The sequence below is a fragment of the Cytobacillus citreus genome (assembly GCF_018343665.1).
GTDB lineage: Bacteria > Bacillota > Bacilli > Bacillales > Cytobacillaceae > Cytobacillus > Cytobacillus citreus.
Map to the genome: position 1 here is coordinate 884,315 of NZ_JAGYPM010000002.1, position 57,671 is coordinate 941,985.

The 57,671-nt window shown below is 37.1% G+C and carries 57 protein-coding genes and 1 riboswitch; of the genes, 40 read left to right on the plus strand and 17 right to left on the minus strand.

What is annotated here, in order from left to right; genetic code table 11:
* Nucleotides 1-656: 656 nt before the first annotated feature.
* Entirely contained in the window at nt 657-1,577 is a 921-nt protein-coding gene (locus tag KHA94_RS10310) for a glycine betaine ABC transporter substrate-binding protein (RefSeq protein WP_338030740.1), read from the minus strand.
* A gap of 144 nt (nt 1,578-1,721) precedes the next feature.
* Complete coding sequence (gene cudC / locus KHA94_RS10315; RefSeq protein ID WP_213102009.1) at nt 1,722-2,285, minus strand: choline uptake/conversion transcriptional regulator CudC; 564 nt, start codon at nt 2,283-2,285, stop codon at nt 1,722-1,724.
* A gap of 269 nt (nt 2,286-2,554) precedes the next feature.
* On the opposite strand from cudC, the gene betB reads away from it, so the two are divergent.
* Together betB and KHA94_RS10325 are read left to right on the plus strand one after the other, a co-directional pair.
* On the plus strand, nt 2,555-4,027 hold the full coding sequence (gene betB, locus KHA94_RS10320) for a betaine-aldehyde dehydrogenase (protein ID WP_213102010.1): 1,473 nt from the start codon (nt 2,555-2,557) through the stop codon (nt 4,025-4,027).
* Between the two features lie 346 nt (nt 4,028-4,373).
* Complete coding sequence (locus tag KHA94_RS10325) at nt 4,374-5,585, plus strand: iron-containing alcohol dehydrogenase (protein WP_213102011.1); 1,212 nt, start codon at nt 4,374-4,376, stop codon at nt 5,583-5,585.
* Nucleotides 5,586-5,827: 242 nt separating this feature from the next.
* On the opposite strand, the gene KHA94_RS10330 is transcribed toward KHA94_RS10325, so the two are convergent.
* Together KHA94_RS10330 and KHA94_RS10335 are read right to left on the minus strand one after the other, a co-directional pair.
* Entirely contained in the window at nt 5,828-7,666 is a 1,839-nt protein-coding gene (locus KHA94_RS10330) for an FtsX-like permease family protein (RefSeq protein ID WP_213102012.1), read from the minus strand.
* A gap of 11 nt (nt 7,667-7,677) precedes the next feature.
* The gene (locus KHA94_RS10335; protein ID WP_213102013.1) at nt 7,678-8,439 is read right to left on the minus strand and encodes an ABC transporter ATP-binding protein; all 762 of its coding nucleotides are present in this window, start codon (nt 8,437-8,439) and stop codon (nt 7,678-7,680) included.
* Between the two features lie 473 nt (nt 8,440-8,912).
* On the opposite strand from KHA94_RS10335, the gene KHA94_RS10340 reads away from it, so the two are divergent.
* The 13 genes from KHA94_RS10340 to KHA94_RS10400 all read left to right on the plus strand — a co-directional run bounded on the left by KHA94_RS10340 (nt 8,913) and on the right by KHA94_RS10400 (nt 19,728).
* Entirely contained in the window at nt 8,913-10,856 is a 1,944-nt protein-coding gene (locus tag KHA94_RS10340; protein ID WP_213102014.1) for a CoA-disulfide reductase, read from the plus strand.
* 333 nt (nt 10,857-11,189) lie between these two features.
* Nucleotides 11,190-11,552, plus strand: a complete 363-nt coding sequence (locus KHA94_RS10345) for a rhodanese-like domain-containing protein (RefSeq protein ID WP_249365425.1) — start codon at nt 11,190-11,192, stop codon at nt 11,550-11,552.
* A gap of 14 nt (nt 11,553-11,566) precedes the next feature.
* Nucleotides 11,567-11,830, plus strand: coding sequence for a metal-sensitive transcriptional regulator (locus KHA94_RS10350; protein WP_213102015.1), 264 nt, complete (start codon nt 11,567-11,569; stop codon nt 11,828-11,830).
* A gap of 91 nt (nt 11,831-11,921) precedes the next feature.
* Complete coding sequence (locus KHA94_RS10355) at nt 11,922-12,401, plus strand: DsrE/DsrF/DrsH-like family protein (protein WP_275950882.1); 480 nt, start codon at nt 11,922-11,924, stop codon at nt 12,399-12,401.
* Nucleotides 12,402-12,527: 126 nt separating this feature from the next.
* Entirely contained in the window at nt 12,528-12,824 is a 297-nt protein-coding gene (locus tag KHA94_RS10360) for a rhodanese-like domain-containing protein (RefSeq protein ID WP_213102016.1), read from the plus strand.
* A gap of 49 nt (nt 12,825-12,873) precedes the next feature.
* Nucleotides 12,874-13,449 carry a sulfurtransferase TusA family protein gene (locus KHA94_RS10365; RefSeq protein ID WP_213102017.1) on the plus strand — a complete coding sequence of 192 codons (576 nt, stop codon included), beginning with the start codon at nt 12,874-12,876 and terminating at the stop codon, nt 13,447-13,449.
* 12 nt (nt 13,450-13,461) lie between these two features.
* Nucleotides 13,462-13,695, plus strand: coding sequence for a glutaredoxin family protein (locus KHA94_RS10370; protein ID WP_213102018.1), 234 nt, complete (start codon nt 13,462-13,464; stop codon nt 13,693-13,695).
* Between the two features lie 51 nt (nt 13,696-13,746).
* Nucleotides 13,747-14,874, plus strand: a complete 1,128-nt coding sequence (locus tag KHA94_RS10375) for an MBL fold metallo-hydrolase (protein ID WP_213102019.1) — start codon at nt 13,747-13,749, stop codon at nt 14,872-14,874.
* Between the two features lie 167 nt (nt 14,875-15,041).
* Nucleotides 15,042-15,272, plus strand: coding sequence for a sulfurtransferase TusA family protein (locus tag KHA94_RS10380; RefSeq protein ID WP_213102020.1), 231 nt, complete (start codon nt 15,042-15,044; stop codon nt 15,270-15,272).
* A gap of 187 nt (nt 15,273-15,459) precedes the next feature.
* A complete protein-coding gene (locus KHA94_RS10385; protein ID WP_213102021.1) occupies nt 15,460-16,236 on the plus strand; it encodes a sulfite exporter TauE/SafE family protein in 777 nt (258 codons plus the stop codon).
* Nucleotides 16,237-16,440: 204 nt separating this feature from the next.
* Nucleotides 16,441-17,010 (plus strand): class I SAM-dependent methyltransferase, encoded by a 570-nt coding sequence (locus KHA94_RS10390; protein ID WP_213102022.1) that lies wholly within the window; start codon nt 16,441-16,443, stop codon nt 17,008-17,010.
* A 463-nt stretch (nt 17,011-17,473) separates the two neighbouring features.
* Nucleotides 17,474-18,721: an ATP-binding protein gene (locus KHA94_RS10395; RefSeq protein WP_213102023.1), complete on the plus strand. Its 1,248-nt coding sequence runs from the start codon at nt 17,474-17,476 to the stop codon at nt 18,719-18,721.
* A 536-nt stretch (nt 18,722-19,257) separates the two neighbouring features.
* Nucleotides 19,258-19,728: a hypothetical protein gene (locus tag KHA94_RS10400; protein WP_249365468.1), complete on the plus strand. Its 471-nt coding sequence runs from the start codon at nt 19,258-19,260 to the stop codon at nt 19,726-19,728.
* 35 nt (nt 19,729-19,763) lie between these two features.
* Here the strand turns inward: KHA94_RS10400 and KHA94_RS10405 are convergent, their stop codons facing one another.
* The 3 genes from KHA94_RS10405 to KHA94_RS10415 all read right to left on the minus strand — a co-directional run bounded on the left by KHA94_RS10405 (nt 19,764) and on the right by KHA94_RS10415 (nt 21,787).
* Nucleotides 19,764-20,138, minus strand: coding sequence for a 2Fe-2S iron-sulfur cluster-binding protein (locus tag KHA94_RS10405; RefSeq protein WP_213102024.1), 375 nt, complete (start codon nt 20,136-20,138; stop codon nt 19,764-19,766).
* A gap of 9 nt (nt 20,139-20,147) precedes the next feature.
* Nucleotides 20,148-20,939, minus strand: a complete 792-nt coding sequence (locus KHA94_RS10410) for a family 1 encapsulin nanocompartment shell protein (protein WP_213102025.1) — start codon at nt 20,937-20,939, stop codon at nt 20,148-20,150.
* A gap of 284 nt (nt 20,940-21,223) precedes the next feature.
* The gene (locus tag KHA94_RS10415; protein WP_213102026.1) at nt 21,224-21,787 is read right to left on the minus strand and encodes an IMEF encapsulin system ferritin-like cargo protein; all 564 of its coding nucleotides are present in this window, start codon (nt 21,785-21,787) and stop codon (nt 21,224-21,226) included.
* A gap of 221 nt (nt 21,788-22,008) precedes the next feature.
* On the opposite strand from KHA94_RS10415, the gene KHA94_RS10420 reads away from it, so the two are divergent.
* The 6 genes from KHA94_RS10420 to KHA94_RS10445 all read left to right on the plus strand — a co-directional run bounded on the left by KHA94_RS10420 (nt 22,009) and on the right by KHA94_RS10445 (nt 28,830).
* A complete protein-coding gene (locus tag KHA94_RS10420) occupies nt 22,009-22,881 on the plus strand; it encodes an ABC transporter ATP-binding protein (RefSeq protein ID WP_213102027.1) in 873 nt (290 codons plus the stop codon).
* 15 nt (nt 22,882-22,896) lie between these two features.
* A complete protein-coding gene (locus KHA94_RS10425; protein WP_213102028.1) occupies nt 22,897-23,718 on the plus strand; it encodes an ABC transporter permease subunit in 822 nt (273 codons plus the stop codon).
* A 16-nt stretch (nt 23,719-23,734) separates the two neighbouring features.
* A complete protein-coding gene (locus KHA94_RS10430) occupies nt 23,735-24,385 on the plus strand; it encodes a TetR/AcrR family transcriptional regulator (protein WP_213102029.1) in 651 nt (216 codons plus the stop codon).
* A gap of 194 nt (nt 24,386-24,579) precedes the next feature.
* Complete coding sequence (locus tag KHA94_RS10435) at nt 24,580-25,872, plus strand: polysaccharide deacetylase family protein (RefSeq protein WP_213102030.1); 1,293 nt, start codon at nt 24,580-24,582, stop codon at nt 25,870-25,872.
* Between the two features lie 827 nt (nt 25,873-26,699).
* Nucleotides 26,700-27,953 (plus strand): GTPase HflX, encoded by a 1,254-nt coding sequence (gene hflX, locus KHA94_RS10440; protein ID WP_213102031.1) that lies wholly within the window; start codon nt 26,700-26,702, stop codon nt 27,951-27,953.
* A gap of 112 nt (nt 27,954-28,065) precedes the next feature.
* On the plus strand, nt 28,066-28,830 hold the full coding sequence (locus tag KHA94_RS10445) for a MerR family transcriptional regulator (protein ID WP_213102032.1): 765 nt from the start codon (nt 28,066-28,068) through the stop codon (nt 28,828-28,830).
* A gap of 217 nt (nt 28,831-29,047) precedes the next feature.
* Here the strand turns inward: KHA94_RS10445 and KHA94_RS10450 are convergent, their stop codons facing one another.
* From KHA94_RS10450 to KHA94_RS10465, 4 genes are all read right to left on the minus strand, one after another.
* On the minus strand, nt 29,048-29,596 hold the full coding sequence (locus KHA94_RS10450) for a CPBP family intramembrane glutamic endopeptidase (protein WP_213102033.1): 549 nt from the start codon (nt 29,594-29,596) through the stop codon (nt 29,048-29,050).
* Nucleotides 29,597-29,965: 369 nt separating this feature from the next.
* On the minus strand, nt 29,966-30,895 hold the full coding sequence (locus KHA94_RS10455; protein ID WP_213102034.1) for a copper amine oxidase N-terminal domain-containing protein: 930 nt from the start codon (nt 30,893-30,895) through the stop codon (nt 29,966-29,968).
* 150 nt (nt 30,896-31,045) lie between these two features.
* Nucleotides 31,046-31,405 (minus strand): ArsR/SmtB family transcription factor, encoded by a 360-nt coding sequence (locus KHA94_RS10460; protein ID WP_213102035.1) that lies wholly within the window; start codon nt 31,403-31,405, stop codon nt 31,046-31,048.
* Nucleotides 31,405-31,833 carry an SRPBCC family protein gene (locus KHA94_RS10465; RefSeq protein ID WP_213102283.1) on the minus strand — a complete coding sequence of 143 codons (429 nt, stop codon included), beginning with the start codon at nt 31,831-31,833 and terminating at the stop codon, nt 31,405-31,407. Before KHA94_RS10465 ends, KHA94_RS10460 begins: the two co-directional genes overlap by 1 nt.
* A 681-nt stretch (nt 31,834-32,514) precedes the next feature.
* Here KHA94_RS10465 and KHA94_RS10470 point away from each other — a divergent pair.
* From KHA94_RS10470 to KHA94_RS10530, 13 genes are all read left to right on the plus strand, one after another.
* Nucleotides 32,515-33,738, plus strand: a complete 1,224-nt coding sequence (locus tag KHA94_RS10470; RefSeq protein ID WP_213102036.1) for an MFS transporter — start codon at nt 32,515-32,517, stop codon at nt 33,736-33,738.
* A 527-nt stretch (nt 33,739-34,265) separates the two neighbouring features.
* Nucleotides 34,266-34,871: a glycerol-3-phosphate responsive antiterminator gene (locus KHA94_RS10475; RefSeq protein ID WP_338030743.1), complete on the plus strand. Its 606-nt coding sequence runs from the start codon at nt 34,266-34,268 to the stop codon at nt 34,869-34,871.
* A gap of 288 nt (nt 34,872-35,159) precedes the next feature.
* Nucleotides 35,160-36,446, plus strand: coding sequence for an ABC transporter substrate-binding protein (locus tag KHA94_RS10480; protein WP_213102038.1), 1,287 nt, complete (start codon nt 35,160-35,162; stop codon nt 36,444-36,446).
* 110 nt (nt 36,447-36,556) lie between these two features.
* Nucleotides 36,557-37,687 carry an ABC transporter ATP-binding protein gene (locus KHA94_RS10485; RefSeq protein WP_213102039.1) on the plus strand — a complete coding sequence of 377 codons (1,131 nt, stop codon included), beginning with the start codon at nt 36,557-36,559 and terminating at the stop codon, nt 37,685-37,687.
* Entirely contained in the window at nt 37,684-38,553 is an 870-nt protein-coding gene (locus KHA94_RS10490; protein WP_213102040.1) for a carbohydrate ABC transporter permease, read from the plus strand. The genes KHA94_RS10485 and KHA94_RS10490 overlap by 4 nt, the downstream gene beginning before the upstream one ends.
* 41 nt (nt 38,554-38,594) lie before the next feature.
* A complete protein-coding gene (locus tag KHA94_RS10495; RefSeq protein WP_213102041.1) occupies nt 38,595-39,413 on the plus strand; it encodes a carbohydrate ABC transporter permease in 819 nt (272 codons plus the stop codon).
* 28 nt (nt 39,414-39,441) lie between these two features.
* Complete coding sequence (locus tag KHA94_RS10500) at nt 39,442-40,275, plus strand: metallophosphoesterase family protein (protein ID WP_213102042.1); 834 nt, start codon at nt 39,442-39,444, stop codon at nt 40,273-40,275.
* Nucleotides 40,276-40,303: 28 nt separating this feature from the next.
* Nucleotides 40,304-40,849: a 5' nucleotidase, NT5C type gene (locus tag KHA94_RS10505; RefSeq protein ID WP_420828158.1), complete on the plus strand. Its 546-nt coding sequence runs from the start codon at nt 40,304-40,306 to the stop codon at nt 40,847-40,849.
* Nucleotides 40,850-41,683: 834 nt separating this feature from the next.
* On the plus strand, nt 41,684-42,013 hold the full coding sequence (locus KHA94_RS10510; protein WP_213102044.1) for a PadR family transcriptional regulator: 330 nt from the start codon (nt 41,684-41,686) through the stop codon (nt 42,011-42,013).
* On the plus strand, nt 42,010-42,408 hold the full coding sequence (locus KHA94_RS10515; RefSeq protein WP_213102045.1) for a permease prefix domain 1-containing protein: 399 nt from the start codon (nt 42,010-42,012) through the stop codon (nt 42,406-42,408). Before KHA94_RS10510 ends, KHA94_RS10515 begins: the two co-directional genes overlap by 4 nt.
* Nucleotides 42,409-42,421: 13 nt before the next feature.
* The gene (locus KHA94_RS10520; RefSeq protein ID WP_213102046.1) at nt 42,422-43,057 is read left to right on the plus strand and encodes a hypothetical protein; all 636 of its coding nucleotides are present in this window, start codon (nt 42,422-42,424) and stop codon (nt 43,055-43,057) included.
* 39 nt (nt 43,058-43,096) lie between these two features.
* Nucleotides 43,097-43,690, plus strand: a complete 594-nt coding sequence (locus tag KHA94_RS10525) for a hypothetical protein (RefSeq protein WP_213102047.1) — start codon at nt 43,097-43,099, stop codon at nt 43,688-43,690.
* A gap of 150 nt (nt 43,691-43,840) precedes the next feature.
* Nucleotides 43,841-44,347: a DedA family protein gene (locus tag KHA94_RS10530; RefSeq protein WP_213102048.1), complete on the plus strand. Its 507-nt coding sequence runs from the start codon at nt 43,841-43,843 to the stop codon at nt 44,345-44,347.
* 70 nt (nt 44,348-44,417) lie between these two features.
* Here the strand turns inward: KHA94_RS10530 and KHA94_RS10535 are convergent, their stop codons facing one another.
* The 3 genes from KHA94_RS10535 to KHA94_RS10545 form a co-directional block, all read right to left on the minus strand.
* The gene (locus KHA94_RS10535) at nt 44,418-45,059 is read right to left on the minus strand and encodes an SdpI family protein (protein WP_213102049.1); all 642 of its coding nucleotides are present in this window, start codon (nt 45,057-45,059) and stop codon (nt 44,418-44,420) included.
* On the minus strand, nt 45,052-45,327 hold the full coding sequence (locus tag KHA94_RS10540) for an autorepressor SdpR family transcription factor (protein WP_213102284.1): 276 nt from the start codon (nt 45,325-45,327) through the stop codon (nt 45,052-45,054). The genes KHA94_RS10535 and KHA94_RS10540 overlap by 8 nt, the downstream gene beginning before the upstream one ends.
* Nucleotides 45,328-45,958: 631 nt before the next feature.
* Complete coding sequence (locus tag KHA94_RS10545; protein WP_213102050.1) at nt 45,959-46,414, minus strand: SRPBCC family protein; 456 nt, start codon at nt 46,412-46,414, stop codon at nt 45,959-45,961.
* Nucleotides 46,415-46,967: 553 nt separating this feature from the next.
* Between KHA94_RS10545 and KHA94_RS10550 the strand changes: the two genes are divergently transcribed.
* Complete coding sequence (locus tag KHA94_RS10550; protein ID WP_213102051.1) at nt 46,968-48,338, plus strand: amino acid permease; 1,371 nt, start codon at nt 46,968-46,970, stop codon at nt 48,336-48,338.
* Nucleotides 48,339-48,496: 158 nt separating this feature from the next.
* Here KHA94_RS10550 and KHA94_RS10555 read toward each other — a convergent pair whose 3' ends face one another.
* Nucleotides 48,497-49,318 carry an aminoglycoside adenylyltransferase domain-containing protein gene (locus KHA94_RS10555; RefSeq protein ID WP_213102052.1) on the minus strand — a complete coding sequence of 274 codons (822 nt, stop codon included), beginning with the start codon at nt 49,316-49,318 and terminating at the stop codon, nt 48,497-48,499.
* Between the two features lie 202 nt (nt 49,319-49,520).
* Between KHA94_RS10555 and KHA94_RS10560 the strand changes: the two genes are divergently transcribed.
* From KHA94_RS10560 to KHA94_RS10570, 3 genes are read left to right on the plus strand one after another with little or no spacing between them, the layout of a single operon-like run.
* On the plus strand, nt 49,521-50,006 hold the full coding sequence (locus KHA94_RS10560; protein WP_213102053.1) for a MarR family winged helix-turn-helix transcriptional regulator: 486 nt from the start codon (nt 49,521-49,523) through the stop codon (nt 50,004-50,006).
* Nucleotides 49,999-51,723, plus strand: coding sequence for an ABC transporter ATP-binding protein (locus tag KHA94_RS10565; protein WP_213102054.1), 1,725 nt, complete (start codon nt 49,999-50,001; stop codon nt 51,721-51,723). Before KHA94_RS10560 ends, KHA94_RS10565 begins: the two co-directional genes overlap by 8 nt.
* Nucleotides 51,720-53,573, plus strand: a complete 1,854-nt coding sequence (locus KHA94_RS10570; RefSeq protein WP_213102055.1) for an ABC transporter ATP-binding protein — start codon at nt 51,720-51,722, stop codon at nt 53,571-53,573. Before KHA94_RS10565 ends, KHA94_RS10570 begins: the two co-directional genes overlap by 4 nt.
* 120 nt (nt 53,574-53,693) lie before the next feature.
* Here the strand turns inward: KHA94_RS10570 and KHA94_RS10575 are convergent, their stop codons facing one another.
* A complete protein-coding gene (locus tag KHA94_RS10575) occupies nt 53,694-54,545 on the minus strand; it encodes a bifunctional 5,10-methylenetetrahydrofolate dehydrogenase/5,10-methenyltetrahydrofolate cyclohydrolase (RefSeq protein WP_213102056.1) in 852 nt (283 codons plus the stop codon).
* Between the two features lie 46 nt (nt 54,546-54,591).
* A riboswitch (ZMP/ZTP riboswitch) is annotated at nt 54,592-54,675 on the minus strand.
* Between the two features lie 491 nt (nt 54,676-55,166).
* On the opposite strand from KHA94_RS10575, the gene KHA94_RS10580 reads away from it, so the two are divergent.
* Nucleotides 55,167-55,487: a PadR family transcriptional regulator gene (locus KHA94_RS10580; RefSeq protein WP_249365427.1), complete on the plus strand. Its 321-nt coding sequence runs from the start codon at nt 55,167-55,169 to the stop codon at nt 55,485-55,487.
* A gap of 174 nt (nt 55,488-55,661) precedes the next feature.
* On the plus strand, nt 55,662-56,273 hold the full coding sequence (locus KHA94_RS10585) for a DedA family protein (protein ID WP_213102058.1): 612 nt from the start codon (nt 55,662-55,664) through the stop codon (nt 56,271-56,273).
* Between the two features lie 324 nt (nt 56,274-56,597).
* On the opposite strand, the gene KHA94_RS10590 is transcribed toward KHA94_RS10585, so the two are convergent.
* On the minus strand, nt 56,598-57,551 hold the full coding sequence (locus KHA94_RS10590) for a DMT family transporter (protein ID WP_213102059.1): 954 nt from the start codon (nt 57,549-57,551) through the stop codon (nt 56,598-56,600).
* Nucleotides 57,552-57,671 lie beyond the last annotated feature (120 nt).

A 57,671-nucleotide genomic window follows, 5' to 3' on the forward strand; every position in this document is an offset into this window, starting at 1 on the left:
AGTCGCGATGCAAGGGGAATAAAGGAGAGTGTTAAATATGGAAACTGTAGTATTATATACTTACAACGGGAGCTTTGAAGTTCCAAGAAAATGGTTAGAAGAAAATATTAACGGAATGAGCTTAGATGTATTTTTTTAGATAGCTATACATGGGATGATATAAAATGGTTATACATTCAATCGTTAATGGAAGATGATGGGAAACAAATAAGAAACCTTACCAAAATGTTGAAAGATGGTTTATCGTTATTTAAAAATGGGGAACAGGAAGTAATTTTACATTCTTGCACCAACGAAAATTATGAATACCAATTTAGTTATTTTGATAAATCCGGTCCCGTAGAGGACATTCAGAAAAACACATTAGAAGAAATAGCAAAGAGCATTTATGAATATGGATTTACACTGTGTGCAAAAGATGATTTGAACATAAGAAAATAGAATTTGATTCCCTGTAACCGTCCAGTAGAATTGAGCAGTTTTCACCAAATAAGTTTAATCAATTTCTCACAATTAAGTTGGAGCACTTACTTTGGAAAACAGACATAGGAATCTTATTAGTAGTGAGGAACCCAGCTCTTTCGCCTAATCTAGGAAGTCAAGTACCTTATGTCTACATGAGCGGCTTTGCTCTGCATCCTTTCTTTTTAAAAAGATTACTTCACGCCTTCTGTCCATTCTTTCACAAGATCCTCATTTTCTTTGACAAACTTTTTTGCAGCGTCAGCAGGATCTGTTCCATTATTTATATCGACCATAACGCCTTCCAGTAAGTCTTTATTCCACTTAAATTGTTTTAAAATTCGATAGGCTGCCGGGGAATCTTCTTCCAATCCTTTACGTACAAGGGTATGTATATCATCCGGTTCACCGAATACCTGCCTCGGGTCTTCTAAGTATTTTAAATCATATTTCGTAAAAGCCCAATGCGGAGACCAAAGGGTAACGATAATATTCTGCTTTTCTTTAATCGCCTTATCAAGTGCTGCCATCATCGATGCATCGCTTGTTGCTTGTAAATTCCATTTATCTAATCCGTATATGTCCATGGCTTCTTCTGTAATCTGCATTTGCCCAGCCCCGGGATCAATCCCTGTAATTGTCCACTCCGTATTTTCTCCGATTGAATTCGTATTTTTTTTCAAATCCTCGATCGAATCAATATCCACATATTCTGGCACAACAAGACCTAATGGCGCGTTTTTAAGGTTAGGGCCGAGATCAACAAGTTTCTCCCCATACTGATCCCAATAACTGACATCTGTGTACGGCAGCCATGCAGAAATCATCGCATCAGCAGCACCGTTCGCAACAGCGATATACATTGGACCTGTATCAACTTGTTTTAAAGTAACATCATATCCAACACTGTTCAATACTTCCTTTATCACATGATTGCTTGCCACTTCGGTTGCCCATGCGACATAGGGAATCGTAAGGTCCTTTTTCCCGAGATTATCTCCGTCTGTTGCTGATTGATTCGTCCCCGCTTTATTACTGCCGCACGCTGTTAAAATGACTGAAAAAATGAGTATGATCGTAAGGCTTGAAAAATATCGAAGTTTTCTTCTATTCACTATGATCTTCCTTTCTATTGATACCGTCCTTTATCGATGTTTGGTTTTTCTGATCTAGAACCCCAATCGAACGAAACGTAAGTGTAATCTACTATTTAGATGGATGCTGACTTCTGGTGTTTTTAGCTGCTTGAAAGGAGTTAACTACCGAGCATCGTCCTCAATCGGAAGAAACTGAAAAATCTCGCCTGATTCAATTAAATCGATAAGACGGCTTAACCATTTATAATATTTTTTTGAATCGATAATTTGTTCATGAAGATTTCCCGCATAATCCCTAATTCCGCGGCTAACTTGATCATTATTCATCACACTTTCTAATCCTTTAGCCGCTTTATCAATGGCCACCAAATTCATTTCAACTTCTCGTTTCCACTTTTCACAATAAAAAGCAATAAACGATTTAAAGAAATCTCTTTCTGCTGTAAAATACTCCCTTCGTGATCCTTTCTTCCATGTTCTTTGGACCATCGCGTTGCTTTGCAGTTTTTTCACAGCGGTACTCATACTCGGTTTCGTCATTCCAAGACGATCTTTCATTTGATCTAATGTCATTTCCCCTTCAATATACATAGTTCCATATAGTCGTCCCGCTGAATGAGTAACACCGTAAAGATCCATCGTTTCCGCAATTGCGCTAATGACAGCCTCCTTTGCCTGTTCAATAACCTCCAGTGCCCTTTCATCGTTTTTCAACTGCTCAGTCATCTATTTAAAACCTCCTTATAAACTATTTTTCGTTTAATTTGTTAAATATATTTTTTATAATACAGGAATGATCTCAATTGTCAAACAATAATTTTATACTTTCCGATAATTATAATTGCCCTTAAATATGAAGAAATCAATGATTATGTATACACTTTTAAATTTTCGAAATAATCCCTTTACAATAAAAGAGAACTTATGTTACGTTAATAGTCGTAAATATTGTTAAAAATAAATTTAACGAACTTAACAAAGGAGGCCGTAATATCATGTCCATACAAAAAATGCACATAGATGGTTCCTGGATAGAGGCGAAATCGCAAGCGACCCGTAAAATTATTAATCCATCTAACCAAGAATTGATTGCCACCGTAGCCGAAGGGAATGAAGAAGATGCTGTGCTGGCCATTCGCGCAGCAAGAAAAACGTTTGATCAAGGGAGTTGGGCTTCAACACCTGCCAATCTACGCGGAAAGCTTATTTACAAAATTGCGGAACTCATTGAACGTGATAAAAGTGAATTGGCCCATCTTGAAACATTGGATACTGGCAAAACGCTAATTGAAAGCAAAGGAGATATGGAGGATATCGCGGAAGTATTTCGTTATTTTGCTGGTCTAGCTGATAAAAACGCTGGTGAAATGATTGAATCTCCTATTCCGAATTCGATAAGTAAAGTCGTTCGTGAACCGATTGGTGTGTGCGCATTAATCATGCCTTGGAACTATCCTTTGCTACAAGCAGCTTGGAAAATTGCCCCCGCGCTTGCAGCTGGGAATACAATTGTCATGAAGCCAAGTGAAATCACACCTTTAACAACAATTAAAATCACGGAATTAATTGAAGAAGTAGGGGTTCCAAAAGGGGTTGTCAACCTTGTGCTCGGGGCAGGAAGCACCGTAGGGCAGGCAATGGCTGATAGTCAGCTCGTTGATTTTATTTCTTTTACTGGCGGAATTGAAACGGGCAAAAAGATTATGTGTGCGGCAAGCGGAAATGTCAAAAAAATTGCCCTAGAGCTTGGCGGCAAAAACCCTAATATTGTTTTTGCGGACAGTGATCTAGATGTAGCCGTTGATCAGGCCTTAAATGCAGTCTATTTTCATGCAGGCCAAGTCTGCTCGGCAGGTGCTAGATTACTAGTTGAAGATCGCATCCATGATTGGTTTGTTGAGCAATTAGTTAAACGCGTGAAAAGAATCAAGCTTGGCAATGGTTTCGATCAGGACACCGAATCAGGACCAATGATATCAGCTGAACACCGCCTAAAAGTAGAAGAATATGTAGCAATCGGGAAAAAAGAGGGGGCAAAATTAATTATAGGCGGGGAACGTCCGAAAGATCCCGCATTGCAAAATGGCTTTTTCTATTTACCGACCATATTTACGGAATGTACTTCCAATATGCGCATCATCCAAGAGGAAATTTTTGGCCCTGTCCTAACTGTGGAGCGCTTTTCTTCAGAGGAAGAGGTTATCAAGTTAGCAAACGATACCATTTACGGCCTTGCAGGTGCAGTCTGGTCAAATGATTTAGCAAAGGCCGAACGTGTCGCAAGCCAATTACGAATGGGTACCGTGTGGATTAATGATTATCATCCTTATTTTGCACAAGCACCATGGGGCGGGTATAAACAATCAGGCATTGGCCGTGAACTAGGGAAAAGCGGGCTGGATGAATATACGGAAACAAAACATATCTATCAAAATACAAAACCTGAACCTATGAATTGGTTTAAGTAGTAAACCTAAACTTAGTTTTTATCAACGGGCAGTCTCCTATACCGACTGTGGTTTCACTTTATCGCAGATTAACGGGCAGTAAGACCCCCACTTCAAGGTTGCGAGAGAATTAAAGAAACCTAAGTGGGGGATGAAAGCCGACTAAGAACGCCACGTCCTGTGGCAACGTCGGCACTAGCACGTCCTGTGCGTCGAAAAACCCCCACTGATGGAAGTTTCACTTTATATGATTGCAAGATTTTTCTAAGTTTTCTATCCCCTGAATCCAATGGGGAATCTTTATCGGTACAATATTTTTTAACATACTAATCAAGATTTAAGCGAATGCGACGAGGAGGAATTTTTTATGGCTGGGATGAATATGAAATTTGAACATATGACAAACATGCATACTTTTGAATTGCCGACTAGAATTAAACATGGAATTGGCATGATAAAAAATGCAGGTGAAGAAATTAAAAAACTAGGCGTTTCAAAAGTTATGCTTGTGACAGATGCAGGCATTTACAGCGCAGGCATGACAAAATCAGTTGAACAATCATTAAAAGAAGCGGGATTAGAAGTGATCCTCTTCACGAAAGTCGAAGCAAACCCCCCAGTTAGAATTGTAAATGAAGGCACCAAGCTTTACCATGAGAATCAATGTGACGGACTTGTTGCAGTCGGGGGCGGCAGTTCAATGGATACGGCAAAAGGAATTGGTGTAGAAGTCTCCCATGGTGGGTCTGTCCTTGAGTACGAAGCTGCGGAAGGAAAAAAACCGTTAGAACACCGAATCCCACCATTAACTACAATCCCAACAACGGCAGGAACGGGTTCGGAAGTAACGCAATGGGCAGTTATCACAGATGAAGAACGGCAATTCAAATTCAACACAGGCGGTCCTTTAATAGCGGCACATTTGACATTGATTGATCCGGAGCTACATGTTTCCATGCCGCCTCATGTTACAGCAATGACAGGAATTGATGCCCTTTCTCATGCCATTGAATGCTACACAATGAAATTTGCGCAGCCGATTACAGATGCTGTTGCCCTTTTAGCAATGGAATATGTAGCAAAATATATTCGCCGTGCTTATGCAGATGGAACAGATATTGAAGCACGTTACGGAATGGCTCAAGCAGCCATGCTTGCCGGTCTTTCCTATGGAAGCGAATCTGCCGGCGCTGCCCATGCAATGGCTCAAACGCTTGGCGGCATCATTAATGTCCCACATGGCCAATGTGTCTCATGGATGCTTGGACCTGTGATGGAATTCAACTGGAAAGGCGCCCCTGAACGCTTTGCCCGGATTGCACAAGCATTAGGAGTCGATATTTTTCACATGACAACTGAAGAAGCAGCAAAAGCAGCAGTCAATGAAATCTATACGTTAGTTAAGGAATTGGATATTCCATCCTTAAAAGAACAAGGTGTCCCGGAAGACATGATCCCACGCCTTGCCGAAGAAGCAATGAAAGATCCGCAAACCTTCGGAAACCCGCGAGACCTAACTGTCAAAGATTATGAATGGATTTACAAACGCTGCTATAATCTTGTACCGAAAACACTTTAAGTTCTGCCATAAATGGATCAAGCAAGAGGGAACTTTTCAGTTTTAGGCTGATTGAGTTCCCTTTCCCTACGGGGAGTGATTTTAGCGTTTACATTCCCCTATGCATACCGTCGTCAGCGGTGGCAAAAGCAATTCCGACAAATCGCTCTCTATACCTGAACAATAAAACTTAGATTAATAGTAAAAAATAAACCTGCCCCCATTTTTAGATTTCCGGGAGCAGGATTTTTTTCTTTAACTTATTAATTTGTTTTTGGAAACACGATCCCTTTATATAATTGAACGGTTATACAATAATAGGATGCGTAGATGACAGTGAAAATGACAATTGGTAGCCAAACTCGGAAGTATGGGGCGATGAGTATAAAGGAGAACATCTCCATTCCGACTAATACATGGATGATTCCGACAATGGCCGGGAATAAGAAAACTAGGAATAGCTCTTTATAGATAGATTTTGTCAGCAATGTAGAACGCACACCAATTTTGCGGAGCATTTGATAGCGGCTAATGTCCTTTGTTGCGCCAGACAGGATTTTAAACATTAAGCAGCTGGCCATCATAGCTAAGAAGGCAATTCCTAAGAAGAAGCCCATAAAAATAGTTCCGCTCGCAAAGCCATACATATCTTGGTAGGATCGATATTTACTATACATATTGGTGTCATTTCCATATTTCTTTTGCTGCAGCTCATCGATTTTTTTCCATTCCATCATATAGGCTTGAAAGTCATCTGATTTTCCAATGATAGCAATGCCTTCTTTTCCTTTTACATCCCCAAACATTTTTTGATCAATAATTTTGATTTTGTGATCTGGATATAAATAATAAGGCTGAATGGTATCCAAGGCAAAAGCCCATTCTTCAGGAACTGCTAATCCACTTTGTTGATCTTCTAATCCTACAATACTGCCTACTGGAAGTTCTCCAGTAACCTTTTCTTTCTTTCTAAAGCTCTTTTCATCCTGAAAAGTTTGGATGATTGGACGCTGTTTCTCTAGATCTTCCTTTGTGTAGTAAACAAATTGGTCATCGACTTTATAATGATACTCGTATTTTTCGTCAAACTTAATGTCTGCTAATATATTCTTTTCTTCTGCGGTAGGATTATGAGTAACGACATCATAGGTGTTGAAGCCTTCTACCATAATCATGACATTATTCTTGAAAGCCATTCCAACTGATATGGCACCAGCTCCTAGGGCAACTAACATCGCAACAGTTGCTAATACTTTCGTTAAGCTATTTATACGAAAGTTCAACTGAGCAAATGTGAAAGCATTAATTCCTTTTTCAAAGCGCTTTTTATTCGCCTTAAGTTTTTTAATAATGAGCGGCAGAACCGACATAAATAGCAAATACGTTCCAGAGGTGGTTGTCACAAGTGAAATAATGATTCCTAGCTGCTGAAGCGTAGCCATATTTAGCATCGCTGCATAACCAATCGCTAATAATATGATTGAAAGAAAAGCAATTCCGAAAGTCTTTTTTCCCTTTACAAAGGAATTTTCTGCTTGTACATCGGAATGAACAAGCTGCAATACACTCACGCGCGATAGCTTAATACTATTCAAAATAGCGGAAAGCATAAACAATACAAGGAAGAAGATGCAAGTAACGACTATTGATGGAACGTAAAATGCATGGTATCCTCCGGCTGTAAATTCTAGCTCTTTCATAAGCAGTTGGCCGATCACTTGAGAAAGTCCTATTCCTAATGCAATTCCGATAATAAGTGAAACAAAACCTATCACAATCGTCTCAATAAACATAAGTACCGTAATCTTACGCTTTTTCGCACCTAACATCATATACATGCCGAATTCCTTTTGCCTTAGTGATAATAAGAAGGAGTTGGCATACAAGATATAGAAGAAGGTAATGATGGCCAGTAGAACGGAACCAGCATGAAAGACAAACTGGATCTGGCTAATAACAGAGTTGGCTTCAATAAATGCTCGGTTCAGCGCAAGAGTTTGGAACAGATAAAAGATAGATACAGAGATGACAAGTCCGACTAGTAAAACGAGATAGTCTTTTAGTTTACTTTTTAGCCCTGACATAGATAGCTTGAATAACATGTCTTTTCCTCCTACGCTTTCTGTGTACCGAGCCCAGCCAGCACATCCAAAATTTCCTTATAAAAGGCATCTCGAGTACTTGTACGATGAATCTCTTTATACAATTCACCATCCTGAATAAAAAGAATTCGACGGCAATAACTTGCACTTAATGGATCATGGGTAACCATCATAATGGATACACCTTGCTCATCATTTAAATTGGTCATTGCTTCTAATAAGCTCGCTGCGTTTTTCGAATCAAGCGCTCCAGTTGGTTCATCTCCTAAAATGATTGCCGGTTCATGAACGAGTGCTCGGGCAGCTGCACAACGCTGCTTTTGACCGCCAGAGACCTCTGAAGGATATTTTGAAAGAATTGCTGAAATTCCTAATGTTTCTGCTACTTTTTTAACCTTTGGACCAATTTCTCGAGAAGGGACACCCTGCAAGGAAAGAGGTAAGGCAATATTTTCATAAATCGATAAATTATCGAGCAGATTAAAGTCTTGGAAAATAAACCCTAGCTTTTGTGAACGGAAATCTGAAAGCTGATCCTGCTTCATTATTGTAATATCGGTACCGGCAATTTGCACGACACCATCTGTAGCATGATCTAAAGTTGAGATCACATTTAATAGAGTTGTTTTCCCAGAGCCAGATGGCCCCATGATCCCAACAAATTCACCCTCATGAATTGAGAATGAAACGCCATTAAGAGCAATGGATTGGTTTTCACCCTTTTTTCCATAGAATTTTTTTACGTTTTTAACGTCAACAACTTGTGTTTTCATACCTTATAACCTCCTAAGATTCTTTCTTTATCGCAGATTAACGGGCAGTAAGCCCTCCACTTCAAGGTTGCGAGAGAATTAAAGAAACCTAAGTGGGGGATCAACTGCCCGTAAAGGCCCATAAAATGAACACAGACTAAAAGCGCCACATCGTGTGGCAACGTCTGCGTGACCCACTTCCTGTGGGCCGCAACTAACCATCAGTGGGGGATAGAAGCCGACTAAGAACGCCACGTCCTGTGCGTCGAAAAACCCCCACTGATGGAAGTTTCACTTTATCTTACAAAAGGCATTAAAGAATACCTATAGTTTTCCCTTACAGATTCTCTTACAGTTTTGTAAGATATGAAATCTGGATGTTGTCTCATGAGAGAATAAAAGGGGCGAATACTTAAGTTGACAATTAATCATTTTGTAAGTTATTATACCCGTTGGGGTAATGGTGATCTATTCATATTATTGGAGGGAACTTTATGTCAAAGAAAGTAATCATTGTTGGTGGAGTTGCAGGCGGGGCTACTGCTGCAGCGAAATTAAGAAGAAATAATGAAGAGATAGAAATAATACTAGTAGAACGTGGAGAGCATATTTCATTTGCAAATTGTGGACTGCCTTATTATATTGGGGAGACGATCAAGGATCGAAGCAAATTATTAGTTCAAACTGTAAAAGGAATGTCAGAGCGTTTTAATTTGGATATCCGTAATTTAAGTGAAGTTTTGAGCATAGATCCTGAAAATAAAAAAGTAACGATAAAAAATTTAAAAACCGATGTGGTATATGAAGAAGCATATGACAAATTATTATTGTCACCAGGAGCAAGACCAATTGTACCGCCAATCCCTGGATTGCAAGAAGCCGAAGCTTTATTTACGTTAAGAAATATTCCAGATACAGATAAAATAAAAAACTATGTCGATCAGCAAAATCCAAAAAAAGCTATTGTGATTGGTGGGGGATTTATCGGAATTGAAATGGCTGAGAACCTGGTTGATAGAGGGATTGCAGTGACCCTCATCGAAATGGCTAATCAAATAATGGCTCCGATTGATTTTGAAATGGCAAGCATTCTCCACACCCATTTAAAAGAAAAGGGAGTCCAGCTAGTATTAGAAAACGGTGTTCAATCCTTTGCTGATAATGGGAAGAGAGTGATTTTATCAGATGGAACAAAAATCGAGACTGATATAACTATCCTTTCAATTGGGGTAAGACCTGAAAATGAATTAGCGAAAGCAGCTGGTCTTCACTTAGGAGAGCGCGGAGGAATTATTGTTAATGAATACCTTCAAACTTCGAATCCTGACATTTACGCAGTTGGGGATGCTGTGGAAGTGGTCGATTTTATAAGCGGTACGAAAGCAATGATTCCACTTGCTGGCCCAGCTAATCGACAAGGGCGAATCGCTGCGAATAATATAATGGGAAAACAGGAGAAATATCAAGGGACCCTTGGTACGTCCATTGCAAAGGTGTTTGATTTAACCGTAGCTGCTACAGGTAATAATGAAAAAATATTAAAACGATTAGGTGTGCCATATGAGGTTGTTCATATTCATCCAAGCTCACATGCAGGCTACTATCCAGGTGCGTCTTCCATTGCATTAAAACTAATCTTTGACAAGGAAACAGGAAAAATTTTCGGTGCACAGGCAGTTGGAATGGATGGGGTCGACAAGCGCATGGATGTCATTGCGACAGCCATTAAAGGCGGGTTGACAGTCGAAGATTTAACTCATTTAGAATTATCCTATGCACCCCCATATTCTTCTGCAAAAGATCCTGTAAATATGGCAGGATATGTTGCGGCAAACATTATGGAAGGTGAATTGGAGCATGTCCAGTGGCATGAAATTGATGACATTATTGCCAGTGGTGGTCTATTAATTGATGTTCGCGAACCGATGGAAAGAGAATTCGGGTTTATTGAAGGATCCATGAATATCTCATTAAATGAGCTAAGAAATCGATTAGAAGAACTTCCGAAAGATCAGACTATATATGTCAGTTGCCAGGTTGGTTTAAGAGGCTATTTAGCGAGCCGTATATTAAAGCATAATGGTTTTAATGTTAAAAATGTGGATGGCGGCTGGAAAACCTATTCTTCTGTTTTCGGAAGCAATATAAATAAAGGCGTTGAAACAACAACAAATGACCTAGGTGAAACAGTTGTCAAAAAAACTAATGAAATAAAAGTAGATTCAATCCTTGATGTAACAGGATTAACTTGCCCAATGCCGATTGTTAAGCTTAAAAAAGGCATCGAGCAGTTAGAGAGCGATCAAGTATTAGAGCTCCATGCAACAGATAAAGGTTCGCTAAATGATCTTCCAGCATGGGCTAATAATGCCGGTCACACCATCTTAAAAACGGAACAAGAGGGACCTTTTATTAAATTCTGGGTGAAAAAGAAATAATGGTAGCGATCCTCTAATTTCAATGGAATTAGGGGATCTGTTTTTTGGAGGAGTATTAAATTTATTTGTTGATAAAAGAAGATTGGCTGATAAAACAGGGAAAATGGCTGATAAAGTATACTAGCTGGCAGAAAAAGCCGTGGAATTGTATGATAAGTATTCAAATTGACTTTCAAACGTCGGATTTTCTCTAATATATGTAGTAAATACTCATCATAAGATGCAATTCAATTATAGTAGGGAAGTTTTAGAAGTTGACAATATACCTGTTAGGGTATAATATTAAGCTTGTCATTGCTCTATATTACAAATAAACTCGGAAGGTTTTTATAAATGCTATATTTTATCATCATGTTGCTCGCAATAATCACTGGAAGCTTTTTTTTAAGATACTTACCTGTTGGGAATGTTAAATGTAAAGATTTATATAACATTGATAAAGATTCACTAACGATTCTAGACGTAAGAGATTATAATTTATCATATAACGATCCCATACAAGGTGCTAAAAATATACCGGTAGCCTATTTAAAAAGAAATTATGCTGAGATTCCAAGTTTATCTGTCCATATTATAGCTGCTGATCATTTGGAAAAGAATATTAGCATTCGGTTCTTAAGAAAAAGAGGCTTTAAGATTACAGGGTATACTTTGACTGGTTGTAAATGTAAAGAAAGAATAAGTACAGTGTGCTAGAAAGGAGATTAAAAATGGAATACAATGATCAATTGAAAAATAGGGTAAAGCGCATAGAAGGACAGCTGCGCGGAATTTTAAGAATGATGGAAGAAGAAAATAATTGTAAAGATGTGATTACACAGTTATCTGCTGCTAGATCAGCAATTGACCGTACAATCGGTGTGATCGTTAGTTCAAATTTAGTGGAATGTGTGAAGCATGCGGAAGAAAATGGAGAAAAGAATACAGAGGAATTAGTGAAGGAAGCAGTAAACTTACTGGTAAAAAGTAGATAATAAAAAGGGTTGACACTCTTTTTTATTTTTCATATCATTATACCCATAGGGGTAATGGTAATTAATTTTTATTTATTAAAGGAGGATTACCTTGGCTAATAAGAAAACAACAAATATTATCCTATTTAGTGGAGATTATGATAAAGCAATGGCAGCGTATATTATTGCAAATGGTGCTGCCGCATATGATCATGAAGTAACAATCTTTCACACATTTTGGGGATTGAACGCACTGCGTAAGGATGAACAGATCAACGTCAAAAAAGGTTTTATGGAAAAAATGTTTGCCAAAATGATGCCAAGAGGCGCTGATAAAATGGGTCTATCCAAAATGAATTTTGCTGGATTTGGACCAAAGATGATAAAAGATATTATGAAGAAGCATAATGCAATGACACTTCCTCAGCTAATTGATATGGCGCTGGAGCAGGAAATTAACCTAGTTGCATGTACTATGACGATGGACCTTTTAGGATTAAAGGAAGAAGAGCTTTTAGAAAACGTTGAATACGCAGGAGTTGCTGCCTATTTGGCAGATGCTGAAGATGGAAATGTGAATTTGTTTATTTAATTTATATTCGTGAAAAGCGGAATGCGAAGCCAATAGGCGAGTAAAGTACTAAAAAAGTTAGGTTTCTCAAAAATTGCGAACGTAAAAGGCGGAGTCAGTGCCTGGAGATAAAAAGGAGTGAGTGAAGTGGAACAATTATCTGCAAATGAAATAAAAGATTTATTAACGGAGGGAAAGTCTTTAAATTTCATTGATGTTCGCGAAGTGGATGAGGTGGCGATGGGGAAAATACCTGAGGCCAGGCATATTCCACTAGGATTACTCGAATTCAGAATGCATGAATTAAATAAGTCAAAAGAATATATTATGGTATGCCGTTCAGGGGCCAGAAGCGGACGTGCTTGTCAATTTCTTGAAAGCCATGGCTATAAAGTAATGAATATGGCTGGTGGAATGCTTGCTTGGGAAGGAGAAATCGAGTAAATTTTTTAAAATAAACATATACCCTGGTAGGTAAAAAGGAGGCTTTATTGTGATTCAAATAAAAACAGACTTTGTATTGGATGCAAAGGGGCTGGCTTGTCCAATGCCCATTGTGAAAACGAAGAAGTCAATGAATGAATTAGAGGAAGGCCAAGTATTAGAGGTTCAAGCAACGGACAAAGGCTCAAGGGCAGATATTCAAGCATGGGCAAAGACTTCAGGGCACCAATATTTAGGCACATTGGAAGAAGGAGATGTACTAAAGCATTTTTTAAGGAAATCATCCAGTGATGAAGCAATTGAAAGAAAGCATCCGAAAGTAGCTACTAATGAAGAGCTAGAAAAAATGCTGAAAACAAACGAAAACTTTGTTGTCCTTGATGTTAGGGAATCAGCTGAATATGCATTTAGTCATATTTCAAACGCCATTTCAATTCCTTTAGGAGAATTAGACGACCGTATAGATGAGCTTAATAATGAAGATGAAATTTTTGTTGTGTGCCGTACGGGAAACCGCAGTGATCTTGCTGCACAGAGGCTAGCAGAAAAAGGATTCACAAAAGTTAACAATGTTGTACCGGGAATGAGCGGCTGGACTGGCAAAACAATAAATATCAATAACTAAGAGGTGTATAAAATGAATGCAATTACTGTATATTCAACAACAAGATGTCCATATTGTGTGATGCTAAAAAACTTTTTGTCAGAGCAAAATATTTCTTTTAATGAAGTAAATGTTGAAACAAATCCTGAAATCATGCAGAAGCTAATTGCTACTACAGGGCAAATGGGTGTACCTCAAACGGAAATAAACGGAAACTGGGTCATCGGGTATGATCCAGAAACGATTATGAAGGTTTTACAAAACTAGAAAAGCGAAAAAATTTTTAATTACTATAATACCTTAGGGGGTAGGTTGGGGATGGCTGTAAATGCAATGAAGGCAACAGAGGTAACAAAGAGAGTGTTTAATAAAGAGGAGCTATTTATTCTGGATGTCCGTAATACAGAGGATTATCAGGACTGGAAAATTGAAGGTGAAAACTTCGAGTATTTAAATATTCCGTATTTTGAACTGCTTGACGGCGTTGAAGGGATTCTTGATAAGCTGCCAACAGATAAGGATGTTTTAGTTGTATGTGCGAAGGAAGGCTCATCTATTTTTGTAGCAGAAGAACTTTCAGAGGCTGGGCTTACTGTTTCATATTTAGAAGGCGGGATGAAAGCTTGGAGCGAGCACTTGGAGCCTGTCAAAATTGGAGATTTAAAAAATGGCGGTGAAGTGTATCAGTTTGTCCGCATCGGAAAAGGCTGTCTATCCTATATGATCATCTCAAATGGGGAGGCGGCGATTATAGATGCAACAAGAATGACGGATATCTTTACTGATTTTGCAGATAGCAAGGGAGCAAAGATTACTCATGTATTCGATACCCATCTGCATGCCGATCATATTTCCGGTGGCCGAAAAATTGCTGAAAAGACAAATGCAATGTATTGGCTGCCGCCAATGGACGCTACAGAAGTAACATTTAAATACGAGCCCCTTGAAGGCGGAAATGTTATAAAAATTGGTAATACTGCGATCGGTATTCATGCTCTATATACACCAGGACATACAATCGGGTCAACATCATTTGTAGTTGATGAAAAGTATTTGCTATCAGGTGATATTTTATTTATCGACTCAATTGGACGCCCAGACCTTGCTGGTTTAGCGGAAGACTGGGTTGGAGATTTAAGAGAAAGCCTGTATAAACGCTACAGAGAATTATCAGAAGACCTTGTGGTACTGCCAGCACACTTTATGATTATTGAAGAATTAAATGAGGATGGTAGTGTAGGTAAAAAGCTTGGAGATTTATTTGCAGAAAACCATGGTTTAAACATAAAAAATGAAGAAGAATTTAGAAGGCTTGTGACTGAAAATTTACCGCCGCAGCCAAATGCATACCAAGAGATTCGCAAAACAAATATGGGGAAAATCACCCCAGACGAAGAAGAGCAACGCGAAATGGAAATTGGCCCAAACCGCTGTGCAGTGAGGTAGAAAAGCGTAAGGCGCCCGCCTATCAGCGACAAGCATAAGACGAGCCGGCATAAAGGTTGTTCTTTAACCTTTGTGACGGATTGGCTTATGACCTCGAGCCGATGGCGCCTGAAGCTAGACAATAAGAAAGCGTAAGCACCCTAAAAAATTATTGGAGGTAATAACAAATGGAAGCTACAAAACTATTAGATGCAAAAGGGTTTGCATGTCCAATGCCCATTGTAAGAACAAAGAAGGCAATGAATGAGCTTGAATCAGGTCAAGTATTAGAAGTACACACCACAGATAAAGGATCGAAAAATGATATTACGGCTTGGACAAAATCAGGTGGTCATGAATTAGTAAAGCAAGAAGATGAAAATGGAGTATATAAATTTTGGATTAAAAAGGGTGAATAAAAAACTGAAGAGGGAACCAATTTGGTGCGCTAATAGGCAAACTTAAATTTATTAAAGTACTAAAGTATAATTGGAATTTTAATAAATTGTCTGCAAATAATATCGCATAAGAAAAACTAAGCTTTCGCCGGAAGGACTTGGCGAACGCTAAGTTTTTCTAACCTTTTCTTAAGAGGAAGTGCAAGATATGGATATGACATTTATGATTACGATCTTTCTAATAGGCTTTATTGGATCATACATTTCCGGAATGGTAGGAATTGGCGGTTCGATTATAAAATATCCAATGCTGTTATACATCCCACCTTTATTCGGCTTTGCTGCTTTTAGTGCTCATGAAGTAGCTGGAATCAGTGCTGTTCAAGTATTTTTTGCTACCATTGGCGGTGTATGGGCCTATCGCAAAGACGGATATTTAAATAAAACATTAATCGGGTATATGGGTGTTAGTATATTAATTGGGAGCTTTATCGGTAGTTTTGGTTCAAAAGCAATGTCAGAGGGCGGGATTAATTTAATCTATGGAATTTTAGCTCTAACCGCTGCGGTTATGATGTTTATTCCTAAAAAAGGTCTTGATGATATTCCGCTCGATCAAGTGAAATTTAATAAATGGCTTGCTGCAGCACTAGCTTTAATTGTTGGAGTTGGGTCAGGAATAGTAGGGGCTGCAGGTGCATTCCTATTAGTTCCAATCATGCTCGTTATCTTGAAGATTCCAACTCGAATGACGATCGCATCTTCATTAGCGATTACATTTATTTCATCTATTGGTGCTACAATTGGTAAAATTACAACAGGACAAGTTGAATATGGACCTGCACTTATTATGGTTGTTGCTAGCTTGATTGCCTCACCATTAGGTGCAATGACTGGGAAAAAAGTAAATACGAAAATACTTCAAGTTATTCTGGCTGTATTAATTGCAGCAACAGCAGTGAAAATTTGGAGCGATATCCTGTGAAAGGGATAGATTAAAGGTGGTGTTTTCATGGAAAAGAAACGGATAAATGATTGCCAAACTGGTACTTGAGGCATTAACCGGAAAAACCCTGATGAAGGAAAGAAGAAGTTTTCATTTCCGCCAATATGACCTGGGGTTTTCGTTTGGCTCCTGGTAGGAGTCATTTTATTGATATCTAAATTTTTTTAGCTAAGGAGTGATTTTGTGGCTGGACATCGCTTTAATCCTGAAAAGGCGGATAAATTACTTTCGCCTAAGAGAAGAGAATTAATTGATTTAGATAAAGTTATCTCTCTACTTGGTATCCAAGCAAGTGACAAACTCGCAGATTTCGGAGCGGGCAATGGCTTTTTCTCGATTCCTTTCGCACAGCAAACGAATGATACGGTTTATGCAATAGACATTGAACCGAAGATGCTAGATTTGTTGAGAAAACGAGCAGAGCAAGAGGAAGTTAGGAACATACATTACATTGAAAGTAATCTTGAAAATATTAAGCTTCCTGACAATACGATAAACAAAGCAATCGTAGCTTTTGTGATGCATGAAATCCCGAATATGGAAAAAGCCCTTAAAGAATTTAAACGGACTATTCAACCGAATGGACGGCTGCTCATTCTTGATTGGGAAGCGGTAGAATCAGAAATGGGTCCCCCTCTCCATGAAAGAATTTCATCAGCTGACATGCAATCGTTTCTCCTGGAAAATGACCTCCATGCAAAAGTCACTATTCTAAATGAAGCTGTTTATGCAATTGAAATAGAAATGACTTGATACAAATAGACAAAAATACCGGCAAAATGATGCCGGTATTTTTTTAGAATTATGAGGTCTTTTTTTCTATTGATTACTTAAACTTCAAAGCTAACAAATAGGTGAATTGCTCAATGAGGACAAGTACCGAATAAAAAGCCTCGTAGATGTCCTAATTAGTGTTCCATGTGAACCCTACAATTATGAGAATAACTGAACGCCTATTAAGATCAAAAATCAACTCTAGGAATGGATTTGTCAGTCTCAAATACATGTCAAAGCTTACTAGTCATTATTAATTTACGGAGCTTGTCATAATAATAAAATGTATAAAAAAATGCCAAAAATTTTTTTTGATAGATATGCGATTAAATCTATGTGTGATATTATTTTTATAATAATTCGAATTTTCGATTCTTTGATTCCTCAGCATTAAATAGGCATTTTAAGTAGTAATACAATTGAATAAGGGAGGATAAAGCAGATGTTACATGAAGGCAGTAATTTACTTTTTAACTTACTAGTCATCCTGATTACCATGACTATTCATCAATTTTGGATTGAAAGTAAACCGAATAGTTCATTTGTAAAAAATTACGCAATATTATTCACATCTGCTTTAGCTATTTTTCTGAATATGGCATTCTCATTCGTTGAGGAAGATGGCATCAAATTCGATTTAAGAGGAATTCCACTTTGGTTTGGAACAATATATGGCGGACCGTTAACAGGCATTCTCCTTACTTTAGAAATACTTATTATTAGGTTATATCAAGGTGGAATTGGAGCGATTATTGCATTATTCAGTACTCCTCTTTTACTTTCTATAGCACTTTTGGTCAGACCCTATTATTTTCGCATGAAAATATTAAAAAAAGTGATGGTAGCTTCAAGTATTTATATTCTACTTTCAATATTTGTTCTCACATCTGTTTCAATTGTCAAAGATACATTTGTTGGTATCGAATTTTTGACCAGTTACCTAATGACGAATTTATCTGGGATTATTATTGTTAGTCTATCTTTAGAAGCTATTAGGAAAAACTATTTATTCCGTATGAAAATATATCACTCTGCTAAGCTTGATCTAATCGGTCATTTAGCTGCAGCAGTCAATCATGAGATCAAAAATCCCCTGACGACTGTTCGTGGAATGATCCATTTACTTAAAGATGATCCGTCTCTTCCTAATGATAAAAAAGAATCTTTTTTTCAAATTGCTATGGATGAAATTGATAAAATCGATCGAATTGTATCCGATTATCTCACTTTTGCAAGACCTTACCCAAATAAAATAGAGATGCTTCCAGTCGGACAAGTCTTATCCGAATCAATTAACATAGTTAAGCCATTAGCTGATCAGGCCAATGTGAAAATAGAAATAAAAGAATTAAGCCATTGTACCATTCCTGGAGATCACTCCAAATTCGTTCAAGCTTTAGTGAATATTCTTAAGAATAGTATAGATGCCTTGCCCAATGGCGGTAGCATTGAGATAAAAGCAGTTATAAGGAATAATTTATGCAGCATTCATATTTTAGATAACGGTGTTGGTATGAGCAGTGAAATAATCAGCAGATTAGGAGAGCCTTATTTTACTATGACTAGTAATGGGACAGGGCTTGGTATGATGGTTGTGTTTAAAATTATTGAAAGCATGAAGGGTAAAATAAGTATAAAAAGTGAGCTAGGTTCAGGAACAGAAGTAATTCTTTCTCTGCCAAGCTCTTGATGAGAAATTGTATCACCAAGCTATTGAAACTATGAATTTATCGCAGATTAACGGGCAGTAAGACCCCCACTTCAAGTTTGCGAGAGAATCAAAGAAACCTAAGTGGGGATCAACTGCCCGTAAAGGCCCGACGACGGACACGATGTCCTAGTCAGGCGAAAGCCACAGGACGTGGCGTTTTGAGCGTGATTGGTTCAACTAACCATCAGTGGGGGATGAAAGCCGACTAAGAACGCCACGTCCTGTGGCAACGTCGGCACTAGCACGTCCTGTGCGTCGAAAAACCCCAACTGATGGAAGTTTCACTTTATGTTTTATTCAATATTTCACGTTAACTGTTTCATTCTGAGGCAGTTAACGGTTTTTAATGGGTATCCAGAATCAATGAAACAAATGAAAATACCGTACAAAACTGCCGGTATTATTTACATATTTAATAATGTCTAAGTCTTATTGACAATGATTATCATTTTCCCTTACTATAAAAGTAACTTATTTTCCAGATATAATTCATTCTTGGAGGGAACATCGTGAGTATGCTTCATGGCTTGAAAGATATTGATACGGTTATTTTAAATCAACGTAATATTGGTGGAGCTGCAGAAGCGGCCATTTTACAATTAATATCAGGTGAAACCTTTAACAATCCAGTATTCACCAATATCGACAAGTCTAAAGGACAATACGTTTCCTTATGTTTTATTGATGAGGCTGGAATGAATATTTGCATTCATGTTGACCAAATTGCCATTATGAAAGGCTTAGAATATAAATTAATTTGTCAATTAAACAACCAGCATGTTAAACAATTATTGCTTGCTGATACATTGCAATACTTACAAAGATTATGTGAAATCAACGACGGCTTTATCACACCTACATTTAAAAAAGAAGCGCTAGTGCTTGTAAGGGATATAAGTATGGAAGAGCTTGAAAAGAAAAATATTACTTTACCTTTCATAATCGAAGATAATCTTATACATTTCAGTGAACGAAAATTTGCATAATAAATGAAAAAAACGAGGTCAAACACCTCGTTTTTTTATCTAATCACAGATTGACAAGCTAATCGATACCCATCGTCCAATGCATTCTTTAACTTTTTTTGCTCTATATCATTTGGCGGAAGCAAAAAGGCTGATCCATGATCAATTTTCACTTTACATAAACCACATGTACCTTTACGGCATTTATATTGCAGCTCTTGCCCTTGTTTTAGGGCTGCATCTAATAATAACTGCCCTTTTACTTGCTGAATTTCATAGCGTTTTCCATTTTGTATGAGCATCATACTTTGTATATTGTCTGTAGGGGAACTTTTATGAATGCTTGAACTTGAATACAGTATCTTTAATGATTCTGATACAATATTACTTGGAATGAGCGAGCCAACAGTAAATAATCTACTATCCAACATATATGCTCCCTATTTTTCAGGATTATCAAGAGTGCAAATAGCTGCTGGACGTTTGATTCTGAGTACGACTGTTTCATACACTCGAAATGGATGATTCATTCCTTCATCTCCAAGATATGCTATTTCAAAATCCTCAGAAACGGCCATATCGAGATTATTTCTCCCTGTGTTAATGAGTACGCCAGTTTTTCCTTTTAAAACGGGTGATTGAAATACACCATCTGTAACAAGCTCACGGACATGTTCAATTTCCAATACATTTGTATCCTTATGTACACGGTGCAACAGTGAATAAAGTTCTGGTGACAAAACGAGTGCGTAAGGACCATTATGGTTCATTTCGAGTAATTTATTTCTTGCATCCACAATATCCTGAAAGGCACTTCCTGACTCATACCAATTTCTAATTAAATGGGTTAGCCTGCCTTTGACATTCATTAATCCAGGAATATCAAATTCCTTTGATCCATGAAATATCAATTGGTCCTCTAAAATGGCGACATCACGAGAAGCATTGGCAGCACTTGAAAAATCAATAGGAATGTCTAAAACCTTTGCTTGCTCAATATCACGCCAATAAAGAACAAAATCTTTATAAAGCATAGGAATCGTATAATTTACACGTTTGCCAGGTTCGATATTTGTATCAAACGAGCCTTGAAAATCTATTTTTGCTTCGTGATTTTCTACATAAATATCATTAAAAATGCTCTGTACCCCTCTCCCAAGCGGTCCATATAATTCGATAAACCTGCGCCCAACTAATTGTCTTCGTGCTGCATCAATCACGATTTGCTGCAAATGATTTTATTCCGAATCTGAAAAGGGTAAATCTGGTGTATAACTCATCTCTTTCTCCTCACTTTTTTATTTAAATAAGTTTAAGTTTTTCCAAGTTAGAGAACTGTCTAGCTCCAGCGCCTCCCCCCGACGTACAGGACGTACTAGTGTCGGCAATGCGACAGGACGTCGCGTTTTTGTCGACCTCGAGGTCACAAGCCAATCCTCCCAGAAAGGTAAAGTACACCTTTCCGGGAGGGTTCGTCTTGTGCTTGTCGGGGGTGACCAAGGCGCTTACGCATTTCTTATGTTTTTAAACTGCCAACAGTAAAATCTTTTTTTATTGAACTGACTTTCTTGCCTTGTGCATCATTAGGGAGGGCTAAATGATCATGGTCTTTATCATGATGTGCATGAGGATCCACATAATTATGGTCAAATCGCTTATTAATCTCCAATAGCATTTCTTTTACTTGCTGATAATCATGATAGGCATCCGTTCTTAATTTTTTTAATAATGTACTCCGTTCTTCATCCGTAAACTGAAAAAGTGCTAAATCAAGGTGCTCAACAAAATTATGTAAACCAAACTTTTCAAGGTTTAACTCTTGTAGAAGTCGATTAAATTCATTATTTGTCGGTGAAAATGCTTGTACATCCTCCATACTTTCAAATTTTGAAATAAGAGGGATCAAGACGTCTAACCGTGAAAGCCTCTGTTCCTCTTCCTCATAAATATGATGGTAGTAAAGGCGTTCATGGTCGTCTTTTGCAAATTCAATTACCGGATCAAGCATACTCATAAATTTTTCAATAGCTTCCTTTGTAGTTGAAAAAATTCGATTAAAGATATCTAACTCATCCTTCAATAATTAACACCTCCCAGCTAATAATCGTTACCATTATGGTCAATCGCTATTGGATTTATTACTTTTTCATTGGTTATGTTGATGATTTTTGTTGAGAAATTGCCTGTAAGAGTTTTTTGAAAATTTGCTAAAAATAAATTGACTATCCAGTCAATCGGATTTACAATGATATTGACTGAACAGTCAATTGGTGGATTATCCGAGTAGAGGAGGGTTCATGTATGGCAATTGTAGAATTAAGGAATTTAACAAAATCGTATAGAAAAAACAGGGGTATTATCGATGTTTCTTTTTCAATTGAGGAAGGTGAAGTATTTGGATTTATCGGTCCGAATGGAGCAGGAAAAAGTACAACAATCAGAACTCTATTGAACTTTATCTATCCTACGAGCGGGAGTGCAACGATTTTTGGTAAGAATATTATTAAACATTCACAGGAAATTCGGCAAAATATTGGATACTTGCCGTCAGAAATCCACTATTACGATGATATGAAGGTAGTCGATTTATTGAAATACTCAGCACGGTTTCATAAAAAATTTAGTGCAGAAAGAATGAAGGAATTGGCTTCTAGGCTTGATCTCGATGTAAATCGGAAAATCGAGGATCTTTCGTTTGGAAACAGGAAAAAGGTTGGGATTGTGCAAGCATTGCTTCATGAGCCTAAGCTTATTATTTTAGATGAACCAACAAGCGGATTAGATCCATTAATACAGAATCACTTTTTTGACCTACTTAAAGAAGAGAGAGACAATGGGGCGACGATCTTTTTCTCGTCACATATTCTAAGTGAAGTCCAAAAAATGTGTGATCGTGTGGCAATAATTAAGGATGGTAAGCTTGTTACGGTAGAAACAATTGAGCATTTAACAAAGAATAAGGTGAAAAATATTACGCTAACTCTTGAACATCCAGAACAGCTTCATTTTGAACTGAACGGAATGATCAAAAAAGAAGTAAATGGGAATGCAGTTACCTTGCTTTACAGTGGAGATATTAAGGCACTTCTCAAGCGTTTAAATGATTTGCCGGTTCAAGATGTATTGATTGAAGAGCCGACCTTGGAAGAAGTATTCATGCACTATTATGAATAGTAAGGAGTGAGACAGATGATTTTTATGAGAGAGTTGAAACGAAGCCGGAAATCGTTAATCATTTGGAGCCTTGTACTTGCAGGGTTAATCATATGGCTTTTAAGCATATTTCCACAGTTTGCTGAAGGTCAAAAATCGATGAATGATCTTTTTGAAGCGTATCCAGAATCAATGAAACAAATGTTTGGAATGGATAGGATTAACCTAGGGACATTAATTGGCTTTTATGGGATTGAAATCTATATGATGACAACTCTATTAGGAACTATTTATTCCGCGCTTTTAGCTTCTAATATTCTGGCAAAGGAAGAGAACGAAAAAACGATAGAATTTTTGCTCTCCAAGCCGGTATCAAGAGGCCGAATCGTTTTAGAAAAGCTCCTTGCTGTTGTTGTAAATATCGTGATCTTAAACATTGTTTCAACCATTTCAAGTTTAATAGGTTTTCAGTTTACGAAGGATGCTGATGTACCAGGAAAAACATTTGCCTTGTTAATTATCGCGACACTTTTATTGCATTTAACATTTGCGGCCATTTCCTTCATGCTTTCATCGTTAATGAGGAAAACGAGGAATACATTATCGGCATCGCTTGCCATTGTCATCGTTACCTACTTCTTAAATGTGATGTCAGGCTTATCGGAGGACTTGGATGTCTTAAAATATTTTAGTCCGTTTAAGTATGTAGATGCGGCTAATATTATCAATGAAAATATGTTAGAACCCATTTTTATAGTCCTCATGGCTGCTATTATCATTTTTAGTATTTTCACTGCATTTATGGTATATAGAAAAAAGACATTGCCGTTTAATTGGTCATGTGGTGCTAAACAATAATAAGAGGTGTTCGTCATTGTATTCAGCTTTCGAAAAGCAGCCCCAGGAAAAAAAAGATCTAATTATAAAAGTGGCGTATGAGGAATTTGTGAAGAATGGATATGAGAAGACCACTACAGATATCATTACAAGTAGAGCAGGAATTTCCAAAGGGCTCCTTTTTCATTATTTTAAGAGTAAGAAAAACTTATATCTTTATTTAGTCAATTATGGAATAGAGATTCTCACTGAAGTAACGATGAAGGAACTAAAGGAAGTTAAATCTGATGATTTCTTTGAAAGGGTAAAAGAAATCTATTTATTAAAACGCGATTTTACACAACAATATTTGCATGAAACGATGTTAATCACAGATGCTTTCATTAATCCACCTGTAGCCGTGAAAACGGAAATGGAAAAATTAATGACGAAGTTTTATGAAACATACCAAAAAGACTTTATGCTTGAACATATTTATCTTAAGGATCTTATTCAAACGGATAGGCTTAGAGAAAATGTCTCGGTTGATACAGTAATCAATATGACGATGTTTATTAGCGAACAGCTAGGTAATAAATATCAAGCGCTTTATAAAAGTAATCAATATAATTTTTTCCATGAGCCAGATCCTCTCGTACAAGAATTAAATGATTATCTTCAGATTGTGAAAAATGGAGTTTATAAGTAGTTGGGGAAATTTCGCAAATTTCTTGGTTTTGCTTGTACAGGAATTTATCAAAGCTTTTCACTGCTATAGTATGTTACTAAATATAAAAATTTCTTATAAGCGAACAGCAAACCCCTGAGCCAATTGGCCTCAGGGGATTGGCATAAAGGTTTATAGCAATAATAGATTGGATGAACCTGAGGGAGGTGGACGAATTGTATAAGCAAAGAATAATGACTCTGATATTATGTTTAGTTTTTTTTACCGTAACTTTAGCTTGCCAATCGGAAAAAATACCCCCTGCAGAAAAAACACAGCCGCAGGAGAATGCCTCACACCCTAAAGAGGAGAAGCCTCCCCAAACTGCATATCTGGATGAAGTAATGGCAAGAGCACAAAAAGGGATGACGTCAGATAGTCCGTATAATGTGTTGAATAGCTCGATGAAACAAGTTAAAGCCGAGTGGGGAGAGCCAGATCAAGTCGATAAAGTGGGATTTGGTTATTATGCAACCTACAAGAACAAGAATGTTGTTCTAGGGTTTAATGAGTTAGGACAGGTATTTGATATCCGTTCCTACGCGAAAGATTTAAGAACCGTTACGGTTAAAGAGGCAGAAGAAGCTTTTGGTGAGCCAATGGATATTAGAATGGTAAATGATGAGTATATTTATGTATATAAATTAAATGAAAGCATTGAACTGAAACTGATTATACCAAAAAACATGAAGGGAATTGATCATATATCTGTTTTCAATTCACAAAGGAAAATCGTAAATAAGCATACAGATGACGAGTATAAACTAGATATAAAAGGAAAATCGAATCAGCTAACAGCCCAAGCTTGGGGAAAAATGCAAAATTGGCGAGAGCAAATTGTTCAGTTCTCCAATGAGCATGAAAATGTGTACACAAATGGCCCTAATAAAAAAATGGTGGCTTTAACATTTGATGATGGACCAGATGAGATTGTCACTCCAGCTATAATTGATATATTAAATGAATATAAGGTTAAGGGTAATTTTTTCTTTTTAGGCAGCGAGGTAAAGAAATACCCGGATGTCGTAAAGGAAGCCTATGTTAAAGGTAATTTAGTTTTGAGCCATAGCTACAATCACGTCGATTTAACAAGCTTAAGTAAAGAAAAGATTCAAGCGGAAGTGGACCAGGCAGGAAATGCTATTCAAGCAGTAATAGGGCAAGAGCCAGCTATTCTCCGCACGCCATATGGAGAAACGAATGATAAGGTTGCGTCCATCGCTGAACAAGAAGGCTATTCCATCGTTCTGTGGTCCATTGACACACTTGACTGGTCACAAAAGGAGTCTAGTAATATTGTAAACAACGTAATCGAAAATGTTCGAAATGGGGATATCATTCTAATGCATTCTGATTCCGAAAAGACAGAGACGGCAAAAGCACTCCCTCTTATTATTGAAGCATTGCAAGAACAGAATTTTGAGATAGTAGATCTAGAAACATTATTAGGAGTAAAAGCATATCAGTAAGTAGCGGTGCCCAATTCTTTTGGTGGTTATCGCTCATGAAAGTGATCAGGTGATGCCAAACGAGTCTGTTTTTGTGTGGGGGTGGTCCCAAAAGCACCTGATTGGTGCCTGCGCAAGGTCTTTTTTTCGAAAACCGGTCACCTTCTCCAATTTAGGATTTTGGCTAAGACAATAGGGTTATTCTAAAGAAATTATTGCACTTATATTACCTGAAGTAAACATATATGGGAAATCTATTGTGATATTTATTTTTGCGTGTTAAAATAAATTCAACTTACAAAGAACGGAGGGTTCCCTAGTGTCATATTGCAGACTTCGATTCCAAACTTTTAACCAGTAATTTAATACGGTTAAGGCTCTGCCTGCTGTGCAGAGTAAACGGGATTGGTCTGCCTTTTTAAGGGAACCTAATTTTTCGGCATACGTGAAAAGAGGGGAGAGACGATTCTCCTCTCTTTTTTGTTGTCTAAAAAAATGGAAAAATTTCATATGTTCTAATGGGCTATCTTCATAATTGCCCATCATATGCATGTGAAGACCATTCATCCACCGATTTTGGATGGTTTGTTAACCATCCTTATTAGGTTTATTTTGTTATATTTTTCGTTTACTCAAACACAGGCAGCTAGCTTGTGTTTTTTTAATAATAAAGGAAAACGCAACTTTTTAGAGTTAGAGAAATGTCTAGCTCCAGTGCCTACCCCCTCGAGGTCATAAGCCAGTCCGCCAAGAAGGTTAAAGAACAACCTTCTCGTCGGCCAGTCTTATGCTTGTCGGGGGTGATCAAGGCGCTTACGCTTTTCTAATTTGAACGGAGTGATTAATATATGGAAAGAAAAGCTATTTTAGTAGGTGTGAATGTAAACAATAATCAAGAAGACTTTGTATACTCGATGCAAGAGCTCGGAAATTTAACTGCTGCATGCAATGTCAACGTACTTGGAAAAATGACGCAGAATTTGAATCAAGTAAATAAAAGCCATTACATTGGTACTGGAAAGATACAAGAACTGCATAATTTGCTTAAAGAGAAAGATGCGGATATGGTCATATGCGATGATGAGCTATCTCCTTCGCAAATTCGAAATTTAGAATCGGAGCTTGAATGCGAGGTAATAGACCGTACAATGTTAATCTTAGACATTTTTGCAAGTCGGGCAAAAACGCGAGAGTCCCAGCTTCAAGTAGAAGTGGCAAGGTTAAAATATATGCTTCCTCGACTAATTGGCATGCGCGAATTTTTAGGCCGTCAAGGTGGAGGGGCAGGGTTAAAAAATAGGGGCGCCGGTGAAACAAAATTAGAGCTTGATCGACGGAAAGTAGAAGAGAAAATTGCTAAATTAACAAAAGAGCTTGAGAAGTTAGTGGCACAACGTAAAACGCAAAGAAAGAAGCGCACCAAAAATGAGATTCCAGTCGTTTCACTCGTGGGCTACACGAATGCTGGAAAGTCTACGATCATGAACGCGATGCTTGAAAAATTCAGTCGAGGAGCAGATAAACAAGTTATTGAAAAGAATATGCTGTTCGCCACTTTAGAAACATCTGTCAGAAAAATAAAGCTAAAGAATAATAAAACTTTTTTATTAACGGACACAGTGGGCTTTATCAATAAGCTTCCTCATCATCTCGTAAAAGCATTCCGTTCAACATTAGAAGAAGTGATAGAAGCAGATTTGCTCATTCATGTGATTGATTATTCGAATCCTTATCATGAGGAACAGAAGAAGCTTACGAATCATGTATTAGCCGATATTGGTATCAAAGATATTCCGATTATCTATGCCTATAATAAAGCTGATTTAATGGAGGGAAGCTTTCCATCTATTCATCATGATCGAGTATATTTGTCGGCTAAAAATAGGATTGGATTGGATCAACTAAGCCAACTCATTAGTAATCAAATTTTTGATGATTATATTAATTGTGAATTCCTTATTCCTTACTCAGAAGGAGAAGTTGTCTCATATTTTAATGAACAAAGTCATGTTCTAACAACTGAATATGAGGCTAGTGGAACGCTCCTCAAGGTGGACTGCAGGAAAGCGGATGCCGAGAAATATCAGCAGTATATAAGATGAATAGAAAAACTAAAAAACAATTAAAAATAGCTGTTGACCTTCACGTTGCGTAAAGGTGTAAATTTTAATTATAGAAGGTTTAACTTCTTGAATTAAAAAAGGAGGTGAGCGAATGGAATATACAGTGCAAAAGCTAGCAAGATTAGCAGGTGTCAGCACCCGAACCTTAAGGTATTATGATGAAATTGAAATTCTTAAGCCGGCAAGAATTAATTCATCTGGATACCGGATTTATGGGCAAGAGGAGGTTGACCGATTACAGCAAATTCTTTTTTACAGGGAACTAGGCGTTAGTTTAGATAGCATAAAGAATATCGTTACTTCGCCTTCGTTTGAGGGAGCGATTGCACTGAAAGAACATCGCGAAAAACTCCTTGAAAAAAGACAACAATTAGATTTGCTCATCGCCAATGTTGAGAAAACAATTGCTTTAACGGAAGGGAGAATTCATATGTCAGATAAAGAGAAATTTGAAGGGTTTAAGAAAAAAATGGTCGAGGACAATGAGAAAAAATACGGGAAAGAAATTCGTGACAAGTACGGAAACGATATAGTTGATAAATCCAATGCCAAGTTTATGAACATGACTCAGAAAGAGAATGAAGAAGTGACGAACTTGGCGAATGAGGTCCAGGTGACATTAGCTAAAGCATTTGCAACAGGGGATCCAGCGAGTGAATTAGCTCAGAAAGCAACAGATTTGCATAAGCAATGGCTATGCTACTATTGGAGCGAATACAGCAAGGAAGCACATGCTGGACTTGCACAAATGTATGTTGATGATGAAAGATTTACAGCTCATTATGATAAAGAGCAGCCGGGAACAGCTGAATTTCTAAGAGATGCTATTCTTATTTATACAGGAATGAAACAATAATCGATTTAAAAACTGTGATTATTAAAATTTAAGCAAGACTTAAGCCCGGTTCTGTATTAAAGGATCGGGTTATTTTTATTTGTCGTGCCGCTTCCATTCTTTTTTGCAGGAAAACACACGATGAGCCCGTTATTATCATTTTATCCGTATAACGGTAACAAAGAGTCCATCAATGAGCCCATAAAAATTAATCAATATATGCTCGCCCGTATTTCCTTTAAGTCCCTAAAACAAGGAATACAATCGGCATTATCCCGAATGTGATATTGACGATGAAATGACAGATGATTAAAGGAAATAGCCTTTTTTGTTTGTGATAGATAATCCCGCTGCCGATTCCCCATAAAAAGAATGCAACAGCATATACAATAGCCCCCTGTAGAGTAGTCGCTAAGATAATATGTTGCAATGCAAAACCTATGGACGGAATGACAATGCCGATCCATACTTTTTCGTACTCTTTGATAAAAAGTGGCTGGGAATATCCTCGATACATGAGCTCTTCAATGGGTGCATTTAAAAAAGGGAAAATTGCGGATACGCTAGCAGTCATCCATATTAGCCATCTCGGTACTGCTAAAGAAATGGATTCTTCATCCCCCACAAAGACTGTTTGAAAGTGCTGGAATAAATCCGTTCCATATAGGAGAAACATCGTTCCCGTAACTGCCAACAGAAAAGGAATATATAAGACAAGTAACCACAAAAAACCGAATAAAATATCTTTTACTAAAAAATCAGAACGAAATCCGATTAATTTTTTCATTGATTGGCCTTCTTTTTTTAATAGAAGATACAACAATATAAAACAAACGATATTGACGATTGTAAAGGAAAGTGTTGATAGGATAGGGAGTAAAGTGAAAGCAGATTTTTTTCCCAAAAAATGAAACAATAAATACAGAACCATTAAACAGATAAAGAGCAAAGGTAGTCTGATAAATGCTACTAGCCATGCTTTTTTCAAGGAAATCACCTGCTCATTAAGTGTAATTTATTCATTATATAAAGATGGATAGTAGTGATTTATGAAAAATATTCCTATTCATTGAAAAGGGATAACTGCACAGCAAAAAAGCTGATCCAAATTGCAGGTAAAACAAGATTTGGGCCAGCTTTACTTATAAAAGATAAATTATTTCATTAACAACATGTCAAGGAATTCCTCTGATACATAGGATTTCCCATTTTTAATTTCAGGAGCTACGTCAAAATATTTTATACTACGATTGTAACTGTATTCCTTCTTGCCAATTGAGATAAGAAATGAGCGATTTTGCTTACTTACTAAAAAGTTTTTCTGTTTATCATTCCATTTCACATTGTAGCCTAAATGCTCTGCTACTTTTCTAATAGGGATCATTTTTGTTTCGTCTTTAAAATAATGGTCTTCATCAATAATCTGTTGCATTTCCACCAACTTTTCGTCAGTATACTCTAGAGCAATGATCTTTACAGGGGTTGTTTGGGCTGGAATGCTTCTGGTTGAGATATTGTAGAATACGATTAATTCCTTGCCTGTTAGGTCAGCTTTCTTAATTGTTTCTCCCTTTTCATTTAAGAGTATTGTATCTTTAGAAATATTCAATTTAAGCTCATTATCAAGGCTTATGAGATTTTTATCATATTTTGATATTTTAATTTGTCCCATCTCTTTGCCGTTCACAATCATTACTTCAGGTGTAATGGTAGCAGGATAAATAAGAGGCATTGGCTTATTTTTATCATAATAGGCTTCGACCTTCATTCCTTTTTCAAGTGTATCTTTTTTATGTTTTTCTCCTTTGCCGTTGTCGAAAAGCAATACTTCATCTGTGATTGGGAAAACCATTTCTAAGGATTCATTTTGATTTTCAACCAGTAACCGAGATGATTTCTTATCTTTTTCAATATTCTTAATGGTTCCAGAAAATTTGATGAATTTGGATGTCTCGATTTGTTGAGCAGGTTCTTTTATAGAGATCCCTTTTGTGTCTGCAGGTTTATTGGCAGCAAATCCTGAATGATTGCTAAATGCCAATCCAGAAACCAAAGCTGCTGTTGCTAATATACCTATTCTTTTCATTTGTCTCCTCCTTGAATTTTTTCCGGTTCTCCTTGAATAAGACGTTAAGTGAAAGGAAAGGTTACAATTTGAATTAAATATAATATTTTCCAATTAAAAACGAACAGTGACTGGCACTGTTCGCAAAAAAATGAAATGTGTATTCCTATTTTAGCTTTCATATTCTGCTTTTATTACTTTCAATTCTTCTTTTTCTCCTTTTTCAACTACATGCTTTAGAATCGATAGCTTGTTGCCCCAGAATTGATCGAAATAAGAAAGCCATTGTTTTAGTTCAGAGAAAGGTTCTGGCTGCAATCGATAACGCTTTTCTCTGCCGACTTTTTTCCCCACAACCAATTCGGCTTCTGATAGAACATGAAGATGCTTTGCGATGGCAGTTCTGCTCATTGGAAAGTGGGAGGTGATTTCTGAAATCGGCCGTTCTTTCTCAGCAAGTAATTTCAGAACCTCTCTACGGGTGGGATCGGCAATCGCTTGATAAATATCGTACTTTTGTAAAGCAGACATTAACCTTCAACGACTTTACGAAGTTTTTCATTAACAATCGCTTCCCAGCCGCCATTCATTCTATCACGAATAACAGCAGCATTTTCCCCTGCTTTTGGAACAACTGTATCAGATTGATTCCATCCGCCATGAATCAGTGTAAACTCCGTCTTGTCCCCAATTTCCTTTAGTGTAAATGAAACGATCCAACCATCTGTATCCCAAGAAAAGGATAGATGATATGGAGCATTGATTTCTAATACTTTACATGGAGATGGACCAAATGGCGATTGTATATGGAACTCATGTCCCACCTCTAGTTGAAAGTCATTTTGCATGAACCATGATGCAATTCCTTCTGAAGTAGATACAACATCCCATACTTTTTGAATAGGAGCTTCAAAAATAATTGTTTTCTTTATGTCAGGTACTTTATTTTCCATTTCAATGATCTCTCTTTCTAGAATTAATATGAAACTAATTGGTTTCTCTTTTTTGATTATATACAACCATTTGGTTTTATGTCAATAAAATAATTAACATGAATTGGTTGAGATAGTATAGTCTCTGTAGAAATGCATTTTTCCAACCATCTATTATCGTGACAATTGAGAATGACCAACACGGTAGATCTACGAAAAAATCGATGATTAATTTGCCTGCTTAACTTAAATTTAATAATTTTTGTAAAAAAAATACAAAATAAAACTTGAAAATCAAAATAAAAAAGTGTAAGATATTTACACTATTACACGAGAGGGTGACCATAGGGCGATGATCAACTAATCCCGTTTTCAAAAGTACATTCGTAAATTTGCGAAGTCATATTTGAATGGGATTAGTCTATACTTTTTTAGAAAAAAGATGATCATTACAATAGTACTGGTGTGCTATGTCTTTTTCTATGGTTTTTGACGACTCCCATCCAAAATGGCGGATGGGAGTTTATTATGTCTAGCGTAAGCAGCCTGCCAGAAACAATCCGTTCTTTGATTGTTACGAAGGCGCTTCGGCTATTCTTGTTCTATAGAAAAATGTTAAGCGTTGAGAGAGAGGTTTCAATCAAGGATTCGGTTCATTCGCCGTTCTTTCTCCTATCCTACCTCTCACCTTCAGAAAAGAGGAATGTTATGTCACAATTATTAAAAAATCGTTTTGTTCGGGCCATTTTCCTATCTTCCTTGTTTCTTCAGGTAGGAATCTGGGTTCGAAATTTTGCTGTGCTTTTATTCGTTATGGAAAAAACAAATGGAGATGCCTTTGCGGTTTCGATGATTTCAGTTGCTGAATTTGCACCTATTTTCATCTTCTCCTTTATTGGAGGAACCTTTGCTGACCGCTGGCGGCCGAAGAGAACCATGATCTGGTGTGATATTTTAAGTGCCATTTCTGTGTTTGCGGTATTAATTACGCTTGTGTTTGGATCATGGAAAATTATCTTCTTTGCTACATTAATTTCAGCTATATTATCACAGTTCTCTCAGCCATCTGGAATGAAATTATTTAAGATGCATTTGGGTGAAGAATTGATTCAATCAGCTATGGCTATTTATCAAACCATTTTTGCTGTTTTTATGGTTTTTGGACCAGTGCTTGGAACCTTTATTTTCCAACAATTTGGAATCGACGTGTCTATTGCAATTACTGGAGTTGCGTTCCTTCTTTCAGCAGTAATGCTTGCATTTATTCCTGCTGACCATTCTATGGAAAATGAAAAGAAAGAGTCAACATTACTTGAGGAAATGAAAAGCGGAATTCGCTATGTGATGTCTAAAAAGGAATTGAAGCTTCTTGGTCTTTGTTTTATGGCAGCCGGACTTGCAATTGGTTTAATTCAGCCCCTGAACATTTTCCTTGTTACAGAGCGGTTAGAATTACCGAAAGAAAATTTGCAATGGCTATTAATGGCGAACGGAATCGGAATGATCGTAGGCGGTGCTGCATCTGTGATGTTCTCAAAGTCGGTTCCACCGCAAAGGCTGTTAATGCTTGGGATGCTAGCGAATGCCATTGGTATGGCTGTAGTCGGGTATTCAACCAATTTGCCTATTACACTAGGGGCTGAATTCTTTAACGGATTATTCTTCCCATGTATTCAAATTGGGATAAATACAATGATCCTGCAAAATACAAAGTCTGAATTTATTGGAAGAGTGAACGGTACACTTAGTCCACTTTTCACTGGATCCATGGTATTAACCATGAGTATCGCAGGTGTTTTAAAGGAATCATTCTCGATCATTTTCATGTTCGAATTAGCAGCGATTCTATTTGTATTTGGACTTCTCGCTATATTGCCAATATACAATTTGAAAGCTCCGAACCAAGAAAAAGTAATGTTAGCAAAAGATTAAGGAGTTCAAGGGACAGATTTTTTTCAAAGTCTGTCCCTATTTAAGCTAATAGGGGTACAGGTGCCACACGAAGAAAAAGCCGTGGCTATGGAAATGATTAGCTGGGATTAATCACCCATTTGGAAAAATTTTCAGATGTGGCAGGTTATTCCTTGAATCGTTTCCGTACCCCAATTTAGTGTAAAAGATTCAACTCCTCGTGAAGCACGAACTGTGTGGCATCATCGATGAAGGTGACCAGATACACTTGCTTCATGGAGCTCCCTAGCCGATAGGATGATAGGATCCATACTCGAGTCATATTGACTCATGCCTTATTCAGTATTATTCTTAAAAACGGGAATAGCCCAATAAAATCTTCATCTAATTAATGGGAAACTTCGTTAGTGATCTGATATGGTCAAAATCCAGTTTTTCTTGTCAACTCAATTCTTTGAATAAAGAGACAATGATACATTTGAACAAGAAGAGTGGATCGGACTTAAGAAAGAAAACCAATGTCTTACCAATTAGAGGAGGCTATTTTGGTGAAATTTAAGAAAAATGATTTTTATCAACGTTTGGAACAGCATAAATTAATTGCGGTCGTGAATGATCCTTCACAAATTGAGAAAGTGATTAAATATAAAGAGCATATTAGTGCTGTTACATTAATGACGGGAAATATCTTAACGGTTAAAAGGTATATAGATATACTACAAAAAGAAGAGATTCCAGTTATCCTGCATATTGAGAAAATAGAAGGTTTAAAAGCAGATCATTACGGAGTTGATTTTATTATTGAGTATGTCAAACCTTTTGGAATTTTAACGACGAAAAAAAGCGTAATGAAACAGGCGAAATCAAAAGGGGCTTTTGTCATACAGATGGTGTTTTTATTCGATACTGGGATTTATCATAACATACTAGATAGTCTGGATGATATCAAAGTCGATATGCTTGAAATCATGCCTTGCAGAGCTACCGACCTTTTAGAGGAAATTGTCAGGTTATCTCCAGTACCTGTTGTTACTGGTGGATTGCTAACTGATATACGTTATGCAAAAGAAGCATTATCGATAGGTGTTGCTTCGTTAGCAACAACAAACGTAGAAATATGGAAACGAGGCGTGTATGGATTATTAAATGAATGATGCAATTCAGTTAGAGGGCTATTTTGGGGGATAAGAGTATTTACCGAATTATGACAGATAGGTTGACAAAATCTTTACAAGCAGTTAATAGGAGCTCAATATTTAGTGTATATGATGAAACTATAAAGTGAATAGCAAGTTGGCAACAATAGGAGATGCCGTAAATACCTTATTTATTTAAGGTTATTTACGGTCTTTTTTTATCTTATTTTTAGATAGGAGTTGGTTCAAAATATTTAAAGTTCAAAGATACTAATAAAAAAAAGTTAACATTTGGAGGGAACAACATTGAAAAAATTATTGGCAATCTTTCTAGCAGTAGCATTATCTTTTTCAGTAACCGCTTGCTCATCAACGAAGGAAGTAGCTACTGGAGAAAAAGAAAAAATTGAATTGAATTATTGGTTTGCGTATGGTGGTCCAACAGAAGAGGCAAACAAAGGGTTAGTTGAAAAATTTAACAATTCCCAAGATGCCATTCATGTAACAGCAACAAATCAAGGCTCTTATTCTGATGTAAATTCAAAAGTGCAGGCATCTATTGCTGCAGGTAATTCTCCTGACATATTTGTGGGTCAAAATATAATGATGGAAACTTTCGCGAAAGAGGGGATGATCGAGAGTTTAACTCCGTTCGTCAAAGCTGATTCTGAAGAAGTCAAAATTGAAGACTTTATACCAGGCCTACTCGGCAATTCCTATGTGGATGATCAAATGTATGGTCTGCCATACTTAGTAAGTACACCATTATTGTATGTAAACAAAACAATGCTTGATAAAGCAGGAATTGATGTTAGCCAGTTGGAAACGTGGGAAGGTTTCTCCCAGGCAGCAAGAAAACTTTCGAAAGATGGAGTAAAAGCTGTTTCCATGGAATCGGATATCTGGATCTACGAGGCATTTATCGCTCAAGCTGGTGGAAGCATGGTAAATAAGGATGGCACACAATATACTTTCAATGAAAAACCGGGTGTTGAAGCGCTTGATTTTATGAGGGATCTCGTCATTGATGGAGCATGGAAAGTTCCAGTTGGTGATAATGCATCAGATGTTGCATTTCAGGATTTTGCAAGTCAAAAGTCTGTTTTCCGGTTTGCTTCCACAGCAAATTTAACGCAAATGATACAAGCAGCTGAAGAAAATGGATTTGAACTAACTGCACTCATGTTACCTAAAAATGTAAAGCAAGCTGTTAATACTGGTGGAAGCAATATCGTTATGATGGCTGGTCTGGATGAAGAAAAGAAACAAGCTGCATGGGAATTTATTAAATTTATGACAGGTACCGAGCAAAACCTTTATGCAAGTAAAGTTACTGGTTATTTGCCTACTCGTTATTCGTCTATTGAATCGGATGAAAGACAAAAACTTCATGCAGAACAACCAATGTATAAAGTTGCGGTTGATCAATTGAAGTATGCGGAACCTCGTCCAATGATCCCTGGTTATAACGAAATTGAAAAAAAGGTTTATCCACAGGAAGTGGAGAGACTTATCATTGATCACTCTATCGACACGAAGCAAGGATTAGATAGAGCGGTAGATAGAAGCAATGCACTCTTAAAAAACAAATAATCTATATCAAAATATAAAAAAACGATCATTACGTTAGAATCTTTGTTTTGAGGACATAGATTCTACGCAATGATCATTAAAAAGATATGATCAATGGGAAGGGTGTAAAAATGGCAGGGATTAAAATAAAAAATGTATCAAAAACCTACCAGAATACAAATGAAAGAGTGCCAAAAAGAATACATATATTTAAGAAGAAAATAAAAGAAAATACAAGGAATGTACAGGTGATTGACAAGATAAACCTGGATATAAAGGATGGATCATTCACGGTATTAGTAGGACCTTCAGGGTGTGGAAAGTCTACCATGCTTCGGATGATCGCTGGTTTGGAAGATATCACAGAAGGTGAAGTATGGGTTGGAGATAAATTAGTCAATCACATGTCACCTGGTGACCGAAATATTTCCATGGTGTTTCAAAATTATGCATTATACCCGACCATGACTGTGAGGCAGAATATTGAATTCAGTCTAGAAAATATAAAGGTACCAAAAGTGGAAAGAGATCGAATGGTCAAGGATGTTGCCGAAACAGTGGGCCTAATGGAATACTTGGATACGAAACCAGGCAAACTCTCAGGAGGTCAAAGACAACGTGTTGCATTAGCTAGAGCAATTGTTAAAAGGCCCGATGTATATATATTTGACGAACCGCTCTCGAACTTGGATGCAAAATTAAGAGCAGAAATGCGGACCGAACTCATTCAAATGCATGAAAAACTGAAGACAACTTTTATTTATGTTACACATGATCAAGTTGAAGCTATGTCGATGGCAGACGAAATTGTACTGATGAACAGAGGGGAAATTATGCAGATAGGCTCCCCTGTAGACATTTACAATGATCCAAAGAATATATTTGTAGCTCAATTTATGGGGACACCTTCGATGAATGTTATGCCGATTGGCGAATTAATAAATCGATTGGAACCTCATTTCCAACATGTATCTTATTTTGGCTTTCGACCCGAGAAAGGTATTCTATTAGGTCGTTCAATACTTCATTCCTATGAAATTGAGATTGCCAGCAAAATTTTAACGAGAGAAATCCTCGGTGCAGAAACGATCTATAAGATAGAAAATAAATATGGAGTACAAAATATTAAAACTACCGAGACTCATTATTCTCTAGGAGAAGAAGTGAATCTTTGTTTATCACTTGATTCCTTGTACTACTTTGATCACGATGAACAAAGAGTTTACGCTGACAAAACCGTTTTAGAGGCGGGCATATCATGAGAAAGCATCAAATAACGCCATATATTTTCATAGCACCCGCCATCCTCGTTTTCAGTGTCTTTTATATATATCCCTTAATGTATATGGGGTATTTAAGTTTTCATAGTTGGAATTTTATCAGTGTGGAAAAGCCATTTGTAGGATTAGATAATTATATTCGCATCTTTTCTGATCCTATTTTCTATGAAACGGTGTGGAATACGTTAAAATATGCATTTTTTACAGTTGCTCTTATCGTAATCATTGCAATACCTTTAGCCATTTGGTTAAACCAAAAAGGCAGAATCTTTACTGCTGCTCAAGGAGCTGTATTTAGTCCCCATATTATTTCATTAGTTTCCGTTTCGATGATATGGATGTGGATCATGGATGTGGATTATGGGCTGCTTAATTGGATTGTTTCTTTATTTGGAGTCAAGTCTGTCGGCTGGTTAACGAATCCAAATGTGGCAATGTATTCGTTGATTTTTGTCTCTGTCTGGAAAAGCTTGGGCTACTATACCTTAATTATTATTGCAGCTTTGCAGAGCATTCCAAAAGACCTCTATGAGGCTGCAGCTATAGATAAAGCTTCCAAATGGAGGGTATTCAGTAAAATTACTTTTCCAATGTTAACACCAACTATCTTTTTTATTTCGATCATTGCTTTGATAAATTCAATCCAGGTATTTGAAACCATTGATATTATGACTGGAGGTGGGCCAATCAATTCCACTACTACCTTGGTCTATTACATCTATGAAGAAGGATTTAACAATTTTCATTTAGGAACAGCTTCTGCAGCCGGAATGGTGTTATTGTTTATTTTAATGTTGCTTACGATTTTATACTTTAAAGTGTTGAGTAACAGAGTTCATTATCAATAGAGAGTCCAAGCATTTTTATCATTAGATGGGGAGGCCAATGGATGAGTAATCTAAAGAAAATACTTACGAGAATTGGTTTGGTGGCGGTGATCATATTTTTCGCCTTTCCGTTTGTTTGGTTGGTTTCTTCGAGTGTAAAAACGGTAGCGGAAACATTGTCCATTCCACCAACTCTGGTTCCAGAAAATTTTCAATGGAATAACTTTGTTAGCGCTTGGAATTCAGGACCATTTCTCCAATTCCTAATCAACAGTATTCTCGTGACTTTCGGAGTGCTGGTGCTTCAAGTCATTACCGTTGTTCCTGCAGCTTATGCATTTGCCCGATACGAATTTACTGGAAAGAAAATCCTTTGGGCGATTACCTTAATTACGTTAATGATTCCATTGCAATTAATCTTTTTACCCGTATTTTTGCAGTTGAGCAGCTGGGGAATATTAGATAGTTTATGGGGTTTGATTTTGCCTTTTGCCTCGGGGGCATTCGGTATTTTCATGTTGAGACAGACTTTTATGCAAGTACCAAATGAAATTCTTGATGCTGCAAGATTGGATAAAGCATCAGAGTTAAAAATTGTTTGGAAAATCATGATGCCACTTTCAAAACCAACGATTATTACGATGTTGCTATTTACCTTCATTTCCAGATGGAATGATTATTTCTGGCCTTTAGTAATGACTACGACAGAAAATGCGAGAACACTTCCAGTTGGTGTTGCAATGCTCCGTACATCCGAGACTGGGGTGGATTGGAATATTGTAATGGCTGCAAATGTCATCCTTGTTATTCCCATATTAATTGTTTATTTCTTTGCACAAAAGAGAATCATCCAAGCGTTTACTTACACAGGTGTTAAATAAAATAGATGAGATACGAGGAGGAATTAGTATGAAAATAGCGGTCATGGGGGATTTGCACTATCCTAGCAGACATGGAGTAACCAAAAGATTAGAAGAACATGTAATCGAGAGCAGAGACTCTTTTTATCCCAACTATCTCAAGTCTTTCTTTAACCAGGAAGCTGATTTGTACGTATCGGTTGGTGATTTGACGAACTTTGGTACAAAAGACGAGTTTGAAGAAGTATATGAATACATTCGCAGCTATAACAAACCCTTTTACCAAACTCTTGGAAATCACGATGTATATAGCATGTCCCGTCGTGAAGTATTGGAATTAACCAAGATGAATGGGAATCTTATCATGGAAGAAGAAGCTATTTTACTATTATTGGAAACAGGAAGAGAATTGGACACAGTTAATTTTGATGGTTGGGTAACGAATGAGCAGTTAGAATGGTTGGAAAAAGTAATTGATGATTCTGGGGAAAAAACAATGATCGTCTTTGCCCATCATCCAATCTATGATACGACTGCACACTCCAATAAAAATATGCTCTCGATCCATCCATCCATTGATTTGTGGTCAGTCCTGAATAAGAAAAGAGGAAAGGGTATATACGTTAACGGGCATACACATGCAGACTCTATTGTAGAAAAAGAGAATTGGACATTTGTTCAAATTTCAGCAGTTTTAGACGATCAAAGTGTTCGAATTCTGGAAATTGATCATGATCAATTTTCTGTTACTGCAATTGATGTATCTGATGATGAGTCAATTAAGCTAGCAACGACGATTGGCAATGCCATTGAAAGATTTACTCTGTTTCCTCAAGGTGTTTGTACAACTTTAAATCGCAATAAATTAGTCAAATTACGTTAAAACAGAGACGAAGTTACTTGAGAGGAGTATTATCTTGAAAAGAATCGCAATTGATATGGATGAAGTCATGGCCGACACGATCCATAAAAGCTTGCTTGTATTTAATGAAAAATTTAATATGCATGTAACAAGGGAAGACTTAACAGGAGCCAAGTTGGATCATTTGTTTCCACATTTAGAAGAAGAGTTTAATCAAATCTATAATCATCCAGATTTTTTTCGAGATTTGCCCGTTATGGAAAATTGCCGAGAAACCATTTTAGAGTTAAGCGAACACTATGAAATTGTGATCGCAACAGCAGCGATGGAGGTACCTGGATCCTTTCAAGCGAAATATGAATGGTTAAAAGAGCATTTTGAGTTCTTAGATGATCAATATTTTGTCTTTTGTGGAAATAAAAGTGTTATTCAGGCAGACTTTTTAATAGATGATAATATCTATCAACTAAATAGCTTTAAGAACCAAGGCATACTTTATACTGCAGAACACAATATCAATGAAGAATATAATGTCCGGTGTAATGATTGGTTTGAAATAAAGAAGTATTTTATGGATAGTTTGGCTCAATTATAGTCTATTCATTTCATAGACTAAATCCATACATCTTACCCCGGAAATTGACAGCCTAAGCTATCTTGCTGGTGGGGTCTGTCAAGAATTTTGGATAAACGTAAAACAATGCACCCTGAGTGGATCTAAAGTTTCGATAAAGTCTCTGCTTAAAAGATAGCTTAGGCAAAACTTAAGGCATTCGCCAAAGGACTTGACGAACCCCGTGTTAGTTAAGGGAATATTCGTAAATAGTAAAAAGTGTTGTAAGGGAAAACACAGTCATTACATGCAATGACTGTGTTTTTTTTATTGTATAGAAAATTATAATTTTCGCTATCTGTTGATAACTTGAGATATAGTTCATCTACGTTCAGCTCCAGCGCCTACCTCCGACGTACAGGACGTACTAGTGTCGACAATGCGACAGGACGTCGCGCTTTTGTCGACCTCGAGGTCACAAGCTTGTCTAGTTACGGCTCCTAGGGACTCGCGTCATAAGCCGATCCCTTCCAGAAGACAAAGAACGTCTTCTTACAGAGCTCGTCTTATGCAGTCGTCCCTAAACAGTCGCCTTCACATTTCGATCAATCCTCCCAGAAAGGTAAAGAACACCTTTCCGTGAGGCTCGTCTTGTGCTTGTCGGAGGTGAGCACAAAGGAAAGCTTCTTTGAATATTCATCTCAGGAACAATTTGTCCTTTAATTGTTCCGAAGGCGCTTGCGCATTTGTTCTGTCCAAATTTGCCCTGTTTTACAAAAACTTCAAAAAAATTCGCAAAATTACTTTGACAGATAGAGTAATTTAAAGTAATATTACTCCATCAGATAGAATAGTGGATGAACAGGATGTGTCAATATGATCAGAAGTGATATCATTCGCGGACATTTGGATTCGATCATTTTGCGGCTGATTCTTGAAGAAGACAGATATGGATATGAAATATCAAAGGAAATCAGTTCACGTACAGATAATCGATTTCAAATAAAAGAGGCAACATTATATGCAGTGTTTCAGAGATTAGAGAAAAAAGAGCTTATTGAATCTTATTTAGGCAGTGTTTCGAAAGGCGGGAAGAGAAAATACTATAGAATTACATCGCTGGGAAAAGCATATTTAAAAGAAATGATTAACGAGTGGAATGAAATAAAGGATATTATGGATTTATTTTTGGAGGGATTACAGTGAAAAAGCTGAAAAATCATGTGGATGAGTTATTCAAAGATATTCCTGATAGTCAGGAAAAAAGAGCAATAAAGCAAGAGGTACTGGAAAATCTTGAAGAGAAAGTGTCAGATTTAATGGAATTTGGAAAAGAAGAGGAAGATGCAATTAATAAAGCAATCGTTGATTTTGGCGATATTGAGGAATTGAAAAAAGAGCTAGGTATGAAGCAACCAGTAAAGAAAACCCATTCAAAATTAAATTTAATGTATTCCATTTGGGGAAGCGTTCTAATCATTGCACTTTTTCTTTTTATTAATGTTTATTACACTCCAGATAATATATGGTTTGTTTATCCGACATTTGCGATATTGTGGTGGCCGTTGACGATGTATTTTAAGTGGCAGCGTTCAAAATAAGGGGGGACATAGTATGAAGAAATTTGATACTGGTTTTGCTTTAGCAGGAAGTGTGATGAGTATAATCTTTATTATGCTTACCAATTATTTAACAAGTCCCAATTACCCTTGGTTTATTTATCCTTCCGTAAGCTTGCTGCTGTGGCCGATTGGCGTTTACTGTGCGAAGAAAAAGAAACACAAGCTATTTTCCGTTCTCTGCTGCATGCTCATTATTGTGTTTCTCATTGCTGAAAACCTAATAGAATCACCGAACTACCCATGGTCTTTATATGCAATATATCCAATTATCTGGTGGCCGATTCTTGTTTCGTTAGGGAAGAAAAAGGCAGGTACAATGACGGTTGCTTGGATTGGAAGCTTGAGTATTATTCTTTATTATTCAATCCTGAATGTGACCTTATCACCAGGCTATCCATGGGCGATATATCCAGCATTTGTGCTGTTATGGTGGCCGCTAACATTATATCATGCACAAAAAAAGACATACTTTGAATATTCTATCCATGCCAGCCTTTTAGTTATCTTGTTTTTTATCATTGTGAATATTGTATCCACACCAAATATCATTTGGGCCGTTTATCCGATTTTTTGTGTGCTATGGTGGCCATTGAGTATGTATTACTTTGTTTACAAAAGGAGAACGTAAAAAGCTATGAAGCACAATAAACTTTGGCGGTGCAGTTAAATGGGGGACAAAAAGATTTATCTTATTTTCACAGATACTGGAACACTATTTACGAAACTAATAAAATTATATACGAAAAAGGCTATGAATCATGTGTCGATATCCTTTGATGATCAATTAAATGAAATATTCAGTTTCGGACGAAAAAAACGATATAATCCTTTTATCGGAGGGTTTGTAAGGGAGAAAATAGCGGCTGGTCTATTTAAAAAGGCAAAATGTGAAATATACAGCATTGCCATTTCGGAATCGGAATATGAACAAATGCAGGTTAAGGTTAGACAAATAGAGGCAAAGAAAGATTTTTATAAATACAATTTACTAGGGATTTTTGCTATTATTCTAAATTATAATCTTAAAAGAGAAAATGCTTATTTTTGCTCTCAATTTGTTGCAACGATTTTAAATGAAAAAAAAGAATTACTTTGTAAATCACCGAGTCTCTGTACACCGCAGGACTTAATGGGAATATATGGTCTTCAATTCATTTATAAAGGTGATATTATTTTATTTCCACTTCATGCTAACAAAGAAATAGATTCAGAATTAACTTTTTCGAATTATTTTATGTGTAATACAGTTGATTTTAGCTAAGTATCAAGCATATAAATTATTGAGCAAGAAGTTCATCTCCGCCTTATGGCGGATTTTTTTTTCTTAGATTTTCTTTAGAATGATCCTCGTAAGCATCTAAGATATTTCCTTTAGTATTACTTTACATCAGGGTGAAGGTGGGAATGAGGAATGCTAAGTGAAACAATTATTCAACTGGTGGATCAGTATGGATATTTAATTTTTTTTCTTGCCTTCTGCTTAGGTCCTTTTGGGATACCGGTTCCAAACGAAATTACAATTCTAACTGGGGGAGTATTGGCGAATGAGGGTGTTTTGAATCCTTGGATAATCTATTTTTCCATTCTTACAGGTTTATTAACAGCTGTAACGATTGGTTATATACTTGGCAAGATGTTTAGTCAACGAATTCTTTTGAGATTAAAAGGGAAAAAAACTCATCGTCATTTTATAAAGGCTGAAAAGTTATTTAATAAATACGGTAATCTTGCGATTTGTATTGGTTTTTTTATTCCGATCGTCCGCTATCTAGTTCCTGTTGCTGCTGGAATAAGTGGGGTGAAATACAAGGTATTTGCCCTTCTTTCATACTCCACTGCAATAATATGGACATCTGCATTTTTTGGTCTAGGGATAACAGTTGGCGATCAAATTACCCAGATACAGTTTTTTTATTGAATATGATTAGGGTCAGTTCCTTACTTTTCTATAGGAGTAGGAACTGACCCATTTTTTCTATTCTTGGATGTTAAAAGGGTTTATTTGAGGGGTTTATATAATGTTTTTTATAGATTTGGTAAGAACCGAGAAGAAGTATAGCAATTAATAAACCTAAAATCGTTAGAAAAATAATGAGTAATGATTTTACAGGAAAAAACACACATGGAAGCATTAACAAACCTCCAATGAAAAGTCCTTTTGCTACAAAATGTCTAACTTTATTCCAAAGGTCATTGTGGGCATTTATTAAAGGAATAGCGGTATGATCATTAGCCTTATATCTTTGAATCTCGTTTCCTGTTACGATTAAGGATAACCCTACACTTAATGGTACAAGCGGTAACATATTAAAGTTAAGCTCCAATCCATTTACGATGATCCCTGAATACACAACAGATAGCAAAAGGATAATGATCAAAAAAATTCCTTCGATACCCTTTTGAAACCGTTGGTATTTAGACTGAATAATGCGTGATACAAAGAGCATTGTTAAATAAACAGTGAATATGCCTATACCAAAAGAAATCATTACGCTAAATTTCGATGAATAACTGCTAGGTTCACCGTAATTAGCAAATGCATTTGGAATTTGATCAGGCAACATTGGATAAATCAAAAAGCTTGAGATAACAAACCCTACCAATAGAATGGCGCCTAAAAATTTACTCATTTCCTGTTCCTCCTTGATTTTGGAATTGTAAAACCCACTTCATTAAATCTTGAAAGACCGTTGTGTTTAATGAGTAATAGATAAATTGGCCTTTCCGTTCATCCCATATTAACTCAGCTTGCTTCAATAAATTTAAATGACGTGAAATACTTGGCTTTGTCATATTAAAATGTTCAGCAATTTCTCCTGCGGTTAAATCCTCTTCTTTTAAAAGATCTAAGATCTTTCGTCGAGTTGGATCAGACAATGCTTTAAATGTGTAATTCAATGTCATAAGGATTACCACCTACTTTATTATTAGATATTTAGCTATTTAGCTAAATATATAATTTATTTTATTTTCTAATAACAAGTTTGTCAAGTAATTGTTTGAATTATTTTAAAAGTTGTTCTATTCGTGTGAAAAAGTATCTCAGCAGTTATCGAAAAATTCGCTCCTGCGGGGTCTCCCTTTGACTCGCTTTTCCCGCAGGACATTGAATAAGCTTCCTAGAATAATCACCGCACGAAGGAAATGCGTTAGCATTTTCGAGGAGTCTCGCGCCTGCAGCGAAAATCAACAACAAAATAGCATTATCAACACTAAGCTTTAACATAGCCTAATAAAAAAGGAGTATCCTCCAATATGTAGATATAAGAAGTTAAAAAACACCGCCAAAGTCCTAAGGTGGTGTTTTCAAATAGAAATGAAGCTTATTCTAGTTAATGTTATTTTGTTCTTAGCTTTTTGCAAGTTTATCGCAGATTAACGGGCAGTAAGATCCCCACTACAAGGTTGCGAGAGAATCAAAGAAACCTAAGTGGGGGATGAAAGCCGACTAAGAACGCCACATCCTGTGGCAACGTCGGCACTAGCACATCCTGTGCGTCGAAAAACCCCCACTGATTAAAGTTTCACTTTATATTGAAATGGGGGGCAGGGTGTTTCCTGTTTCGAGAAGACTTTTCAAGTTGCTTAGAATGGCTGGCCACCCATTGTTAAATCCTTCGAAGGTATCGTTCTTATCCACCAAGTCGGAAGGTAATAGATTTTCATGCTTTAGCGTCAATTTTACAGTCGAATCCATTGGTTTCAATTCAAAAGTAACCTGTGACGGATGCTCACGAGGGGTTTTATCAAACACATAATTCCATGTAAAGGAAAGTATCCGTTGTGGCTCGCACTTTAGGATGTTTCCATGATCAGTGACCTGTCCATTCCTCGAATACGTAATGCTTGAGCCTTCTTTCCAATCGGATTGAATAGAGCTGCCGAAGAAGTATTTTTCAGTAAAATCACTGCTTGTCAAAGCCTCCCACAGCTTTTCGGGTGTCGTTGCGATATAAGTAACATAAACAAACACAGTTTCAGTCATTTTTTTCCTCCTTAAGTAGTCATGATACTAGCAATTATACCTATTATTTACGTAATTTAGGATTTTGCTCATAAAGTTTATGTATAAAATGGCTTTAGCCCCTTTGTTTTTTAACCTCCTGGTGTGTTAAGAGAAGAACATATGAGGAAGATTGTTCGTTGATTCTATCGTACTTGAATCAATAAAATCAAGCTCATTTTCGAGGTGTTCACTATTAATACCGTTTATTCAGGACGCTAAAGTTATTGGAATAATAGGAGTTTTTTGGTATATAAGTTTTCTAGTTTATGGCAGCCAGAATACCTATTTTGATTAAGCAAATGCTTATTGTAAAGCCTTATTCATGCAACAAGCAATCAGCAGAGGATGAGAAAACAACGGATAGCAGTTTCACTTTATACTTTCATTCGGGACCTAGTACTTCCCTCTTATTGTCGAATTTACAGATAATATGGTAAAATCCAATTATGTAGTCAATTTAAAATTGTTATATTATTGCGTCTCTTGCTGAAAATTGTAGACAAACTAGAAAAACAGAGAGTGGTGAATCATCATGAAGCAGCAAGAATTGTCAAGAGGTCTAAAAAACAGACATGTACAACTAATCGCTATTGGCGGTGCAATCGGAACGGGTCTATTTCTTGGAGCAGGAAAGTCGATTCATTTAGCAGGTCCGTCGATTTTATTTGCTTACATGATTACAGGTGTAATTTGCTTTTTAATCATGCGTTCACTCGGAGAACTGCTCCTATCCAATTTAAATTATCATTCTTTTGTTGACTTCGTAAGAGACTATTTAGGCAACATGGCAGCATTTATCACTGGCTGGACCTACTGGTTTTGCTGGATTTCAATCGCAATGGCTGACTTAACAGCTGTTGGTCTCTATACCCAGTTTTGGCTTCCGGATGTACCACAGTGGATGCCAGGATTAATTGTACTGGTCATTTTGCTATTTATGAACCTTGCAACCGTAAAACTTTTTGGGGAAATGGAGTTCTGGTTCGCATTAATTAAAGTCATCGCGATTCTAGCACTTATTGTAATCGGCATTTTCATGATTATTAAAGGGTTTTCCACTAATTCGGGCGCATCAAGTTTCACGAATCTATGGAGCCACGGCGGCATGTTTCCGAATGGCATAGATGGATTTATCCTTTCATTCCAGATGGTTGTGTTTGCGTTTGTTGGTATTGAACTGGTCGGACTAACAGCAGGTGAAACAGAAGACCCAGAAAGAGTTATTCCAAAAGCTATCAATAATATTCCCATTCGAATTTTAATTTTCTATATCGGTTCACTTATTGTTATTATGAGTATTTATCCGTGGAACGCCGTTAACCCAATGGAAAGTCCATTTGTACAAGTATTCGTGGCAGTTGGTATTGCTGCAGCTGCTGGTATCGTCAATTTTGTTGTACTAACATCCGCAGCTTCGGCATGTAACAGTGCTATCTTCAGTACAAGCCGGATGCTATATTCACTTGCAAAAGATAAAGATGCACCTATACCAATGACAAAACTTACTTCACGTAAAGTCCCTTCCAATGCATTGTTCTTTTCAACGGTTGTCATTCTAATTGCTGTTGTTTTGAACTATATAATGCCTGAAGGAGTATTTACTCTGATTACAAGTGTTTCTACAGTATGTTTCATTTTTATTTGGGGAATTACAGTTATTTGCCATTTGAAATACCGAAAAACTAGACCTGATCTAGCGAAGGTGAATAAATTTAAAATGCCACTTTATCCATTTTCGAATTACCTGATTCTTATTTTTCTTGCCTTTATTCTTGTCGTACTTGCACTTGCGGAGGATACTCGAGTTGCCTTATTCATAACACCTGTTTGGTTTATTATGCTGATTGCGATTTATAAAATGCGAATAGCCAAGGCCAATCGGTTAGAGGAAGCGGAAAATTAAGAAGTAACGGAAAATAATCCATATCCATGTATTTTTTAATCAAGAGGCTGTCTCATAAGTCGTAATTTCGGCTTAGAGACACCTCTTTTGTTCTTACTTCAGACTATTCATAAATGGGAGTGATTTATCATACAACAAAAATCTTACGAATAGAAGTTTTACTTAATATTTGCATCTAGGAATAGCTTGTTGCTCTCTTGAATAATAAAGTCCATATATAGTAGAGCGTCATTTCTTCTTTCGATTCTAGATGTATAATACGACTGGGTAATTCCTTTACGCAGCCGCATTGATTCATTAATAATTTTATGCCACCTTGGAGGCACTGTTCTTAATGCATATTCTCCGGCTCCAACTTTTGAAATAATATCATTTTCTAGAAAAGTATAAAAAAGACGTGTAATACCGAGAACTCCCCACTCAATCATACTTAAACTAAAGAATAGGCCTGCGTAATGAATGGAAGGAAATTTTCCACAGTTGTCTCTCCAATTTTTCCAATAAGTATTAAGGTTTTCATGCATCCCACTAAGCAGTTCTTCCCAATTTACCGTGTAATTTAAAGTCTCAGCATCTCTTCCTTTGAGGGCAATTCCATATTTTTTTAGTTGAAAAGCATCAATAGAATTTTTGTTGAATTTCGTATGACCTTGAAATTTCCCTTCCCTAAATTCAAGGCATGAATTCTCATTTTTTAGTGACTCTAAATCACTTTGCATGACATAAATCCCATCCAAGCTCGTTCTTAGATATCTTTTCTGAATTTGTTTATGAACTTCTTTTAATGCTGCGATATCTGTATTGGTTAGTTTCCTTTGTAAAACTGCTATAAAATCAACATCACTTAAACCATCTAAAAATGCTCCCAGTGAGATGGAACCGTATACATAATAGGATTCAAGAATATTCGGCAGCTTTGAGTCTAGTAAACCGAAGTAAGAATCTATGACTAGTTTAATATTGCTTGAAATCTTACTCATTTTCCCTCCTGGATTTCAAAAGTATTTGATCAACCATATTTACCACACCTTTTATGAGGTCTTTTCCTGACATTATTTGTAAACAAACAATAAACACTATTTATTTATTGACTATATTAAAAAATAGGAGTAAATTTAAAACACTAGTTTTTTTAATTGTTCATTTTAGAACTGTTTTGTTTTGAACGGAGTGATATAAATTATGGAAATTGAAAATCAAGCATTCTTACGTTCGTCGGAGCTATTCCGTACATTGTGGCGTGTGAATTTGAGCATGAGGCGAATCGTGCAGAAGTCAGCAGCGGACAATAACCTTTCAGTCCCTCAATACGCGGTATTAATGACATTAACGCCGCGTAAGGAAATGACTCAAAAGCAGCTCGGAACGGTCATGCAATTTCCAAAGAGCACATTAAGCCAGGCAGTGGATGGACTTGTTCAAGCGGGATTGATTAATCGTCACCCAGTTAAAGAGAACAGGAGAGAAATGCAGCTAATTGTTAGTGAAAAAGGAAAAATGCTTTATGAAACAATCAAGCGCAAGGAAGGCAGCATACACCATGCCTTTGAATCTGCCATTGATACACTGTCTGTTAAGCAATATGATGAATTACTTTGTTCACTTCGACAAATTGCCTCATTTTTAGAAAATGAATCTGAAGAGAATGGAGAAAGCAAACATGATTAAACTTTTAAAGAATCTTTCATTGTATAAGTGGATTGTATTAGCTGTATTTGGACTTGTTTTTGTACAGTCCATGGCAGATTTATTTTTGCCAACCTTGATGTCAGATATTATTGACAAGGGAGTAGTAACAGGAGATAAATCATATATTTGGAAAATTGGCGGTTTCATGCTTTTAGTTGCTGCAATAGGGGCATGTGCATCGGTTGCTGCAAGCTATTATTCTTCTAAAGCGGCGATGGGGCTGGGAAAAGATATCCGCCGGAAGGTTTTTACACATGTGGAGAATTTTTCTCTCCAGGATTTTGATAAGGTCGGAACAGCCTCACTCATTACAAGAACAACGAATGATATCACCCAAATACAGCAAGTCGTAATCATGATGCTTCGTTTCGTTGTTAGTGCTCCGATTATGTTTATTGGTGGAGTGATGATGGCCGTTTCGAAGGATGAAAAGCTATCATTAATCATTGTAGCAACAATACCAATATTGGTTGGCTCAATCTTTCTCATTATGAAAAAAGGCATGCCTCTTTTTAAAATAGTTCAAAAACGACTTGATCAATTAAACCTTGTTTTACGTGAAAACTTAACAGGTATTCGTGTGATTCGTGCTTTTAATCGAGAGAAACAAGAAAAAGATCGGCTGCAGAAGGCCAATAAGGATTTAACAGATGTATCGATCAAAGTCAATAAAGTCATAGCATTTATGATGCCGATTATGATGCTCGTCATGAATTTAACAATCGTTGCTGTCATTTGGTTTGGCGGTATTCGCATTGATAATGGCGGGATGGAGATAGGGGATTTGATGGCTTTCATTCAATACGTGATGCAAATTATGTTTGCTCTTGTCATGGCATCGATGATGTTTGTTATGATTCCACGTGCTGCTGTTTCGGCAAACAGAATTAATGAAGTGCTTGAAATGAAGCCTAAAACCTCTAAAGAGGGAACGGATAAAGCAGACCGAAGTCGCGGTACGCTTGAATTTGAGCATGTTACCTTTCATTATCCGGGAGCGGAAGAACCTGCCTTATCTGATATAAGTTTTCAAGCTGGATCAGGAGAAGTAACTGCGATTATTGGCGGAACTGGCGCTGGGAAGTCAACCCTTGTGAATTTAGTACCTCGTTTTTATAATATTTCAAGCGGTGTGATTCGCGTAAACGGAATCAATGTACTTGACGCTTCTAAAGAGGAAATTCGTTCGAAAATTGGCTTTGTTCCACAAAAGGCATTGCTTTTTACAGGGACAATTGCTGATAATATTCGTTTTGGGAAGGAAGATGCAACTCAGGACGAAATCGAGCATGCAGCACGAATAGCGCAAGCCGAAGATTTCATTAGCAAAATGGAGAATGGCTATGATTCTATCATTTCACAAGGTGGTTCAAATGTTTCAGGAGGACAAAAACAGCGCTTATCGATTGCAAGAGCTCTCGTTAGAAAACCGGATATTTACATTTTTGATGACAGTTTTTCAGCTCTTGATTATAAAACAGATGCAAAATTACGTGCAGCATTAAAGGATGAAACGAAGGAATCAACGGTTTTGCTTGTTGCACAACGGGTCAGCACTGTTATCGAAGCAGATCGAATCATTGTGTTAGATAAAGGGGAAATTGCCGGAATCGGTACGCACACAGAGCTGCTTGAAAACAATGCAGTCTACCGTGAAATTGTTGAATCCCAGCTCTCAGAGGAGGAAATTGCATGAGTAAGCATAAGAAATCGCACTCTCATGGCGGAGGGCCAATGGGACATGGAAATATGATGATAGCTGGTCAGAAGGCGAAAGACTTTAAAGGAACTTTACGTCGTCTGCTCAGATATTTGAAACCGCGCCGTAATCAGTTAATAGCTGTGTTTTTTGCGGCTATTATGAGTACTGTTTTTATGATTGCAGGACCGAAGATCATGGGGAATGCGCTGACTGAACTTTTTGAAGGTGCATACGGAATGTACAAGGAAGTACCTGGCGCAGGAATTAACTTTGATGCAATTGGCAGATTGTTACTACTTTTAGCAGGCTTATATGTTACAAGTAGCATCTTTAGTTATATTCAGCAGTACATCATGGCTGGTGTAGCCCAAAAGACGGTCTATACTATAAGGGAAGATGTAAATGGAAAGCTTGAAAAACTGCCGCTAAAATATTTTGATGGTCGTCCAAATGGGGAAATATTAAGCCGTGTGACAAATGATATTGATACAATTGGCAGTACACTTCAGCAAAGTATGACTCAGTTTATTACATCGATTGTAACGATCGTAGGAATTATCATCATGATGCTCACCATCAGTCCGATATTAACGCTGATTTCAATTGTCACACTTCCGCTTTCAATTTTTGTGATTAGGCCATTTTTGAAAAAGTCACAAAAACACTTTGCTAATCAACAGCGAACACTTGGGGAATTAAATGGACATATTGAAGAAATGTATACCGGTCACCAAGTTGTGAAAGCGTTTGGTCATGAGAAAAAGGCCATTGCTGAATTTGATAAAGTGAATGAAGAGTTATATGATGCAGGCCGTAAGGCTCAATTTATTTCGGGTATTATCATGCCGATGATGTCTTTTGTTGGTAATTTAGGCTATGTTTTAATTTGTATTGTCGGCGGTATTTTAGTTACTAATCGAGCAATTTCTATTGGTGATATTCAAGCGTTTATTACGTATTCGCGTCAATTTACACAGCCGATAGCACAAACAGCAAATATTGCGAACATCATTCAGGCTACTATCGCTGCAGCAGAGCGGGTTTTCGAACTGCTAGATGAAGAGGAAGAAGTTCAAGAAGCAAATTCCGTTACTTTACAGCGTTCAAAAGGTGCAGTTGCATTTGAGCATGTCGATTTCGGGTATGGAGATGAATTATTAATAGAAGATATGAATATTAAAGTTCTCCCTGGACAGACAGTCGCTATTGTTGGGCCAACTGGAGCCGGAAAAACGACGCTCATTAATCTATTAATGCGGTTTTATGAAATAAATGGTGGGAAAATCACGATTGATGGATACGACACACGTGATATGTCTCGTGAAGATCTTCGCTCTACCTTTGGAATGGTGCTTCAAGACACATGGCTCTTTAATGGAACAATTAAGGAAAACTTAGCTTATGGCAAAAAAGGTGCGACGGACGAAGAAGTTTTCTTAGCTGCAAAGACAGCACGAGCAGATCATTTTATTCGAACGCTTCCAGATGGATATGATACTGTCCTAAATGAGGAAGCATCCAATATTTCTCAGGGACAAAAGCAACTGTTGACTATAGCTCGGGCAGTACTTGCTGATCCTCCAATTATGATCCTTGATGAAGCAACCTCAAGTGTCGATACACGAACAGAGGTACTTATTCAACAAGCAATGAACAGATTAATGGAAGGAAGAACAAGCTTTGTTATTGCCCATCGCCTCTCAACAATTCGGGATGCTGATTTAATCTTAGTCATGGATCAAGGGAAAGTAATTGAGCAAGGTACACATGAAGAGCTTTTAGAGGAAAATGGCTTCTATGCTGAGCTTTATAACAGCCAATTTGCAAAGAAAGTGGCTGGATAAGTATTAGAAGCTTGATTCCATAACGGAGTCAAACTCTCTTTTTGAAAAAACTAGCTTTACAAGAGCATTTTTAAAATGTAAGAGCCGAGCGATGAAATAAGCTCGGCTCAAATCTTAATATTAAAGAGACGGGATATTCATTGGGTTTTCTGCTGCATCGACCGTATGTTTTAATAACATAGATATCGTTACTGGGCCAACCCCACCAGGAACAGGAGTAATAGCACTAGCATTTTCATAACATGCCTCATAATCAACGTCACCGATATTTCCTTTGTTATAACCTGCATCTAGGACAGCTGCTCCTTTTTTTATCCAATCACCTTGAATAAAATTAGGTTTTCCTACAGCTGCTACGACAATATCAGCCTGTTTTACGATTTCTGGTAAATTTGTAGTGTGTGAATGACAAGTAGTGACTGTTGCATTTTCATTTAAAAGTAAAGCTGATACAGGCTTGCCTAAAATAGGGCTTCTCCCGATAACAACGGCATGTTTCCCATCAATATGAATATTATAATGTTTTATGATTTCCATGATAGCTGCAGGAGTACAGGAAGGATATGTTCCAAAACCAAAAGCGGTTTGTCCATAACCTGTGCTAGTCACTCCATCCACATCTTTCTTTATATCAATAGTTTCAAAAGCTTTGCGCTCATCAATATGTGAAGGAACTGGATGTTGAAGCAGAATCCCGTGAACGGATGGATCCAGATTTAATTTTTCAATGGTCTCTAATAGTTCCTTTGTTTCGGTTTCTTTTGGGAGATGAATACGCAAGGATTGAATTCCAATTCTTCCACATGCATTGCCTTTCATTTTCACATAAGTTTCTGAAGATGGATCATTCCCTACTAAAATAGTAGCAAGACATGGAGTAATTCCTTTTGACTTTAAATTAGTTACTCGTTCTTTCAATGAATCTGTTATTTTTTTTGCAACAAGCTTCCCATCTAGAATAATCTTTTCCATATTAATACCTCCTAAAAAAATAAAAGAGATAGGGATATATTATCCCTATCTCTGCCCAGACGACCCGACTATATAAAATGCAGTTTCCATGTGGTTATTTCCACTATTGTCGTCAGTTACTGCATTTCCTAAGTTGTTGGCTTGAGCATATCACACATAAAATAAAAGTTCAATATGAAAAGAATAGGCTCAAAAACTTTCACACAAGTGAAAACTCTATTATAATCAAATTCTAAATCATCGTTTATCCCGCATTAACGGACAGTAAGCCCCCCACCTCAAGATTGAGAGAGAAGCGAGGAAGATAGGTGGGGGACAACTGCCCGTAAAAGCCCGTAAAATGAACACAGACTAAAAGGCGCCACATCGAGTGGCAACGTCTGCGTGACCCACTTCCTGTGGGCCGCAACTAACCATCAGTGGGGGATGAAGGCCGACTAAGAACGCCACGTCCTGTGGCAACGTCGGCACTAGCACGTCCTGTGCGTCGAAAAACCCCCACTGATGGAAGTTTCACTTTATGTATGAAACTATTAATACTTCATTAGTACCTTGTTCATTTAAGTAATTTAATTTATCATTGCAATTGCTTAATTATTATAAGTAATAATGCTGGAGGTCATGATTTTGAACAAAGAGATGTTAAAAGGGACGATTGACCTTCTTATTCTTTCCATTCTTAAGGAAAAAGAAAATTATGGATATGAAATATCAAAGGCGATAAAGATAAGAACAGAAGGAACATTTGAAATTCAGGAAGCTACCCTATATTTATCACTGAAACGATTAGAGAAACAACAAGCGATATCTTCCTCCTGGGGAAATGAAAGTCATGGAGGCCGGCGTAAATACTATACGGTTACAGAAGATGGCTTGAAACTGTTGCAAAGATCCATACTAGACTGGAAAAAAACAGTAGATATGGTTGCTAGGTTTATTTAAGGAGATAATAAAATTAGAAACTCTCGAGGGAAATGTTCAGCTGAACGATTTAAAATACAGCTAGCTATAAATTAGAGCTTCTAATTTATTCAGAAGACTGTGTTGATGATATAATAATGCAGTAAAGAACGAAAGAGAAAGCTTCAAAATAGACTTTTAATAGGAGCATATATAATGGAAATCTGGATTACAGATATAATGAACGAATTCGGATATATAGGAATTATGCTATTAATCGCTTTAGAAAATATCTTTCCGCCCATTCCCTCTGAGGTTATTCTAACTTTTGGAGGCTTTATGACGACGACAACAGATTTAAGTGTAATGGGGGTCGTTGTATTTTCAACCATTGGTTCTGTTGGAGGAGCGGTTATTCTTTACGGCATTGGCCGACTCATTGATGTGGAAAGAATGGAGAGAATCATTGATAAATGGGGTCATATTCTTCGATTAACTAAAAAAGACATTCATAAGGCAGAAGATTGGTTTAATAAATATGGCGTTTGGACTGTTTTTTTCTGCCGATTAGTTCCTTTAATTAGAAGTCTAATCTCGATCCCTGCTGGAATGTCACATATGAATATATGGTTATTCCTGATTTTCACAACACTCGGAACAACGATTTGGAATGTGATTCTTGTGAATATTGGCGCAGTAGTTGGGGCTTCGTGGGAAGATATTGTTAAATACATGGATATTTATTCAAATGTTGTCTATATCATTTTGGCACTCCTGTTCATTTTATTTATTGTTTTATTTGTTAAAAAAAGGGTAGCACGTAAATAGCGGAAATTGGACAGCCCCAGAAAAGGGAGACTGTCTTTTTTTTGTATAGGAAATTATAATTTGCGCTATCTGTTGATAACTCGAGATATAGTTTATCTACGTTCAGCTCCAGCGCCTACCTCCTCGAGGTCACAAGCCAATCCTCCCAGAAAGGTAAAGAACACCTTTCCGTGAGGCTCGTGTGCTTGTCGGAGGTGAGCAAGGCGCTTGCGCATTTGTTCCTATTTCCTTGGGCGATATACAAAATAAGCCACCCCTTTGACAGGTAATAAAATATGCCAAGACAGCAATTGGTCTCGGCAATGTAAGGAAGAGAAATCCGTATTAATTCACTTTTTGATTAACTTGCTCATTTACTTGTATTTTGTTCTTTTCTTTTCTAATGGAAAGGATGCCGATTGTACTTAAAATACATATCGTTCCTAACCATTCAGCATAACCGAAAGTGACATGAAGCCATACAATGGCTAAAAATGCCGCTGTCAGTGGTTCAGCACAAGCTAGTAAACTAGTGTCAGATGCACTAATATATTTAAGACTTTCTAAATAGCAATAGAAAGCAATAATTGTTCCAAATACAATGATGAATAGGACGGCAAAGAAAGTAGGAAGGGACCACTGACCTTCGAACAACCATGGAGGATGAATAAAGCTAAAACTTATTCCGCCTATTAACATACCCCATCCAACCACAATGGTTGATCCCCATTTTACGAGCAGCTGGAGAGGATGAAGTGTATAAAATGCTAATGCGACCGCTGAAGTAAGACCCCAAAATAATGCTAAGCCTGATATAGAGAGTGTGTGGATACTTCCTTGGGTAACAAGCAAGAAAGTGCCTGAAACGGCCAAAACTAATGCCAAACCCTCCATCAAAGTTGGTAACCGTTTTGCACGAAATGCTGAATAGCACATGATAAGGACTGGAGCCAAGTATTGCAGTACGGTAGCAGTTGCTGCATTTCCGTGCTTAATAGCAGCAAAAAATGTATATTGGACAGCTAACATCCCAAGGATTCCGAAGATGATAATATGAACTCTATCATGCTTATTTTTCCAAATTCCCCAAACTTTATGTTTCTCATTTTTATAGGCAATTCCTAATAACAGAATACCTGCCACCAATAACCGGATGACTACTAACCACTCTGGGCTGAATCCTTGCTGAAAAAGGTACTGTGCTACAGTTCCTGAAACTCCCCAAAAAATCGCTCCGGCAAGTACTAGAGAAATTCCTTTTTTTCTTGAATTTGATTGAACAACACTACTAGAACTCATCATATATCCCCGCAATCTAGCAATTGGTCATATTACCTTACAGTTGTGACCAATTAGTTATAGATTAATAAACATTTCTGTTAAAAATTAGTTTGAATTTTTAGAAGTATACAGTTAGTT

What these genes read in the sequence shown, in the direction of transcription:
- cudC (WP_213102009.1), bottom strand. Translation starts at nt 2,285, where the DNA reads ATGACTGAGCAGTTGAAAAACGATGAAAGGGCACTGGAGGTTATTGAA.
- betB (WP_213102010.1), top strand. Translation starts at nt 2,555, where the DNA reads ATGTCCATACAAAAAATGCACATAGATGGTTCCTGGATAGAGGCGAAA.
- KHA94_RS10325 (WP_213102011.1), top strand. Translation starts at nt 4,374, where the DNA reads ATGGCTGGGATGAATATGAAATTTGAACATATGACAAACATGCATACT.
- KHA94_RS10330 (WP_213102012.1), bottom strand. Translation starts at nt 7,666, where the DNA reads ATGTTATTCAAGCTATCTATGTCAGGGCTAAAAAGTAAACTAAAAGAC.
- KHA94_RS10335 (WP_213102013.1), bottom strand. Translation starts at nt 8,439, where the DNA reads ATGAAAACACAAGTTGTTGACGTTAAAAACGTAAAAAAATTCTATGGA.
- KHA94_RS10340 (WP_213102014.1), top strand. Translation starts at nt 8,913, where the DNA reads ATGTCAAAGAAAGTAATCATTGTTGGTGGAGTTGCAGGCGGGGCTACT.
- KHA94_RS10345 (WP_249365425.1), top strand. Translation starts at nt 11,190, where the DNA reads ATGCTATATTTTATCATCATGTTGCTCGCAATAATCACTGGAAGCTTT.
- KHA94_RS10350 (WP_213102015.1), top strand. Translation starts at nt 11,567, where the DNA reads ATGGAATACAATGATCAATTGAAAAATAGGGTAAAGCGCATAGAAGGA.
- KHA94_RS10370 (WP_213102018.1), top strand. Translation starts at nt 13,462, where the DNA reads ATGAATGCAATTACTGTATATTCAACAACAAGATGTCCATATTGTGTG.
- KHA94_RS10375 (WP_213102019.1), top strand. Translation starts at nt 13,747, where the DNA reads ATGGCTGTAAATGCAATGAAGGCAACAGAGGTAACAAAGAGAGTGTTT.
- KHA94_RS10380 (WP_213102020.1), top strand. Translation starts at nt 15,042, where the DNA reads ATGGAAGCTACAAAACTATTAGATGCAAAAGGGTTTGCATGTCCAATG.
- KHA94_RS10385 (WP_213102021.1), top strand. Translation starts at nt 15,460, where the DNA reads ATGGATATGACATTTATGATTACGATCTTTCTAATAGGCTTTATTGGA.
- KHA94_RS10395 (WP_213102023.1), top strand. Translation starts at nt 17,474, where the DNA reads ATGTTACATGAAGGCAGTAATTTACTTTTTAACTTACTAGTCATCCTG.
- KHA94_RS10400 (WP_249365468.1), top strand. Translation starts at nt 19,258, where the DNA reads ATGCTTCATGGCTTGAAAGATATTGATACGGTTATTTTAAATCAACGT.
- KHA94_RS10405 (WP_213102024.1), bottom strand. Translation starts at nt 20,138, where the DNA reads ATGTTGGATAGTAGATTATTTACTGTTGGCTCGCTCATTCCAAGTAAT.
- KHA94_RS10420 (WP_213102027.1), top strand. Translation starts at nt 22,009, where the DNA reads ATGGCAATTGTAGAATTAAGGAATTTAACAAAATCGTATAGAAAAAAC.
- KHA94_RS10425 (WP_213102028.1), top strand. Translation starts at nt 22,897, where the DNA reads ATGATTTTTATGAGAGAGTTGAAACGAAGCCGGAAATCGTTAATCATT.
- hflX (WP_213102031.1), top strand. Translation starts at nt 26,700, where the DNA reads ATGGAAAGAAAAGCTATTTTAGTAGGTGTGAATGTAAACAATAATCAA.
- KHA94_RS10445 (WP_213102032.1), top strand. Translation starts at nt 28,066, where the DNA reads ATGGAATATACAGTGCAAAAGCTAGCAAGATTAGCAGGTGTCAGCACC.
- KHA94_RS10450 (WP_213102033.1), bottom strand. Translation starts at nt 29,596, where the DNA reads ATGAAAAAATTAATCGGATTTCGTTCTGATTTTTTAGTAAAAGATATT.
- KHA94_RS10455 (WP_213102034.1), bottom strand. Translation starts at nt 30,895, where the DNA reads ATGAAAAGAATAGGTATATTAGCAACAGCAGCTTTGGTTTCTGGATTG.
- KHA94_RS10460 (WP_213102035.1), bottom strand. Translation starts at nt 31,405, where the DNA reads ATGTCTGCTTTACAAAAGTACGATATTTATCAAGCGATTGCCGATCCC.
- KHA94_RS10470 (WP_213102036.1), top strand. Translation starts at nt 32,515, where the DNA reads ATGTCACAATTATTAAAAAATCGTTTTGTTCGGGCCATTTTCCTATCT.
- KHA94_RS10485 (WP_213102039.1), top strand. Translation starts at nt 36,557, where the DNA reads ATGGCAGGGATTAAAATAAAAAATGTATCAAAAACCTACCAGAATACA.
- KHA94_RS10490 (WP_213102040.1), top strand. Translation starts at nt 37,684, where the DNA reads ATGAGAAAGCATCAAATAACGCCATATATTTTCATAGCACCCGCCATC.
- KHA94_RS10495 (WP_213102041.1), top strand. Translation starts at nt 38,595, where the DNA reads ATGAGTAATCTAAAGAAAATACTTACGAGAATTGGTTTGGTGGCGGTG.
- KHA94_RS10500 (WP_213102042.1), top strand. Translation starts at nt 39,442, where the DNA reads ATGAAAATAGCGGTCATGGGGGATTTGCACTATCCTAGCAGACATGGA.
- KHA94_RS10510 (WP_213102044.1), top strand. Translation starts at nt 41,684, where the DNA reads ATGATCAGAAGTGATATCATTCGCGGACATTTGGATTCGATCATTTTG.
- KHA94_RS10520 (WP_213102046.1), top strand. Translation starts at nt 42,422, where the DNA reads ATGAAGAAATTTGATACTGGTTTTGCTTTAGCAGGAAGTGTGATGAGT.
- KHA94_RS10525 (WP_213102047.1), top strand. Translation starts at nt 43,097, where the DNA reads ATGGGGGACAAAAAGATTTATCTTATTTTCACAGATACTGGAACACTA.
- KHA94_RS10530 (WP_213102048.1), top strand. Translation starts at nt 43,841, where the DNA reads ATGCTAAGTGAAACAATTATTCAACTGGTGGATCAGTATGGATATTTA.
- KHA94_RS10535 (WP_213102049.1), bottom strand. Translation starts at nt 45,059, where the DNA reads ATGAGTAAATTTTTAGGCGCCATTCTATTGGTAGGGTTTGTTATCTCA.
- KHA94_RS10545 (WP_213102050.1), bottom strand. Translation starts at nt 46,414, where the DNA reads ATGACTGAAACTGTGTTTGTTTATGTTACTTATATCGCAACGACACCC.
- KHA94_RS10550 (WP_213102051.1), top strand. Translation starts at nt 46,968, where the DNA reads ATGAAGCAGCAAGAATTGTCAAGAGGTCTAAAAAACAGACATGTACAA.
- KHA94_RS10555 (WP_213102052.1), bottom strand. Translation starts at nt 49,318, where the DNA reads ATGAGTAAGATTTCAAGCAATATTAAACTAGTCATAGATTCTTACTTC.
- KHA94_RS10560 (WP_213102053.1), top strand. Translation starts at nt 49,521, where the DNA reads ATGGAAATTGAAAATCAAGCATTCTTACGTTCGTCGGAGCTATTCCGT.
- KHA94_RS10565 (WP_213102054.1), top strand. Translation starts at nt 49,999, where the DNA reads ATGATTAAACTTTTAAAGAATCTTTCATTGTATAAGTGGATTGTATTA.
- KHA94_RS10570 (WP_213102055.1), top strand. Translation starts at nt 51,720, where the DNA reads ATGAGTAAGCATAAGAAATCGCACTCTCATGGCGGAGGGCCAATGGGA.
- KHA94_RS10575 (WP_213102056.1), bottom strand. Translation starts at nt 54,545, where the DNA reads ATGGAAAAGATTATTCTAGATGGGAAGCTTGTTGCAAAAAAAATAACA.
- KHA94_RS10580 (WP_249365427.1), top strand. Translation starts at nt 55,167, where the DNA reads ATGATTTTGAACAAAGAGATGTTAAAAGGGACGATTGACCTTCTTATT.
- KHA94_RS10585 (WP_213102058.1), top strand. Translation starts at nt 55,662, where the DNA reads ATGGAAATCTGGATTACAGATATAATGAACGAATTCGGATATATAGGA.
- KHA94_RS10590 (WP_213102059.1), bottom strand. Translation starts at nt 57,551, where the DNA reads ATGAGTTCTAGTAGTGTTGTTCAATCAAATTCAAGAAAAAAAGGAATT.